Origin of the sequence: Pantoea sp. E2023-21, assembly GCF_051302795.1 — a bacterium.
GTDB lineage: Bacteria > Pseudomonadota > Gammaproteobacteria > Enterobacterales > Enterobacteriaceae > Pantoea > Pantoea ludwigii_A.
Window position 1 is genome coordinate 229278 of sequence record NZ_CP195345.1, and the last position, 57671, is coordinate 286948.

The 57671-nt window shown below is 51.2% G+C and carries 53 protein-coding genes (1 of these 53 only partly in view); 31 read left to right on the forward strand and 22 right to left on the reverse strand.

The window, feature by feature from the left end:
• Window positions 1–40 precede the first annotated feature (40 nt).
• On the forward strand, window positions 41–1015 hold the full coding sequence (uvsE, locus tag ACRQ84_RS20080; RefSeq protein ID WP_483818370.1) for a UV DNA damage repair endonuclease UvsE: 975 nt from the start codon (window positions 41–43) through the stop codon (window positions 1013–1015).
• On the opposite strand, the gene ACRQ84_RS20085 is transcribed toward uvsE, so the two are convergent.
• From ACRQ84_RS20085 to ACRQ84_RS20095, 3 genes are read right to left on the reverse strand one after another with little or no spacing between them, the layout of a single operon-like run.
• Window positions 1002–1475, reverse strand: coding sequence for an outer membrane lipoprotein YfiB (locus ACRQ84_RS20085; protein WP_064739974.1), 474 nt, complete (start codon window positions 1473–1475; stop codon window positions 1002–1004). The genes uvsE and ACRQ84_RS20085 overlap by 14 nt on opposite strands.
• On the reverse strand, window positions 1472–2686 hold the full coding sequence (locus ACRQ84_RS20090; RefSeq protein ID WP_064739975.1) for a diguanylate cyclase DgcN/YfiN: 1215 nt from the start codon (window positions 2684–2686) through the stop codon (window positions 1472–1474). Before ACRQ84_RS20090 ends, ACRQ84_RS20085 begins: the two co-directional genes overlap by 4 nt.
• A 1-nt stretch (window position 2687) precedes the next feature.
• On the reverse strand, window positions 2688–3248 hold the full coding sequence (locus ACRQ84_RS20095; protein ID WP_483818371.1) for a regulatory sequestration protein YfiR: 561 nt from the start codon (window positions 3246–3248) through the stop codon (window positions 2688–2690).
• A gap of 477 nt (window positions 3249–3725) precedes the next feature.
• On the opposite strand from ACRQ84_RS20095, the gene ACRQ84_RS20100 reads away from it, so the two are divergent.
• Window positions 3726–5822, forward strand: a complete 2097-nt coding sequence (locus tag ACRQ84_RS20100) for an FUSC family protein (protein ID WP_483818372.1) — start codon at window positions 3726–3728, stop codon at window positions 5820–5822.
• A 72-nt stretch (window positions 5823–5894) separates the two neighbouring features.
• Here the strand turns inward: ACRQ84_RS20100 and ACRQ84_RS20105 are convergent, their stop codons facing one another.
• Window positions 5895–7331: a 6-phospho-beta-glucosidase gene (locus ACRQ84_RS20105; protein ID WP_483818373.1), complete on the reverse strand. Its 1437-nt coding sequence runs from the start codon at window positions 7329–7331 to the stop codon at window positions 5895–5897.
• A gap of 11 nt (window positions 7332–7342) precedes the next feature.
• Window positions 7343–8794, reverse strand: coding sequence for a PTS cellobiose/arbutin/salicin transporter subunit IIBC (gene ascF, locus ACRQ84_RS20110; protein WP_483818374.1), 1452 nt, complete (start codon window positions 8792–8794; stop codon window positions 7343–7345).
• 251 nt (window positions 8795–9045) lie between these two features.
• On the opposite strand from ascF, the gene ACRQ84_RS20115 reads away from it, so the two are divergent.
• Together ACRQ84_RS20115 and ACRQ84_RS20120 are read left to right on the forward strand one after the other, a co-directional pair.
• On the forward strand, window positions 9046–10065 hold the full coding sequence (locus ACRQ84_RS20115; RefSeq protein WP_483818375.1) for a LacI family DNA-binding transcriptional regulator: 1020 nt from the start codon (window positions 9046–9048) through the stop codon (window positions 10063–10065).
• Between the two features lie 231 nt (window positions 10066–10296).
• Window positions 10297–11337, forward strand: a complete 1041-nt coding sequence (locus ACRQ84_RS20120) for an acyltransferase family protein (RefSeq protein WP_483818376.1) — start codon at window positions 10297–10299, stop codon at window positions 11335–11337.
• Between the two features lie 138 nt (window positions 11338–11475).
• On the opposite strand, the gene ACRQ84_RS20125 is transcribed toward ACRQ84_RS20120, so the two are convergent.
• Window positions 11476–11670, reverse strand: a complete 195-nt coding sequence (locus ACRQ84_RS20125) for a hypothetical protein (RefSeq protein WP_483818377.1) — start codon at window positions 11668–11670, stop codon at window positions 11476–11478.
• Window positions 11671–11841: 171 nt separating this feature from the next.
• On the opposite strand from ACRQ84_RS20125, the gene ACRQ84_RS20130 reads away from it, so the two are divergent.
• From ACRQ84_RS20130 to ACRQ84_RS20145, 4 genes are read left to right on the forward strand one after another with little or no spacing between them, the layout of a single operon-like run.
• Entirely contained in the window at window positions 11842–13359 is a 1518-nt protein-coding gene (locus ACRQ84_RS20130; protein ID WP_483818378.1) for a BglG family transcription antiterminator, read from the forward strand.
• Window positions 13349–13822, forward strand: coding sequence for a PTS sugar transporter subunit IIA (locus tag ACRQ84_RS20135; RefSeq protein WP_483818379.1), 474 nt, complete (start codon window positions 13349–13351; stop codon window positions 13820–13822). The genes ACRQ84_RS20130 and ACRQ84_RS20135 overlap by 11 nt, the downstream gene beginning before the upstream one ends.
• Before the next feature lie 21 nt (window positions 13823–13843).
• Window positions 13844–15298: a PTS fructose transporter subunit IIC gene (locus tag ACRQ84_RS20140; RefSeq protein WP_483818380.1), complete on the forward strand. Its 1455-nt coding sequence runs from the start codon at window positions 13844–13846 to the stop codon at window positions 15296–15298.
• A complete protein-coding gene (locus tag ACRQ84_RS20145; RefSeq protein WP_483818504.1) occupies window positions 15261–16121 on the forward strand; it encodes a ketose-bisphosphate aldolase in 861 nt (286 codons plus the stop codon). Before ACRQ84_RS20140 ends, ACRQ84_RS20145 begins: the two co-directional genes overlap by 38 nt.
• Before the next feature lie 195 nt (window positions 16122–16316).
• Here ACRQ84_RS20145 and ACRQ84_RS20150 read toward each other — a convergent pair whose 3' ends face one another.
• Window positions 16317–16706, reverse strand: a complete 390-nt coding sequence (locus ACRQ84_RS20150; protein ID WP_483818381.1) for an acyl-CoA thioesterase — start codon at window positions 16704–16706, stop codon at window positions 16317–16319.
• 175 nt (window positions 16707–16881) lie between these two features.
• On the reverse strand, window positions 16882–18528 hold the full coding sequence (gene mqo / locus ACRQ84_RS20155; RefSeq protein WP_064739986.1) for a malate dehydrogenase (quinone): 1647 nt from the start codon (window positions 18526–18528) through the stop codon (window positions 16882–16884).
• Window positions 18529–18964: 436 nt separating this feature from the next.
• On the opposite strand from mqo, the gene leuC reads away from it, so the two are divergent.
• Genes leuC through ACRQ84_RS20175 form a run of 4 tightly spaced genes read left to right on the forward strand, consistent with a single transcriptional unit; the run spans window position 18965 to window position 22927 of the window.
• The gene (gene leuC / locus ACRQ84_RS20160; RefSeq protein ID WP_483818382.1) at window positions 18965–20386 is read left to right on the forward strand and encodes a 3-isopropylmalate dehydratase large subunit; all 1422 of its coding nucleotides are present in this window, start codon (window positions 18965–18967) and stop codon (window positions 20384–20386) included.
• Window position 20387: 1 nt separating this feature from the next.
• Window positions 20388–21026: a 3-isopropylmalate dehydratase small subunit gene (leuD, locus tag ACRQ84_RS20165; protein WP_483818383.1), complete on the forward strand. Its 639-nt coding sequence runs from the start codon at window positions 20388–20390 to the stop codon at window positions 21024–21026.
• Window positions 21019–21933, forward strand: a complete 915-nt coding sequence (locus ACRQ84_RS20170) for an alpha/beta fold hydrolase (RefSeq protein ID WP_483818384.1) — start codon at window positions 21019–21021, stop codon at window positions 21931–21933. The genes leuD and ACRQ84_RS20170 overlap by 8 nt, the downstream gene beginning before the upstream one ends.
• Before the next feature lie 31 nt (window positions 21934–21964).
• Complete coding sequence (locus ACRQ84_RS20175) at window positions 21965–22927, forward strand: LysR family transcriptional regulator (protein WP_483818385.1); 963 nt, start codon at window positions 21965–21967, stop codon at window positions 22925–22927.
• Window positions 22928–22951: 24 nt separating this feature from the next.
• On the opposite strand, the gene ACRQ84_RS20180 is transcribed toward ACRQ84_RS20175, so the two are convergent.
• Complete coding sequence (locus tag ACRQ84_RS20180; protein WP_483818386.1) at window positions 22952–23257, reverse strand: YdgH/BhsA/McbA family protein; 306 nt, start codon at window positions 23255–23257, stop codon at window positions 22952–22954.
• Between the two features lie 326 nt (window positions 23258–23583).
• Window positions 23584–25452, reverse strand: a complete 1869-nt coding sequence (gene kup / locus ACRQ84_RS20185) for a low affinity potassium transporter Kup (protein ID WP_483818387.1) — start codon at window positions 25450–25452, stop codon at window positions 23584–23586.
• Between the two features lie 352 nt (window positions 25453–25804).
• Here kup and ACRQ84_RS20190 point away from each other — a divergent pair, with 352 nt between their 5' ends.
• A complete protein-coding gene (locus ACRQ84_RS20190; RefSeq protein ID WP_483818388.1) occupies window positions 25805–26914 on the forward strand; it encodes an SDR family oxidoreductase in 1110 nt (369 codons plus the stop codon).
• Between the two features lie 53 nt (window positions 26915–26967).
• Here the strand turns inward: ACRQ84_RS20190 and ACRQ84_RS20195 are convergent, their stop codons facing one another.
• From ACRQ84_RS20195 to ACRQ84_RS20205, 3 genes are all read right to left on the reverse strand, one after another.
• Window positions 26968–27768 carry a MetQ/NlpA family ABC transporter substrate-binding protein gene (locus ACRQ84_RS20195; RefSeq protein ID WP_483818389.1) on the reverse strand — a complete coding sequence of 267 codons (801 nt, stop codon included), beginning with the start codon at window positions 27766–27768 and terminating at the stop codon, window positions 26968–26970.
• A 91-nt stretch (window positions 27769–27859) separates the two neighbouring features.
• Complete coding sequence (locus tag ACRQ84_RS20200; protein ID WP_483818390.1) at window positions 27860–28663, reverse strand: MBL fold metallo-hydrolase; 804 nt, start codon at window positions 28661–28663, stop codon at window positions 27860–27862.
• Between the two features lie 97 nt (window positions 28664–28760).
• On the reverse strand, window positions 28761–29090 hold the full coding sequence (locus ACRQ84_RS20205) for a gamma-glutamylcyclotransferase family protein (RefSeq protein ID WP_483818391.1): 330 nt from the start codon (window positions 29088–29090) through the stop codon (window positions 28761–28763).
• Window positions 29091–29246: 156 nt separating this feature from the next.
• Between ACRQ84_RS20205 and ACRQ84_RS20210 the strand changes: the two genes are divergently transcribed.
• Window positions 29247–30266 carry an MBL fold metallo-hydrolase gene (locus tag ACRQ84_RS20210; RefSeq protein ID WP_483818392.1) on the forward strand — a complete coding sequence of 340 codons (1020 nt, stop codon included), beginning with the start codon at window positions 29247–29249 and terminating at the stop codon, window positions 30264–30266.
• Between the two features lie 113 nt (window positions 30267–30379).
• On the opposite strand, the gene ACRQ84_RS20215 is transcribed toward ACRQ84_RS20210, so the two are convergent.
• Together ACRQ84_RS20215 and ACRQ84_RS20220 are read right to left on the reverse strand one after the other, a co-directional pair.
• A complete protein-coding gene (locus tag ACRQ84_RS20215; RefSeq protein ID WP_483818393.1) occupies window positions 30380–30832 on the reverse strand; it encodes a hypothetical protein in 453 nt (150 codons plus the stop codon).
• Window positions 30833–30931: 99 nt separating this feature from the next.
• Entirely contained in the window at window positions 30932–39529 is an 8598-nt protein-coding gene (locus ACRQ84_RS20220; protein ID WP_483818394.1) for a glycoside hydrolase family 94 protein, read from the reverse strand.
• 273 nt (window positions 39530–39802) lie between these two features.
• On the opposite strand from ACRQ84_RS20220, the gene ACRQ84_RS20225 reads away from it, so the two are divergent.
• Window positions 39803–39964, forward strand: a complete 162-nt coding sequence (locus ACRQ84_RS20225) for a YnfU family zinc-binding protein (RefSeq protein ID WP_231102738.1) — start codon at window positions 39803–39805, stop codon at window positions 39962–39964.
• A gap of 4 nt (window positions 39965–39968) precedes the next feature.
• Complete coding sequence (locus tag ACRQ84_RS20230; RefSeq protein ID WP_483818395.1) at window positions 39969–40214, forward strand: hypothetical protein; 246 nt, start codon at window positions 39969–39971, stop codon at window positions 40212–40214.
• A gap of 15 nt (window positions 40215–40229) precedes the next feature.
• On the opposite strand, the gene ACRQ84_RS20235 is transcribed toward ACRQ84_RS20230, so the two are convergent.
• Window positions 40230–40502 carry a hypothetical protein gene (locus ACRQ84_RS20235; RefSeq protein ID WP_483818396.1) on the reverse strand — a complete coding sequence of 91 codons (273 nt, stop codon included), beginning with the start codon at window positions 40500–40502 and terminating at the stop codon, window positions 40230–40232.
• Window positions 40503–40692: 190 nt separating this feature from the next.
• On the opposite strand from ACRQ84_RS20235, the gene ACRQ84_RS20240 reads away from it, so the two are divergent.
• From ACRQ84_RS20240 to ACRQ84_RS20250, 3 genes are all read left to right on the forward strand, one after another.
• Window positions 40693–41169, forward strand: a complete 477-nt coding sequence (locus ACRQ84_RS20240; RefSeq protein WP_064740001.1) for a YciE/YciF ferroxidase family protein — start codon at window positions 40693–40695, stop codon at window positions 41167–41169.
• A gap of 326 nt (window positions 41170–41495) precedes the next feature.
• The gene (locus ACRQ84_RS20245; protein WP_483818397.1) at window positions 41496–41900 is read left to right on the forward strand and encodes a hypothetical protein; all 405 of its coding nucleotides are present in this window, start codon (window positions 41496–41498) and stop codon (window positions 41898–41900) included.
• A gap of 144 nt (window positions 41901–42044) precedes the next feature.
• The gene (locus ACRQ84_RS20250; RefSeq protein WP_483818505.1) at window positions 42045–43328 is read left to right on the forward strand and encodes a histidine-type phosphatase; all 1284 of its coding nucleotides are present in this window, start codon (window positions 42045–42047) and stop codon (window positions 43326–43328) included.
• A 3-nt stretch (window positions 43329–43331) separates the two neighbouring features.
• On the opposite strand, the gene ampR is transcribed toward ACRQ84_RS20250, so the two are convergent.
• Window positions 43332–44201, reverse strand: coding sequence for a LysR family transcriptional regulator AmpR (gene ampR, locus ACRQ84_RS20255; protein ID WP_483818398.1), 870 nt, complete (start codon window positions 44199–44201; stop codon window positions 43332–43334).
• A 116-nt stretch (window positions 44202–44317) separates the two neighbouring features.
• On the opposite strand from ampR, the gene ampC reads away from it, so the two are divergent.
• Window positions 44318–45451 carry a class C beta-lactamase gene (gene ampC / locus ACRQ84_RS20260; protein ID WP_483818506.1) on the forward strand — a complete coding sequence of 378 codons (1134 nt, stop codon included), beginning with the start codon at window positions 44318–44320 and terminating at the stop codon, window positions 45449–45451.
• Window positions 45452–45536: 85 nt separating this feature from the next.
• On the forward strand, window positions 45537–45677 hold the full coding sequence (locus ACRQ84_RS20265; RefSeq protein WP_196762354.1) for a hypothetical protein: 141 nt from the start codon (window positions 45537–45539) through the stop codon (window positions 45675–45677).
• On the opposite strand, the gene ACRQ84_RS20270 is transcribed toward ACRQ84_RS20265, so the two are convergent.
• The 3 genes from ACRQ84_RS20270 to ACRQ84_RS20280 are packed head-to-tail and all read right to left on the reverse strand — an operon-like array spanning window position 45664 to window position 47655.
• Window positions 45664–46776 (reverse strand): MFS transporter, encoded by a 1113-nt coding sequence (locus ACRQ84_RS20270; RefSeq protein WP_483818399.1) that lies wholly within the window; start codon window positions 46774–46776, stop codon window positions 45664–45666. The genes ACRQ84_RS20265 and ACRQ84_RS20270 overlap by 14 nt on opposite strands.
• On the reverse strand, window positions 46773–47315 hold the full coding sequence (locus tag ACRQ84_RS20275; RefSeq protein ID WP_483818400.1) for a TetR/AcrR family transcriptional regulator: 543 nt from the start codon (window positions 47313–47315) through the stop codon (window positions 46773–46775). The genes ACRQ84_RS20270 and ACRQ84_RS20275 overlap by 4 nt, the downstream gene beginning before the upstream one ends.
• A gap of 58 nt (window positions 47316–47373) precedes the next feature.
• On the reverse strand, window positions 47374–47655 hold the full coding sequence (locus tag ACRQ84_RS20280) for a hypothetical protein (RefSeq protein WP_483818401.1): 282 nt from the start codon (window positions 47653–47655) through the stop codon (window positions 47374–47376).
• A 377-nt stretch (window positions 47656–48032) separates the two neighbouring features.
• Between ACRQ84_RS20280 and ACRQ84_RS20285 the strand changes: the two genes are divergently transcribed.
• The 9 genes from ACRQ84_RS20285 (at window position 48033) to ACRQ84_RS20325 (ending at window position 56815) form a co-directional block, all read left to right on the forward strand.
• A complete protein-coding gene (locus ACRQ84_RS20285; protein WP_064740005.1) occupies window positions 48033–48293 on the forward strand; it encodes a biofilm/acid-resistance regulator YmgB/AriR in 261 nt (86 codons plus the stop codon).
• Window positions 48294–48453: 160 nt separating this feature from the next.
• On the forward strand, window positions 48454–48795 hold the full coding sequence (locus ACRQ84_RS20290; RefSeq protein WP_483818402.1) for a hypothetical protein: 342 nt from the start codon (window positions 48454–48456) through the stop codon (window positions 48793–48795).
• Between the two features lie 144 nt (window positions 48796–48939).
• Window positions 48940–50367: an arabinose isomerase gene (locus tag ACRQ84_RS20295; protein WP_483818403.1), complete on the forward strand. Its 1428-nt coding sequence runs from the start codon at window positions 48940–48942 to the stop codon at window positions 50365–50367.
• A gap of 439 nt (window positions 50368–50806) precedes the next feature.
• Complete coding sequence (locus ACRQ84_RS20300; RefSeq protein ID WP_064740008.1) at window positions 50807–51517, forward strand: FadR/GntR family transcriptional regulator; 711 nt, start codon at window positions 50807–50809, stop codon at window positions 51515–51517.
• Window positions 51504–52670, forward strand: coding sequence for a PLP-dependent transferase (locus ACRQ84_RS20305; RefSeq protein ID WP_483818404.1), 1167 nt, complete (start codon window positions 51504–51506; stop codon window positions 52668–52670). Before ACRQ84_RS20300 ends, ACRQ84_RS20305 begins: the two co-directional genes overlap by 14 nt.
• A gap of 20 nt (window positions 52671–52690) precedes the next feature.
• Window positions 52691–53962, forward strand: coding sequence for an ABC transporter substrate-binding protein (locus tag ACRQ84_RS20310; RefSeq protein ID WP_483818405.1), 1272 nt, complete (start codon window positions 52691–52693; stop codon window positions 53960–53962).
• A gap of 24 nt (window positions 53963–53986) precedes the next feature.
• Window positions 53987–54910 (forward strand): carbohydrate ABC transporter permease, encoded by a 924-nt coding sequence (locus ACRQ84_RS20315; RefSeq protein ID WP_483818406.1) that lies wholly within the window; start codon window positions 53987–53989, stop codon window positions 54908–54910.
• Window positions 54911–54919: 9 nt separating this feature from the next.
• Window positions 54920–55744 carry a carbohydrate ABC transporter permease gene (locus tag ACRQ84_RS20320; protein WP_483818407.1) on the forward strand — a complete coding sequence of 275 codons (825 nt, stop codon included), beginning with the start codon at window positions 54920–54922 and terminating at the stop codon, window positions 55742–55744.
• Between the two features lie 3 nt (window positions 55745–55747).
• The gene (locus ACRQ84_RS20325; RefSeq protein WP_064740013.1) at window positions 55748–56815 is read left to right on the forward strand and encodes an ABC transporter ATP-binding protein; all 1068 of its coding nucleotides are present in this window, start codon (window positions 55748–55750) and stop codon (window positions 56813–56815) included.
• Between the two features lie 44 nt (window positions 56816–56859).
• Here the strand turns inward: ACRQ84_RS20325 and ACRQ84_RS20330 are convergent, their stop codons facing one another.
• Complete coding sequence (locus ACRQ84_RS20330; protein ID WP_064740014.1) at window positions 56860–57081, reverse strand: hypothetical protein; 222 nt, start codon at window positions 57079–57081, stop codon at window positions 56860–56862.
• 293 nt (window positions 57082–57374) lie between these two features.
• On the opposite strand from ACRQ84_RS20330, the gene ACRQ84_RS20335 reads away from it, so the two are divergent.
• Entirely contained in the window at window positions 57375–57647 is a 273-nt protein-coding gene (locus ACRQ84_RS20335; protein WP_483818408.1) for a hypothetical protein, read from the forward strand.
• Window positions 57648–57665: 18 nt separating this feature from the next.
• On the opposite strand, the gene ACRQ84_RS20340 is transcribed toward ACRQ84_RS20335, so the two are convergent.
• Window positions 57666–57671 carry the end of a hypothetical protein gene (locus ACRQ84_RS20340; protein WP_155726412.1) on the reverse strand. Its footprint extends 201 nt past the window's final position, so 6 of the gene's 207 nt are visible here — the last part of the coding sequence; its start codon lies beyond the right edge, outside the window; its stop codon occupies window positions 57666–57668.

Consider the following 57671-nt stretch of genomic DNA (forward strand, 5'->3'; position numbering starts at 1 on the left):
ATAACAGCTAAGCTTTCAAGCTGATTAAATGGGGGATGAAATGAAATTAGGCTTTGCTTGTAAGTATCTGGATCAACAGGCTAAACAGCCGTATCCCTTCAAAAGCACCACGCGCACGCGCTTTCTCAGCCTTGATGATGATTCACGCATAACGCTGCTGAATCAACTGGCGCAAAACAATCTGCAAAACCTCTATCTCACGCTTGAACAACTCGCGACGCAACCTGATGCATTACGCATGATGCGCATCGGCAGCGACCTGTTGCCGTTATATACGGTGCCGGAAGCGACGCAGTTGTACGGTGCATTGCTGTCGGATCTCGCACCCTTATTGCACCACTGCGGCGAGTTAGCACGTGCGAATAATATTCGGCTGTCCTTCCATCCCGGCCAATATACGGTGCTGGCGTCCGATAATGATGGCGTGGTCGATCGCGCCATTGAGGATGTGGAATATCACGCCACCTGCGCGGTATTAATGGGTTATGGTCGTCAGTTCCAGGATTTTAAAATCAATATTCACATGAACGGCAAAAAAGGCATTGATGGATTTCGCGCCGCCTTTCTGCGGCTCAGTGCCGAAGCGCGCAATATGCTGACGGTGGAGAATGATGAAATATCCTGTTCGCTGGACGATGTGTTGCAGGCGCGCAACTTGTGTCCGGTGGTGCTGGATATTCACCATCATTGGGTGAAAGAGAATCACTATATTCAAGCTGATGATGTGCGTATTGCACTGATAAAAGAGTCGTGGCGCGGTGTGCGGCCAGTTATGCACTATTCGATCGCGCAGGAAGGTCTCATTCCCGATCACGGTTTCCCGGATCAGCAGGATTTAGCCGTTTCGAAAACAAAACTTCGCGCTCATGCAGATTATTATTTCAACCAAAGCCTAAATGATTGGGCGTTGTCGTTTAATGACTTCGACATTATGTGTGAAGTAAAGATGAAGAATTTAGCGCGCGACCGCCTGTATGATTATGCGATCGCGCGCCAGCTGATTACGGCGCCGTGATCACAATGGCTACGCGGCGATTTTGCGCGCGGCCTTGAGGGCTGTTGTTGCTGGCAATGGGCACGCTCATCCCTAATCCGCGCGTAACAATATTTTCGCGCGGGATCGCCGCGCCTGCTGCCCATTGTGCTGCTACGGCGTTGGCTCTTTTTAGCGACAGCTGCTGGTTATAATCCGCTTTGCCATAATTATCGGTGTGTCCATCAATACGTACATGATTAATGCCCGTAGCCGCCAGATTTTTCGCCAACGATTGGATCGTGTCTTTACTGGCTGGTGTCAGCTGCGATTCGTTAACGCCAAACAGGATTTTATCCGATAAACCTAATCCCCAGCCTTCGCTATTTTGGCTAAATCCTGCATTCCGCATCGCGGCTATTTGCTCGTCACTAAAACGTCCCTTTGTCTGGCAACCGACAACCGCTAATACGCATACCATCAGGAAAATTTTCATCTTCATATCCGCACCTTACTCATTCCCTTATTTTTGTACATATTCATATCGGCGCGCTCCAGAATAGATTCAACCGTGTCGCCATGCTGCGACCAGGCGTAGCCAATGGTGACCGAAGTTGTGATTGGGGTGCCTTCTGCAATAACAATTTTTTGCTTAATGGCCTCATGAATGTCTTGCATGAGCAGCTGTAATTGCGCCTCGCTGGTGCGGCTGGTCACCAACATGGCAAATTCATCACCGCCTAAACGCGCGACCAAATCCTGCTTATACGCTAAGGCGGAAAGACGTGAACCGATCGCTTTTAACACTTCATCTCCGGCGGCGTGGCCCCAGTTATCGTTAATGCTCTTGAAGCGATCGCCATCAAGGAACAGCAAGACGAAGCGTTCTTTCGCCAGTTGCTGATCGAGTAACTGGGTTAATCGCGCGACAAAGGCGGCGCGATTAGCCAGGCCAGTCAAGGGATCTTCCAGGGCTTTGGCCGCCAACGTGCGGTTATCACGGATCAGCGAAGCTTGCAGCGTCTGCATCTCAGTCAGCAACGAATTCAGATCGTCTGAGAACAGCTGAAACTCGCGCGTCGGACTTTCCGGAATACGTAAGGAAAAATCACCGGAAAGAATCACATAGTGGATCGAACTGGTGATATTGCGGAGTGAGGCGAGAATGCCGCGATGCAGAAATTCGCTTAACAAGAAGGAGATGATTAACACGCACAGCATGCCGCAGGTAAGAATCATCAGCGAATAACGAATGAAATCGGCTGCGCCGGTAACGGTGCCTTCCAGCGTTAACGTACCAACAGTGGCTTCTGAGTGATTAATATTGATGCTAAGCGGTTTGAGATAAATCCACTCGCGCAATAAACGCGAATACCAACCGGTTTGCTCTTGTTGATCATGCCAGTCTACTAAAACGGTTTGATCATCCGTCACAAGTTTCGCGGAATCAAACATGCCTTCATTGCCGAGCCGGGCGATTTTATTGTGCGCGTCATAGCTGTCTTCAAATACTGTGGCGGCGGTCAGTGTGGTGCTAAGCGTCGCGGCAATCAACTCCAGATTTCTTTTCTCGTAGCTTTTAATAAACAGCAAAGACGTAGACGAAAGCAACAGCCAGCACAGCAGTAAAATAACCGCAGAGTTAATGATGCTAATTTTGCGCAGCTTATTACGAATCGATGATTTATCATTTTTTGAATTTTCTATTTTCATCTTATTTGCTTCCATTGCGGGACAGCAACAGCACGTCCGGACTGACTTTGACGCCGCTTCTGGCTAGCGAATCGAGGTTTACTGAGAACAGCGTATGATTCGTATTAAAGATCAGGCAGAAAGCGGCGCCGACCGTACATTCGGCATTGTTCTCAGCCAGGGTAAGTACCGCTTTACCCTCGAAGTGACTTAACAGTTCAACCTGCTGATGCGGTGTCTGATCGCCGAAATAGATTGCATCGCACCGCTGCGTCGCCAATTCGCGCTCGTCAGTCAGATAAACCACGCTAAACGGTATGGCGGAGTGCAGACTATTTTGTGGCAAAGAGAGATGTTGCGCGGAGGAAAATACGCAGAGTTGAGGTGCGCGTGTTAATCCCGGCCATTGGGTAAAACTAATAATGCCGCTCACAATCCGATTCGCTTTATCGTCATGTATCTCAGCAATCGCTGAGCGAGAAATGAACAGCAGCAGAAAAAGGGCAGTAACAATGATTTTGCAAAGTTGAAGCAGGGAAAGCAGCACGTCGGCTTCCCGAAAAAATAGATGTTTATGTAACATACTGCGTTCCCGAAAGTTCTTCGCGTTAATCTGCGCCTGATTCAGCGCGAAAATATTAACACCGCTGCGGTTAAAAAAGTACTGATGGCGATGTCCTATGGCGGCACAGGCATTTAACGATGCGTTTTAACGCGCAATGCGTGCGTCTGGAAACGATGCCATCTCTGTGCGAAATTATTTTATGGATAACAGAGCAAAAAGGGTGCAATGGCGCAAAGTGTGATCTAGAACACATTTATTGGTCTGATAACTGATCGGTGCTTAAACCGCGTAAAACGCTCATGAAGGGTAATTTCGCGGCAAAACCGCACCATTAGCGAGGATTTACATTAGCATCACTTACGTATATTTATTGCCAACACCGCGCGTGATGAACATGGTTTTCGATTACGAAACAATTAGACATATTTATCGAGGTGAGGCTTTTTCACATTCTGGCAGGATACGCAACATTCAGTACATCCTGGTCACCGTGTCATGCAGTGGTTTTCAAAAAACGCCGTTTTTTTTGCTGTAAAAACCTGTTTGGCCGCCTTTCTGGCACTCTATTTCGCCCTTGAATTAAACCTGGATAAACCCGCCTGGGCAGTTACCACGGTTTTGCTCGCATCGCAGCTCTATTCCGCTTCAACCATCTCAAAATCGGTGTTTCGTCTGCTGGGGACCTTGTTGGGCGGGGTGTTTGTCTTCTTTATCTTTCCGCCGACCGTGCAACATCCGCTGCTGTTCTGTTTTTGCATATCACTGTGGGTCAGCGTTTGCCTCTATCTGTCGCTGCACGACCGCACGCCGAAGAGTTACGTGTTTATGCTGGCTGGCTACAGCGCGGCAATCATGGGTTTTCCGGAAGTGACGACGCCGCTGTCGATTACCAGCATCGTGATCTCTCGTATTGAAGAGATTACCCTCGGCATTGTCTGCAGCAGTCTGGTGCATGCGCTGCTGTTTCCCGTATCGATGCGTAGCTTGCTGGAGCAGAGCGTGAGTCACTGGTATCTCAACGCGCGCAAACTGTGTAGCGATCTGCTCTCCGGTATTCCCAGCGACAGTTCGCCCGAACGCGACGACATTTTGATTCGCATGGCGACGCATCCACAGCAGGTTGAAGTGCTGATTACCCACTGCGTCTATGAAGGTGATGCCGCACGACGGCTGATTCGTCTGGTCAGCGTGCAGTATCAACATCTCTCCTATTTGATCCCGACGCTCACGGCCATCGAGATGCGTTTGCAGCGGCTCTCAACACTGCACATCGCTTTTCCGGCAAACGTAGCTCACACTTTTCAGCTGTTTTTGCAGTGGCTAAACGACGGCGAAGCGGTAGGGGAAACCAGTGGCATTCAACAAACATTGAGTGGTTGTCAGGCTGAACTTAATGCAGCCTGGCAAAATGGGGCATTGCCGACCGAAAACTGGCTGCTGTTTACCGGGTTAATCGAACGCCTGGCAGATTTTGTGCGCATCGCCGGTGCTTATCAAAGCGTCGGCGGATTGGTGAGCGATTTGTCGGGCGACACCACATTGGCACGCGGCAAACGTACGCACCGCTTTTTCGATAAAGGGCTGATTCGGCTATCGGCATTGACCGCTTTCTGCGCCACCTTCGGTTCCTGCCTGCTGTGGATGGGGACGGGGTGGCGTGATGGCGCATCGGCACCGGTAATGGCGGCAATCCTCTGTTCACTACTCGCCAGTCAGGATACGCCGCTGACATCGATGAAGTTGTTTGTTCGTGGCGTCATCGTGGCAATCATTATCAGCGTGATTTATGTGGCGCTACTCCTGCCGCAAGCCACCTCATTTGAAGCCCTGATGATTTGCCTGGCGCCCGGCCTGATGATCCTGGGGCTGATGATCGCGCGTCCCTCCACCAATATGATTGGCCTGAGCGTAGCGATTCAGATTCCTGGCTTTATTGGGCTTGGTCACCATCTAAAACCCGATTTAGTGCTGCTGATCAACAATGCAATTGCCACCATGGTAGGCGTGATGTTTGCGGTGATTATCACCGCAATCATGCGCAATAAACGGCCATCGTGGACCGCGCGCCGCGCCGTGCGGCAAGGTCTACGCGAACTGCTGCGCTTTATCAAAGAAACCGAGCGTAATGGTTCGTCACTGCTCGGTCGACAACGCTTTATCAGCCTGATGCTGGATAAAGTGAATGTGGTGTTGCCGCGTTTACGGCTCGATCCGCATCCCGATATGCGCTCAGCGGGCATGTTGCTCAAGGAAGTGTGGCTAGGCGTCAACAGCTTTGACTATTACGCGCGCCACAAAGCGCTGCTGCAACAATATCATCTTGATAGCGGACAGATGTTTCATGAACTGGCGCTATTTCTCAAACGCCGCCTGAAGTCACTGCAAACGCCGCCGCATGCTGATTTGCAAGAGGAGCTGGATTTACTGCTATTGATGCTGGAACAGCTGGCGAAGCGCGACGAAAGGGTGCTGACGCCGCTGTTCCATCTGTTCAGCATTCGGCTCTATCTGTTCCCACAGCAAGCGTGGCCAATCGCCACGCCGCATCAGACGGAAATCCTCCAGCGGCAGCGCTATCGCTTAACCCGTTAACTCGCAGGAACCGTAGCGGCGCGATTTATCGCGCAATAAATTGCGCCGCTACGGATGCCTGCGCGTTGTGGACTACAACGCTGCCAGATTCCGCCCGTTGCTGGCTATCACCTGCTTGTACCACCAGAATGATTTCTTGCGGATGCGTGCCAGACTGCCGTTGCCTTTATCGTCGCGGTCAACGTAGACAAATCCGTAACGTTTACTCATTTCGCCGGTGGATGCCGCCACCAAATCAATGCAGCCCCATGTGGTATAGCCGATCAGCGGAATGCCATCGGCAATCGCTTCGCCCATCGCCTGAATATGCTGTTTCAGGTAGCTGATGCGATAGTCGTCATGGATTTCGCCATCGGCATTTATCTCGTCGTGAGCGCCCAGGCCGTTTTCCACCAGAAACAGCGGCTTCTGATAGCGGTCATACATCATGTTCATGGTGATGCGCAGGCCGAGCGGATCGATGCCCCAGCCCCAATCGCTACGTTTCACATGCGGGTTGGTTAGCGATTTCACCACGTTGGCGGCGCTGCTGTTTTGCTCGTTCATCTCTGCCGAGGCGCAGCGTGAGGCGTAATAGCTGAAGGAGACAAAATCTACGGTGTGACGCAGCGTGGCGGCATCTTCCGGTTCCGTCGCAATCACTACGCCTTTCTCGCGGAACACCCGCGCGGCATAAGACGGATAAGCGCCTCGCGCCTGCACATCGATAAAGAAGAGGTTTTCGCGATCCTTCTCCAGCGCGGCCCACACATCTTCCGGCTTGCACGACCATGGATAGAAATTCCCGCCCGCTAACATGCAACCAACCTGATTTTCGGGGTTAATCTCATGGGCAATTTTGGTTACCAGCGCGCTTGCGACCAACTCGTGATGGGCTGCCTGATACTTTACCTGCTCCGGGTTTTCGCCTGGTTCGAACACCAACCCCGCGCCGGAGAACGGGCTGTGCAGCAGAATATTGATCTCATTAAAGGTCAGCCAATACTTCACCAAACCGTTGAATTCTTCAAAACAGGTACGCGCGTAGCGGCTGAAAAATTCAATCATTTTACGATTGCGCCACGAACCGTATTCCGTCACCAGATGCATTGGCACATCGAAGTGGCACAGCGTCACCAGCGGCGTAATGCCATATTTCTGGCACTCTTCAAACAGGCTGCGGTAAAACGCAATGCCTTCGGCGTTTGGCGTCAATTCATCGCCTTGCGGATAAATACGGCTCCACGCAATTGAGGTGCGGAACACGGTGAAACCCATTTCTGCCATCAGCGCGATATCGTCTTTGTAGCGACGGTAAAAATCGATAGCGTCATGACTTGGATAATATTCATCGCTGCGCAGTGTAAAACGCTTTTCCTGACCCAATTTTACCGGCATGCGATGCGTGCCGTGAGGAATCATATCCACCGTGGTTAAGCCTTTTCCGCCAGCCAGATAGCTGCCCTCTGACTGATTGGCGGCTAACGCGCCACCCCACAAAAATCCCTCTGGAAATGTCACTTCAGACATAAAAACCTCTGTTACACCTTGGATAAATTAACGTTGACGGCTTTGACGTCGTCCGTCACCGGCTTCGGCTGTGCGGGTTCGGTGACCGGGATATCTTCAAAGCCGAGAATCAACGTAAGCATGAATGAGAGCACCACCGACAACACCATCACAGCGCCGACCCATACGATGCTCATCGGATTGGTGGGATCGAAAAACTGCACGCTGGTGAACAAGCCGGGCGAGGCCATCGAATGGCTGGCTAGCCCACCCATGCCCGCTACTGCGCCGCAAATAAAGCCGCTGATCAGGCTGGCAATCAGCGGACGCTTAAGGCGCACGGCAACGCCATACAGCGCCGGCTCAGAAATGCCCGCTACAATCGCAGACGCCGCTGCTGCAAACGCAGTTTGACGCAGTTCAGGGTTTTTGGTTTTGAATGCCACCGCCAGTGAAGAGCCGCCCAGCGACAGGTTGGCACCAATTTCTGAAGGCATTACCATGCCTTCTTTGCCCGTTTCGGCGATGGTTTGAATGATGGTTGGCGTGAACACGCGATGCATACCGGTCATCACCAGCAGCGGCCACAGCGCGCCCATAATTGCCACCGACAACCAGCCAAGATAGCCGTGAATGGTGTACACCAGCGCTGAAATACCGCTACCGATCCAGATGCCGAGCGGTCCAATCAGCACAATGGCAATGGGCGCCGCCACCAGCACGATCAGCATCGGCTTGAGGAAGTTCTTGGTCACCGCTGGCGTGATGCGATCAATCCAGTATTCGATGTGCGACAGAATCCACGTCATTACCAGCGCCGGGATCACCGTGTAGGTATATTTCACCGCCGTCACCGGAATGTAAGCAAACTCGACCGCCTGACCTTGCGCGGCTTTCGCCATCAAATCGACAAAGTTGGGATGTACCAGCACGCCTGCGATGGCAATCGCCAGTGACATGTTGGTTTTGAATTTCAACGCGGCTGAGGCGGCCACCATAATCGGCAGGAAGAAGAATGCGCCGTCACCTATCACATTGAGGATGATTAGCGTAGAGGAACCTTTCTCCAGTACGCCGCTCATCTCCAGCACCATCGCCAGCAGTTTCACCATTGATCCACCGATAATCGCTGGAATCAGCGGCGACATGGTGCCTACCAGCGCGTCAAGAATGCCGGCACCGATGCTGCGCAGGGTGATTTTGCGTTTCACCGGAGATGCGCCATCGCTGCTCGGCGTGCCAAGCTTCAAAACTTCCTGATAAGCGAGGTTCACGTTGTTGCCAATGATCACCTGACACTGCGTATCGGTGTGCACCACGCCCATGACGCCAGGAATGGTTTTCAGCGTGGCGTTATCAATCTGTACGCTGTCTTTCACCACGAAACGCAGGCGCGTCATGCAGTGCGTCACCGCTTCGATATTGTTCAAGCCGCCGAGCGCTGCCACGATGGCCCGGGAGATGTCCGCATAATTTTTAGCCATGGATTTTTGATCTCTGATTTTTTTTCGGTAGAGGTACACGGTTTTCTGTGTGATTTTTCACCATGAGAAACCGGTTTCACAAAATCATGGAGATGTGAGGTTTACCAGGCAAGACATTTAAAATTTTCTAATAGAAAGTGTGAAGCTGATCGCTTTGTGTCGGAGGGGTGAGTAGGCGCAGGGGCAGAAAAATTGCCGCCGATTTCGTAGCTTAGGTACACTGATGCCATAAGCATGGAAAAAGGTGAAACATGGCGACGATAATCGAGGTGGCAAAAGTAGCAGGCGTATCCAAAGCGACGGTTTCGCGCGTGCTGTCGGGCAATGGCTATGTCAGCCAGGAAAAGCGCGAGAAAGTTTTTCAGGCGATTGCCGCTACCGATTTTCGCCCTAACTTGCTGGCGCGCAATCTTGCCACCAAATCCAGTCAAACCATCGGCTTAGTGATTACTAACACCTTGTACACCGGCAGCTATTTTACCGAATTGATGCAGCATTCCGCGCGACTGATGGAGCAGCAGGGACGTCAATTGCTGCTGGTGGATGGCAAACACAGTGCGGAAGAGGAACGCGCAGCGATTCAGTTTCTGCTCGATCTGCGTTGTGATGGCGTGATCATCTATCCGCGTTTTCTCACCACCGATGAAATGGACAGCATTATCGCGCAACATAAACACCCGATATTGGTGATCAACCGTCGTCTACGACAGCACGATAGCTACTGCATTTATTCCGATCAATTGCACAGCAGCAGTGAAGCGGTGCAACAATTGATTGCTTTAGGCCATCGCGACATCGCGTTTATCACCGGTTCGCTCGATTCACCCACCGGGCGCGAGCGTCTGGCAGGCTATAAAGCGGCACTTGAGAAACAGGGCATTGCCGTGCAAGACGCGTTGATCGTGGAAGGAAAATGGCAGGCGCAAAACGGCATGGACGCGGTTGAGCAGTTGCTGGCGCAGGGTAGGCCGTTTAGCGCGCTGGTCGCGAGTAATGATGATATGGCTGTTGGGGCGCTCAAGGCATTAGCGGCACATCAGATTGCGGTTCCCGCGCAGGTTGCAGTGATTGGCTTTGACGATATTCCGCTGGCCCCATTTACCATTCCGGCTTTATCCAGTGTGAAAATGCCGGTGACGGCAATGATTCAGGAAACCATCGAGCGCCTGATCTCGATGCTGGATGGCGGCGAAATGCGCAATGATAAAACTTTTGCCGGCGAATTAATTGTGCGCGAATCGGTCGGGCCCGGGCCTCATAACAAATTGTGATGAATAAATGCCAGTTTCTCTTTCAATTAATTTAATCACTGATAATTGATGAGAAACTGTTTGTCTCTCCATTAATGAATGGCGTTGTTTCTATAAAGGGACTCTGAATCTCCGTGTATTAATCAGAATAAGTCTTATTGCTTGTAAAAATTTGTCAGGTTAATTTGAGTTATCTTATCAGTCCTCTTTGCCGAGGAAATTATGCACGCACGTATAACCCACCTTGATGGTATGCGCGGTTTGGCGATCCTGATGGTTATTGCTTATCATGCTTATGCGCGATGGCCGGAATTATTGCCTTATGTTCGGGTAACGCAACATTTTCCGATTCTTAATTATGGCTGGCTCGGAGTGGAATTATTTTTCATGATCTCTGGCTTTGTTATTTTTATGACGCTCGATAAATCAGAGAGCTATATCAGCTTTTTGAAGAAACGCTGGCTGCGTCTGTTTCCCGCTATGTTGATTGCCAGCCTGTTGCTGTTTGCCGTCGGGGGATTTTTCCCTGAGTGGTCAGCAATGACGCCACGGGTTAAGAATCTGCTGCCCGGTTTGATATTCACTAATCCAGAAACACTGACTCAGCTGACGGGTATTGAATTCAAGTCGATGGCGGGATCGTTTTGGTCACTTTATGTAGAAGCCGTTTTCTATTTCATTATCGGTGCAGTCTATTTTACCCTCGGGCGAAAATATTGCTTACCGGCGCTGCTGGTGCCCATGCTGTTGTTATCGGCAACGTCCGTTTTGAAATCATTAGGGCATCCGCTGTTCATTGATATTGTTTCTAAGTTCGGCTTTATTCATTATGCCTGGTTTATGGTGGGCAGTTTAGTCTATGAACGCATGCATGGTCGCGACAAACTTTTTCATTACGCCATTGTGCTTTGCGCGCTGCTGATTAACTTCAGTTATTTCATCAAGAATGCCGGGGTGATAACCCTCATTCCGTTGCTGCTGGTCATGCTGTTTTTTGTTGCCAGTTTTTACTCGAAACAGATGGAGCGCATCCTTTCTCTGCGTTTTCTTACCGCCATCGGTTTCGCCAGTTACGCCTATTATCTGATCCATGAAAATCTGATGATCGCCACGTTGATTAAACTCAACGTATATATTAAAAGTGATTTTGTTATGGCGTTGATGCCGCTGGTGGTGGCCTTTGTGTTGTATTACATCGCCTTTGTCATTACTCAATATGCCGAACCGGCGTTAAGAAATAGGCTCAAAGGGAAGCGTGTGCCCACGGTACCGCCATCAGGGGCGGGAGCGTAATCTCCGACTCTCCGCGTCACAGGGGCATAACGCTCGTCAGTTAAGCGTGAATCGGTCGCCATGAATGCGCACCCTACGCTTTTCGTAGGGTGCGCATTCATGCGCACCGGCATAAATAGGCAAGTAAGCGACAATACGTCACTTATGGCCATCAAAATAATCAACCCGCAAAGCATTAAACTCATTAAAGCCAGACTTGATTTTTAACGCAAAGTAGCCGCTATCTGAATTAGCATAACGACGCCCATCACACTTCTTGTAATCCCTGATGTATTTAAATGCTTTAATTTTTAAAAGTGATAACCCCGTCAAAATAATGCCATCGGCCTTCATGAAGAGTTTACTTCTATCATCGTATTAACCCCTTCTCACTTTATCAGCTGAATTTAAGTGTTCAATGATATGTCCATCTTCTGTCCATCATTTAGTATTTTCCTCGTTACTTATCTCTCGTATAACCGTATCCATGGTGGGTAACGGTGAAAACAACCAAGGTCGTCAAGAATGACAGCACTGAACCAACGACAAAGTGGAATTATTGATTTTCTGACCACGGAAAATGATTGGGTTCCGGCAAATCGGGTCGCCGAATCTCTCGCCATTTCTGTCAGTACGCTGCGAAGAGATGTTGAGGTTATCAATGCATTTTGCTCAGACAATCAACGTCGCATTATTAGCAAGCCGGGATTGGGGTTACGCTTTGATGGCGGTTCCGTTTTCTCGCGTAGCGCATTACCTGTCGGTGAACAGCACCATGAAATATTGAGTACTAAACGCTTAGTCGGGATCACTACCGATTTGCTGACGCAATCTCCCGCGCCATTATCTCTCAGCGCGCTGTCGGAGAAATTCTTTGTCAGCCGATCTTCTATTGTGGAAGATTTAAAGAAGGTTGAAGCCTGGCTGGCGACATTCTCTTTGACGTTGATTCGCGACCATTCAGGCACCTATATCCACGGTAACGATCTGGATATACGCATGGCATTGAAAGAGATCATCACCGTAAGTGTATTAAGTCATTATCAAACGGCGGATAGCCGAATTGATCGTTTCTCCAGAACCACATTAGTCGATCAATTTGGCAAGGTGAATGTGGATAATTGCATTTCGCTGATAGGTTTAATTGAAGATGAGTTAACCTGTGCAATCAGTGAGCCTTATTACACCAATCTCTTTTCGCATCTGCTGGTCACTATTCGTCGCGCGGCGGGTCTTGCGGCGCATTCAGAGGTGCAATCCTATACGCGACATGACGGCAAAGAGTGGGCGATTGCGGAGAAAGCCGTTAGCTGGCTGCAGGATGAGTACCGGATTACCTTACCAACGATTGAAGTGAGTTATATCTATCAATATCTGATTTCATCGGGCCGCCATACGCTGACGCCAGGCGATAATATTTTTTTACCGATCAATAGCGAAGCCGATCGCTACGCTGATGGGCTGATTCGGGAATCCTCTGAAGATTTAGGCCTCGACCTTAGTCTGGATAAGAAACTGCGCCACGATTTAGCGCAGCATATTAAGCCGATGCTCAACCGACTCTCTTATGGCATCGCCATCCATAATCCGTTGCTGGATGAAATTAAAAGTGAGCTGAGCAGCGCTTTTCATGCGGTGAAGAAGGCCGCTGACCGGATCAATCAAAAATACGGTTATGCGAATATTTCGGATGATGAAGTGGCGTATCTGACGATTTATTTACAGACTGCGCTGGATAAGTTTCGTGCCGCTAAGAAGATCATTATCGTTTGTTCCAGTGGTGTCGGGACATCGCAACTATTATCCAGTCGCATCAATCGTGCGTTTCCGGAGTGGGAAATTATTGCCATCGTACCCGGTAGTCAACTCTCAAACACACTCGAACTGAAAGAGTGCGATTTAATTATCTCAACCATCAAGTTAGAAGAGGTTGAGTTACCGGTCGCTTATGTCTCGGCAATTTTTTCGAAGAAAGATATTGCGAGAGTTTCAGAAAGACTTTTTTCTGATGAAAATATGAAGGAGAAACATCATGCTGGATAAAGTGATAGTGTCAGATATTTTAACCCGCTCCTGTGTGGTTACTGATTTAGTCGCGAGTAATAAAATCGAGGTGATTGAGGCGCTCTCTTCACTACTCTTTGCAGAGAATATTATCAACGACAAGACCTTGTTCATTCAGGATGTGATAGCGCGTGAAGCATTGGGGCCAACCGGTTTTGATAATCAGGTGGCGATACCACATGGCAAATCGGTGGCGGTCAATGAAACTCGCATGGCGGTGGCTAATTTACGCACGCCGGTTGACTGGGAAACCGAAGAGGACGTAGCGGTAAAACTGGTGATTTTATTTGCGGTACGCCATGCCGACAGCGGCATTGGGCATATTAAAGTGTTAGCCCGAGTCTCTGTCGCATTGGGTGATGATGAGGTTGTTGAGCGATTAATTAATGCCAAAACTAACGAAGAGTTATATCGGTTAATCGTCAATAATACCGGAGTATAAACTTTTTACCTGGAGTTTATAATGAAACTGATCGCTATTACCGCCTGCCCGACAGGCGTTGCTCACACGTACATTGCAGAAGCGAATCTGAAAAAAAGTGCCGCTAAGATGGGCATCGATATTGTGGTTGAAACCCACGGTGCAGTGGAGAGTGAATATCACTTCACGGCGGATGATATTAGCCAGGCGGATGCCGTGTTGATTGCTGCGGATAAAGTCATCGATCTACGCCGATTTAAAGGAAAACGCATATTTAAAGTACCGGTCGCGCGCGCAGCGAAAGACGCGAGCGGATTATTAAGCAATATCATGAGCGGCGCGTTAAAACCGGAGATAAGCAGCAAAAGTGAAGCGATAAACAGAGATGAAATCGATACACAGACCAGTGGAAAATCCACCTTGTCGCAGCTCTATATTCATCTCATTACCGGCGTAAATCTGATGATCCCCTTCGTCATAGCCGGAGGCATATTAATTGCGCTAAGCTTTTCCTTTGGTATTACCGCAGCTACGCCGGGTGATACGAATTTCAGTCCGATTGCAAAAATGTTATCTGACATCGGCGGCGGTGCGGCCTTTGCGCTAATGTTGCCCATTCTCTCGCTCGGCATCAGTAAATCGATCAGTGGCAATCTGGGTATTGTGTCTGGCGCGGTCGGTGGCATGCTTGCGGTACATACCGGTGCCGGTTTCCTCGGCGCGCTGTTCGCCGGGTTTCTCGCCGGATATATCACGTTATTGGTGGTGAAATATATCCAGCTTCCCAAGGCCATTGCGGGCTTAAAACCCATTTTGATTGTGCCACTGCTGACGGTGTTATTAACCGGTGCGTTAATGATTTTAGTTATCGGCCAGCCAATCAGGATGCTGCTAGAAGCGTTAACCTCGTTCCTGCAAAGCATGGGCAATATGAATGCCGCCATTATGGGGCTGATGATTGGCGTAATGGTCGCGTTTGATATGGGTGGACCGTTAAATAAAACCGTGTGCATGTTCGCCATAGGATTAATGTCCACCGGCATTTACGAACCTATTGCGGCCTGTATGGCAGCTGGCATGGTTCCGCCATTAGGTATCGCGCTGGCTACCACATTGTTTGGCCGCAAGTTCACTACACAAGAGCGCGAAACCGGCAAAGTCACCTATGTTTTAGGGCTGTCATTTATTACCGAAGGCGCGATTCCCTATGCAGTTTCCGATCCGCTACGTGTAATCCCCGCCATTTGTGCGGGTTCAGGCTTGGCCGGTGCGCTTTCTATGGCGCTGGGTTGCGCATCACGCGCACCGCACGGCGGCGTATTTGTCCTGTTTATTCCCAATGTGATTACGCATGTGCTGGCTTATATGTTTGCCATCGCGGCGGGCGCGGTATTAACCGCGGTGATCCTGCGATTGATTAAGAAAGACGTAAATGAAACCCTTACCGAAGGAGTGAATGATGTTAATCAACATGAAGAATCTTTTGAGCGTGGCTAAGAATAATAAGTTTGGTGTCGGTGCTTTTAATATCGCCTCCGCTGAATTCGGTCGCCTGGTAATTGAAGTTGCAGAAGAACTGAAATCACCGGTTATTCTGGAAGTACATCCGGTGGAGCATGATTTCGTTGGCGATGCTTTTATTGTTTATCTGCGAGAGTTAGGGGCTAAAGCCAGTGTGCCAGTGGTCATTCATCAGGATCATGGTCAATCGCTGGAGCACAATATTAAGGCCATTCAAACCGGTTATACCTCGGTGATGATTGATGCGTCGTTACTGCCATTTGAAGAGAACATCGCGCTGACGCGTAAAATGACGGAAATTGCGCACGCAGCGGATGTGTCGGTTGAGGCAGAATTAGGCACCATTGGCGTAGCGGAAGGGAGCGCCGAAGGCGGGCATAGCGAAATCCTGTTTACCGATCCCGACCAGGCTGAACGTTTTGTGAAAGAGACCGGCGTGGATACTTTAGCGGTTGCCATCGGCACATCGCACGGGCTTTATCCCGTCGGCAAACAACCGAAGCTGGATATTCCACGTTTAAAAGAGATTGCCGCGCGGGTCGATATTCCGCTGGTATTGCATGGCGGCTCCGGTAATAAAGACAGCGAAGTCGCCGAGGCCATTCAGTATGGCGTCAGTAAAATCAATATCTCCAGCGATATGAAGAAAGCCTTTTTTGTGATGTTGGAAGATGAGATTAAGCGCGGTGGGCATGAACCCAGTGAATTGTTCGTGAAACCGATTGCCGCGGCCAAAGAGGTGGTTGCGCACAAGATGCGGCTGTTCTCTTCAGTAGGTAAAGCTGAGCTCTACGCTTGAGTTAGCCCAGTCATAATGTAAATTAGCGCGGGATAACACATCCCGCGCCAGTCATGCTGAGCAACGGCCAATTTGCGCCTTCGGGATTACGGCGTTGTTGCACCGTCTGGCAGACTTCGTTGCACCGCAATCCATTACGCGCTTCATAGTGCCGCTACACAATGAGCGGGGAATAGATGAGGAGCTTAACGGGTATCACGCATCTGCTAATGCATTCATCACCGCGTCAGGCATTGAAGGTCGACCATTTTGCAGACAGGTTGCTACAAAAGTTGCATCGGCATAGACCACACCATTGACGAGAATCTGCTGCACAAAATTGACGCGGTTACGTTTCTCATTTTTGGTCAATACGCAGGTCACTTCAACATTGTCACCTTTTACCAGGCTCTTACGAAAGCGCAGGGAATATTCCAGCACCATGTAAATTTTGCCTTGTTTAAACTCTTCTTCGATATCGATACCCAAGGCTTCACGCATGTAAGCATGGCGCGTCCATTCCATGTAAAACGGATAGTAGAGGCCATCGACCACGCCCTGAAAATCGATATGCTTTTCATCAACTTCATAATGCTTAGAAAACATTTTTATATCTCTTATCTGAGAGTTAGGAGAAGAGGAGGATTTATATCACTGGCGGATGGCGTGGGTAAATGCATCCTACATCACCGGTAACAATTGTCACGGCAGTACACTAAATTTGTCGATAAGGCATAAAAAAAGCCGGACATAGTCCGGCTTGATTCACTTCTGGCGTGGATTAGAGCGCCATATCCTGCTTGCCAGATTCCATACGCGGTTTAGCCTGCGTAGGCGCAACAGTCTGGTCGCCCATGTTGATCACCGGTGGTTTGGTCAGCAGCAGCGTGGCTGCGGTGTTGTCCCAAACTTGCTGTGTCAACGCGGTGTTGCCGTTCAGCTTCTGGCCGAAGCTTGGCACAATAGCGCGGATCTTCTGCTGCCACTCTGGTGAAGCGAACTGCTCTGGGAACAGCTTCTTCATCACGTCTAACGTAATCGGTGCGGCAGTAGATGCGCCCGGTGATGCGCCCAGCAGTGCAGCCAGGGTTTTCTGCTGATCGGTCACGATTTCAGTACCCAGTTTCAGCAAGCCACCTTTTTCTGCGTCTTTCTTGATGATCTGTACGCGTTGACCGGCCTGAATCAATTTCCAGTCTTCTTTACGCGCGTTCGGATAGTACTCTTTCAACGCAGCAAAGCGGTCGTCGTCATTCAGCATCACCTGACCAATCAGGTATTTCACCAGATCGAAGTTGTCGATACCCACATGCGTCATCGGCATGATGTTGCTGGTGGTGGTGGCGCTCAGCAGATCGAACAGCGAACCGTTTTTCAGGTACTTGGTAGAGAAGGTGGCGAAAGGTCCAAACAACACCACTTTCTTACCGTCGAGGGTACGAGAATCGATGTGAGGCACTGACATCGGTGGCGCACCCACAGAAGCCTGACCGTACACTTTTTCCAGGTGACGGTTAGCGATCTCTGGGTTCTCGGTCATCAGGAACGAACCACCGACTGGGAATCCGCCGTAGTTGTCAGCTTCCGGAATGCCGGTTTTCTGCAGCAGCTTAATCGCGCCGCCGCCAGCACCGATAAACACGTACTTCGCATCAACTGAACGCTTATCGCCGCTCTTCACATCTTTAATGGTAACGTGCCACGAGTTGTCACCGTTACGCTTGAAATCAGTGACTTCAGATGAGGTTTCCAGCTTGAAGTTCTGATCTTTTTTCAGGCTACCGATCAGCTGACGGGTAATTTCGCCGTAGTTGACATCGGTGCCGACTGGCGTCCAGGTTGCCGCGACTTTCTGATTCGGGTCACGACCTTCCATCACCAGCGGCGCCCATTGCTGGATCTGCTGATGATCGGTAGAGAACTTCATGCCCTGGAACAGGGTGGTTTTCTGCAGCGCATCGTAACGCTTGGTCAGGTACTCGACATTTTTGTCGCCCCAGACGAAGCTCATGTGCGGCGTAGAGTTAATGAAGGAGTGCGGATCGTGCAACACCCCGCGCTGCACTTGTGACGTCCAGAACTGACGAGAAATCATGAAAGATTCGTTGATTTCCAGCGCTTTGCTAACGTCGATTGAACCGTCTGCACGCTCAGGCGTGTAGTTCAGCTCCATGTTAGCAGAGTGACCCGTACCGGCATTATTCCAGCCGTTCGACGATTCCAGCGCGACGCCGTCCAGCTTCTCAACCATCAGCTGTTTCCAGCCCGGTTGCAGCTCTTGCAGCCAGGTGCCGAGTGAGGCGCTCATGATGCCGCCGCCAATCAGCAGCACGTCAGTTTTTTCCGGTGCGTCTTCAGCGTGTACCGCTGAGGAGACAAGCAGCGCTGCCAGCGAAAGGGCAGACACGATCTTTTTGGTGTGAGTCATTCCAGTCCTACTTATTATGCAATGCAGGTGAACGTTAAAAATTCGGTTTGCACATTAAGAGATTGTTACGGAATGATTAACTTGTTTTTAGTTAATAAAGTATTGGTGTTAATTAATTAACTTACAAAAAAGAAAATAGCGTGAAATATGAACAGGAGAGGAAATTAATCGAGGATAAACCGCTTAAGCCGCGCGGTTATTCTTTATATCGGGTGACGCGACTTAGGTCAAATGAAACCCTCTGACATGGCTAAAAATCGGGTGCGTATAAATGCGCACCCTACAACGTCCATGTAGGGTCGCCATTTATGGCGACCAGATCTCTGTTGCACATTTCATAAAACATCACTGCACGAAGCGTGTTCATTGCCCGCGCACAAACTGTATTACCCTAACATCTCTAATGACTTGTTTTACTTTTCGCGTGGGCAACGGCATGGCTAACAAAACACTGTATGAAAAACTGATCGATCAACATGTGGTTCGCAAATTAGACGATGAAGGGCATGTGCTGCTCTATATCGATCGCTCGATTCTGAATGAATACACCAGCCCGCAGGCGTTTAGTGGCCTGCGCGATCGCCAGCGTCCGGTACGCAATCCGGGCACCATTCTGCTGAATGTCGATCACGTCAATCCCACGCGACCTGAGCGTGATGACGCGATGACCGACACCGGCGGGCAGTTACAAGTCGATTACTTCCGCCAAAATGCCGCGCATTTTGGCATCGAGCTGTTCGACGTGCTGGACCCGCGTCAGGGCATCGAACATGTGGTGGCGCACGAGCAAGGTATGGTGATGCCCGGCATGGTGATTGCCGCAGGCGATAGCCATACCACCACTTACGGTGCGTTTGGCGCGCTCGGTTTTGGCATTGGCACCTCAGAAATTGAACATCTGCTGGCAACGCAAACCCTGATTTATCGCACGTTGAAAACCATGTTGGTGACAGTCAGCGGCGAGCTGCCGTTTGGCTGCTCGGCGAAGGACATCATCATGGCGCTGATCGAGCAGATTGGCGCCTCGGGCGCGACCGGTTATGCCATTGAGTTTGCGGGGGCGGCCATTGAGGCGCTGAGCATGGAAGGGCGCATGACGCTATGCAACATGGCGGTTGAAGCCGGTGCGCGCGGTGCGATTATCGCACCGGATGAAAAAGTATTTGCCTATATTGCAGGCAAACCGCAAATGCCAACCGGCGAGCTGTGGCAACAGGCCGTTGCTGAGTGGCGCGATTTGCGTAGCGATGCAGACGCGCACTTCAATAGCCGCATCGCCATCGATTGCAGCGATCTCGAACCGAAAGTGACCTGGGGAATTAGCCCGGATCAAGCCAGCGCCATTACTGGCCGTGTGCCCGATCCGGCGCAGGAAAAAGATGCGGTAAAACAGCAAACGTTGCGCAGCGCGCTGAAATACATGGGGTTGGAACCCGGTACGCCATTAGCGGAGATCGCCATTACGCACGCTTTTATTGGTTCATGTACTAACGGCCGCATTGAAGATCTGCGTGCCGCCGCCGCGATTATCGACGGCCACAACATTGCGCCACACGTGCGCGGCATTATCGTACCGGGATCGACGCAAGTGCGTCAGCAGGCAGAACGGGAAGGTTTAGCCGCGATTTTCGTCAACGCCGGTTTCGAATGGCGTCAATCGGGCTGTTCGATGTGTCTGGCGATGAACGAAGATGTGTTAGCACCCGGCGATCGCTGTGCGTCCGGCACCAACCGCAACTTCCCTGGCCGCCAGGGCGCAGGTGCCCGTACGCACTTAATGAGCCCGGCGATGGTGGCCGCCGCCGCGATTGCCGGCCATCTGGTTGATGTCCGCAAATTCATGACTGCAGAGGTTTAATATGCAAGCGTTTAACAACATTACGGGCACGCTGGCGCCATTGCCGGCTGCCAATATTGATACTGATGTGATCATGCCAAAGCAGTTTCTCAAAGGCATCGATCGGCAGGATTTGGATCGCGGCGTGTTCTTTGATCTGCGTTTTCTGCCTGATGGCAGCTTGAATCCCGACTTCATTCTCAATCAAGCCGGCTGGGAAGATGCCGCCTTCTTACTGGTGGGCGCCAATTTTGGCTGTGGTTCCAGCCGCGAACACGCAGTTTGGGGACTTAATCAACTCGGCATTCGCGCCATTATTGGCACCAGTTTTGCGGGCATATTCGATGATAATTGCCAGCGCAATGGGGTTTTGACGCTGACGTTAAGCGAAGAAGATTATCAGCAGCTGAGCGAAGCAGCGAACGATCCCGCTAAAAATCTCATCACCGTGTCGCTGGAACAACAGGTAATCCTCTTCAATAATCAAAGCATTGCGTTCACCGTTAGCGCCCTAAAACGTGAGATGTTATTGGGCGGCGGCAGCGCGGTGGACTGGACGCTGCAATACGCAGCCGATATCACCGAGTTTGAAGCCCAGCATTTTGCCCAGCGTCCGTGGCTGAAACGCGGCAACACCGTACAGGATGCCCAGTATGAGTGAGATTACGCCACGCGGTGATTCACCCTTTATCGACGGCTTTACGCTGAGTGATGTGCGACTGGCGAACGGCGTTACATTGCGCGTCGCCATTGGCGGCGAAGGTCCGCCTTTGCTAATGCTGCACGGACATCCGCAAAATCATTTGGCGTGGCGCAAGATTGCGCCGCAGCTGGCGCAAAAGTATCGCGTGATTCTGCCAGATTTGCGCGGATACGGTGACAGCGACAAGCCGCCGAGTGATGAGACGCATCGTCCTTACTCGAAACGCGTGATGGCCCAGGATATCAGCCTGCTGATCGAGGCTTTGGCATTAGAGCGCGTGGCGTTTGTCGGTCACGATCGCGGTGCGCGCGTGGGCCATCGGCTGGCGCTTGATCATCCGGATAAACTTTCATGCTGCGTATTTGTCGATATTGCGCCGACTGCGACCATGTATGCGTTAACCAACAAAGCCTTTGCGACGCGTTATTTCTGGTGGTTCTTCCTGATTCAACCTTATCCCTTACCCGAAACCATGATCGGTCACGATCCGGCTCTATTCCTGCGTAAACACATTGATGGGCAATTAAAAACCCCGGGCGCCACCGACGACATCATATTCAACGACTATCTGCGCTGTTATCAAACTAAAGAGATGATTCATGCCGTATGCGAGGATTATCGCGCCGCGGCGACGATCGATTTAGACGATGATGCGCAAGACAGCGATAAACGTATTGAATCGCCGCTGCTGCTGTTATGGGGAGAAAAGGGCACGGTTGGTCAACTCTATAACGTGGTGGAAACCTGGCAAGATAAAGCGCGCAATCTACAAGGCTACGCGTTACCTTGCGGTCATTCGCCGCATGAGGAAGTGCCCGAACTGTTTTTAAGCCAGCTTCAGCCCTTCCTGGATTCTGTGTTATAACCGGCTAAATTTCTCTAACGCCGTGATGGTTATGAAGATACTGCTTGCCGGGAAACGTTATCAGAAGCCGCTTCAGGGATGGCCGTCGGTCGAAGATTTGTATGTATTTATCAGCGTGGCGCGCTATGAAGGTTTTGGCCGCGCCGCGATTGAACTCGGTCAGTCGCCATCCTATATCAGCAAACGTATTGCCATCCTCGAAAAGCAGCTGGAAACCCGGCTGTTTTTCCGCACCAACCGCGTGATGCGCTTGACGCCAGAAGGTGAAAAGGCACTGGAAGGCGCGCTGCACGTGGTGCACGAAATGGATTCCTTCCTCAATAACTTCCAGCAATGGCGCGGTGAACTCACCGGCGATCTTACCGTGGCCTGTTCATTTGGCTTTGGTCAGGACTATTTATCCGATGCGATTGCCGAATTTATGACGCGCCATCCTTCGCTGAACATTAAACTGATGCTCAGCGATCGCGATATTGATTTATTGCAATCCGGCATTGATGTGGATATTCGCGTTGGTGATGAATTCAATCACTCGTACATTGCCAGAAAACTGGCGGATAATCGGCGGATTTTATGTGCCTCCGCCGCCTATTTAGCGCAGTCACCACCGCTTCAGACCTTAGATGATTTGATTGATCACAGTTGTCTTATTATTAATGAAAATAATAATACCTTCGGTCATTGGACGTTAAACGATGGTGAAAACAAGACCGTTTGCCGATTAAATAGTCATTACTCTTCTAACAGTGGCAAGGTTATTCTGAATTGGGCGCTAAAATCTCACGGCATTGCTTTACGTTCTGCCTGGGATGTCGCGCCTTATTTAGCCGACAAGCGTCTAATTCATATTTTGCCGCAATGGTATCAGGAAGCGAACGTGTGGGCGGTTTATACCCAGCGCGCATCTGAATCCGCGCGGATTAAAATTTTTATCGATTTTCTTGCTGACTATTTCGCAGAAAAAAGCCTGCCTATGATGAGTGGCAGGCTGTGAATTCAAGCTGGGAGAAGGTCAACATTAGCCATAAGCCACTTTGCTATTGATGTGATAAAGCGTTGCGGTGGCAGCCATCACGTGCTGACCATCGTGCGCCGGTTCGTGTGATTCCACTTCGGTAATGTGATAACCCACCGCGCCCGCGGCAAGCGCTTTCTGCACGAAGGCATCATTCAGTTCATCCATTGAGGTCGCCCAGCTCACGGAAGTCAATCCGACGGGATGAATGGAAGAGAGTTCACGGTGGGTTAAATCGCCACGAATTAAAACGGGTTTAACCGATTGCGGTGTGAAAATAGAAATTACGTCATTAATTAATTGTTTCATGGCGATACTCCTCGAAAATAATAGCTGAGCACTTGGCTGAAGCTACGAATTTAGCAATGGTCTAAAAGTGATTATCAATCCCAAAATGTTCACGACAGGTGATGATTGCCGTTAGGGTTAATAAACACCTTTTGACGTTAAGCGTTTTAGCTTTAATTGCTAATTAGTTGTTAAGAAAGATTCAGCCACAACTCATTCAAACTTTCGCGAGTATTTTTTCAACTGGTTACATTTGACGTTGGTAAAAATCGATCTGCACATTTTGCAGCGGCGCGATTTAACGCGCAATAAATTGCGCCGCTGCGATGTACAACCTAACTTTTCTGTTAAAACTCGCGCTGCCCGCCCAACTCAATGACCCGATTGGGTGGAATATTGAATTGCTCATGCGCGCGCTGCGCGTTGCGCTGGCAGAAATGAAATATTCCCCCTTTAATCCGCATCAAACCTTTTCTTTTCTTCATCACCAGCGTGTCATGCGAGGTGAAGAAAGAGGCTTCGTTCACGGTACATCCTAATCCTTCCAGCCCGCACAGATGCAGAATCTCAGCCATCGACGGCGTTTCGCGCCAGCCGTAAGCGGCGGTGACTTGCCAGAACGACGGCGACAACTGCGTGATGCTCAGGCGTTTCTGGTTATAGACGCGCGGTATATCAGTGGTGCGGATATGCAGCAGCACCACACGTTTATGCAGTACGCGGTTGTGTTTGAGGTTATGCAGCAGCGCCTGCGGAATCTCATGCTCTTTACGTGAAAGGAAGATGGCGGTGCCAGGCACACGGCTGGGCGGATTGGTTTCCAGTGATCGCACCAGCGCCATTAGGCTTTCGGGATCGTTATTCAGTTTACGGATCAGGCGATTACGCTCGCTACTCCAAATCAACATCAATCCCATCATGCTCAGCGCCAGCAGTACCGGCACCCAACCGCCAGACAGCAGTTTCATCAGATTGGCACTAAACAGCGGCACATCAATGCTTAGCATGCAGAGCAGGAAAATGAGCGCCACTGGCAGCGGCCACTTCCAGTTACGCAGCGCCACCACGCCCGCCAGGCAGGCGGTAATCACCATGGTACCGGTCACCACAATGCCGTACGCGGAAGATAGCGCCGAAGATTGACGGAACGCCAGGACAATCACCGTTACCGCGACAAACAGCAGCCAGTTCACCACCGGAATGTAAATCTGCCCTGATTCGGTATGCGAGGTGAATATCACGCGCATCGGCGGCAGAAATCCCTGACGAATCGCCTGATGCGTCAGTGTATAAACGCCGGTGATCACTGATTGCGCCGCAATGACCGTGGCCAGCGTTGACAGTACAATCAGTGGAATCTGTCCCCAACCTGGCGCGAGATTAAAGAATGGATTGTTGATGGCCTGGGCATCAGCAATCACTAATGCGCCCTGACCAAAGTAGTTGAGCACCAGCGCGGGCATGGCGATCACCAGCCAGGCCATGCGAATCGGCGCTTTGCCCAGATGTCCCATATCGGCGTAAAGCGCTTCCGCACCGGTTACGGCCAGCACCACCATGCCAAGCGCGGCAAACGACAGCGCTTTGTGGCTGAGCAAGAACGTCAGCGCATAAGAAGGATTCAGCGCGTAAAGCACGTCGGGATTGAGCAGGATGCCGCGAATGCCTAACAGGGCAATCGACACAAACCAAACAAACATCACTGGCCCGAACACCTTGCTGACCTTTTCGGTGCCGTGTTTTTGAATGATAAACAGCAGCGTAAGAATCGCCACTGCCAGTGGCACCACATATTTATCCAATTCTGGTGACACCACTTCGATACCTTCAATTGCCGACAGCACCGATATTGCCGGTGTGATCACGCCATCACCGTAGAAGAATGCACCGCCAATTAAACCCGCTAACACAATGATATGCGAAGCTTTGGGTCCGACATGTTGACGTGCCAGCGACATCAGCGTTAGCACGCCGCCTTCGCCATCATGATCGGCGCGCATCACGAAGCAGACATATTTCAGCGTCACGATCAGCGTCAGCGCCCAAAAAATCAGCGATAGAAATCCCATCACCGCGGTAGTGGAGATGGCGCCATTAGGCAGAATAGACAGGCACTCCTTGAGGGTGTAAAGCGGACTGGTGCCGATATCCCCAAACACGATCCCGGCCGCCGCCAGCATGCCGGCCGGCAAGGATTGTTTTTCGCTCTGACTCATAAATTTCCTGTTGTTGATCAGGTGTAAGGCTAATGACGGCGAACATACCTGTTTGCGGCTAATGCGAAAAGTGGCAGGCGAATTTTTAAACAGCATTTTTACGCATTTGACTGATATTTTTACGCCATTTTTATATCGCGCTCATTTTTCACTCTAAGCGTAGTGCATCCTTCGGGAACGCACTAAGGCCTGAATAACCCCTTTCAGAGATATATAAACCAATGCTCACTGGGTCGGTTTTGCTCGCTGCAGTGAGCAGTTCATTTATTCATCATTTACTCGCAGTGACATAGATTTTCAATTAGCGCTATACACGGCTTTTTCCTGTATACAAACTTGTAGGTTGAAAAATATGAATACAGTATTAATAACCGGTACAACTGGATTTTTGGGGGGTGCCGTGGTGGTTAACCTGCTCAATAAGAACGATGATTATCGACTTCTTTTGTTAGTGCGAGCTAAAAGTCAGGAGGAGGGATTAGTCAGAGTGAAGGGAAACCTCATTAAATTTGGCGTCCAGGACAGTCATTTAAATAGGTTAACCCACGATAATATCTTAATTGGCGATCTTGCTAAGCCGGAATTATTCGCTGACGATCCGCGTTTGAATGAGGTTACCCATGTTCTTAACTGTGCAGCCGTGGCCTCATTTGGCGCGAATCCTTCTATCTGGAAAGTGAATGTTGTAGGTACTTTTTCCTTTGCCAGCAGGATGTCGCGGGTGAAGGGGCTTAAGCGCTTTGTTCATGTCGGCACCGCCATGTCATGTGCGCCTGAAGCAAATTCGCTGGTAGTGGAGAGCGAATTAAATACGCAACGCGAACAGCACGTTGTCGAATACACGTGGAGTAAAGCGACCGTCGAAAGAATGATGAGCGAGATGTTACCCAGCCTGCCGTTAGTGATTGCGCGGCCATCGATTGTGGTGGGGCATTCTGACTGCGGTTGCGCACCGTCACCAAGTATTTTTTGGGTGTTCCGCATGGCGTTAACGTTGGGGAAATTTATGTGTAAGCTGGATGACCGTATTGATGTGGTGCCCGTGGATTATTGTGCCGATGCGCTGGAATTACTGCTGACGGCGCCCAACGTGGAGAAGAAGATTATTCATATTTCTGCGGGCGAAAATAGCAGTGTGACATTTGCTGAGATTGATAAGGCGATGGCGCAAGCGTCGGGACAAATTGCGGTTGCTGAGACCTACAAGAAAGTAAATTACCGCGAACTGGCAGAAAGCAAAGCCTCATTTTCTTCATTGTTTGGTCCCTGTAATGAACGTATTGTCTTACGGGCAATGAATTTGTACGGCCATTTCTCAAAACTGAATGTGGTCTTCAGCAATGAAAAATTACTGCAGCTAGGTATGCCACCTTCATCGAAATTTACCGAATATTTGCATCATTGTGTCGATTCAACACGTAATGCAACCATTGCGGAACTAATGGAAGTGGATTTTAAATAATTTTAATCCTTAATTTAAACCGCGCAGGAAAACCCTGCGCGGTTGCCGTCAAATTACCAGCCTTTAATAATATCGCCTTTATAAATTTCGTTAGCTTTATCCAGCACTTCCTGCGAATGGAATGCTTGTTTCAGTTTCTGCACGTTTGCACTGTCTTTGTTGTCTTCACGCGCCACTATCGCATTGACGTAAGGTGAGGCTTTGCCTTCCATAAACATGCCATCGCGCGAGGCGGAAAGATTGACCAGTGCGGCAAAGTTGTTGTTGATGATTGAAATATACACCTGCGGATCGTCGAGCGTACGCGCCAGTTGCGGCGTATCAACTTCAACAATTTTCAGCTTCTTCGGATTGTCAGTGATATCCAGCGTGGTAGGCAGCAGGCCCGCTTCCGGTTTCACTTTGAGTAAGCCTTGCGCCTGCAGCAGCAGCAGGCTGCGGCCAAGCGTGGTGGCTTCGTTGCTGAGGGTCACAGTCGCACCTTCCGGCAACGCTTTCAGCGATTTAATCTTGCGGGAGTAGCCAGCAATCGGGAACACGAAGGTGTTGGTGATCACGGCGAAGTGGTAGCCGCGCTCTTTAGATTGCATCTCCAGATAGGGCAGACTCTGAAACGCGTTGGCATCGACATCTTTATTAAACAGCGCTTCATTCGGCTGTACATAATCATTAAAAGCAACCACATCAACATCCAGTTGATATTTGTCGTGCGCAACTTGCTTCACGGTGTCCCATAGCGCCTGGTCAGGTCCGGTATTAATGGCGACTTTGATTTGATTTTCATTATCTTTGTTACAGCCACTCAGCAATGCCACGGAAGCAGCCAGCAGCGTGGTGAGTAAAATTTTCTTCATTGCGCAGATCCCCTCTTAACGTAGGAAAGGGACTATAGTGGATATCTAGACGTCTGTACATCCATCTGCGGTGCGTTCGCCTATAATTCGTTCAAGCGGGTGACTGCTGCAAGCAGGTAATATATTTCTCGCCTGATTGCATTACGATTCGCCGTGCATCAGTAAGGATTTCACGGTGTTCAAATGCGCCATACAACCGTTCAAATTCTCGTGCCGCCAGCCGATGTGTGATATCGCTGACTGATGCCGCCGATAACGGCAACATATTCGGATAGCTCCACATAAAGGACACCGCATCAGCGCCTGGCGTGACTTGCACGATATCGCCGCTCAACAGCACGCCGTCTTCGTGCGCCCAATGCAATACGCATCCGCCGGCAAAATGTCCGCCAAGGCGAACCAGCTTTACCTCCGGCACAATTTCCAGCTCGTCATTTTGCCAGAGCCTGATATGCGGGCTATCACGCATAATCCATTCGCTATCGTTAGCGTGCAGATAAATGGGAGCATCAAACGCCGCCGCCCAATCCTGCATAGTGGTGTAATAGTGCGGATGCGATATAGCGATGGCATGAATACCGCCCAGTGCGGTCACGATTGCTGCGGTGGCATCATCAAAATTGGCGATGCAATCCCACAGGATATTGCCGTGCGGTGTTTGCAGCAAAAACGCGCGTTGATTTATGGCAAAACCCGGCACGGTTTGCAGGCTAAATAGGTTGGCGGCATGCTGCTGCCATTTATTGCTGTGCGTGGATTGCAGGCTATCAAGTGAAGTCCATTTTTGCCCGCTGGCAGGCACAAATTGCCGTTCATCCTGACATATTTTGCACTGTTCAATTTTCACTGCTTGTTCGTCATAAGAGGTGCCGCATGCTGTACAGAGCTTGATCATTATGTCTTCCTCACGCCTATTTGAGATTCATTCTAGAAGCTGGAATCAGGACGTGCGCACTAACCGACACTGATATAGGGAAGCGGAAAGGGTTACGTTAAGCGTGTGGCTGCAACTGATAAATCCACGCCGTAACCTGCTTTCCATCGCGGGTGGTGACATCAACTTCAACCCGGTCATAGCCATCTTCAAACGCATCCAGCATCGGCCAGTGTGGTTCAAGTTTGTCTGAGGTAAACAAATAACCCGGAACGCGTGGCCCATTTTCCTGTAACACTATGCCGGGAAAATCTGCTGCCGCGCCCCAACCACGCTCGTAGAAAGTGCCGGAAACCGATCCCGCCAACCATTCACCGCCGATGTCTTCCAAAATATGCGCATTCGAATGGCCTGGCTGGAGCGTACCGTAAACAAATAAACGTTTCATTTTCCCTCGTGAAATCATGCAAAAGAGTGACTTTAACCCTGTGTTGCAGCGATGTCATCCCGCAGTTAAACCGCATGACAACACCGCCCAATATGCGATGTGCGGTGCGGTAAAAGTGGCTATTCTGAAGGACCCGCGAAGAGAGGTAAAAGATCAATGTTGAATAGTTCGAGCATTTCTCGCTGCAATATAAAACGCTATCCGCAATCGGCTCAGTTCGATGGCAAAAGGTTTAACAATAAGATTCCACGCCAGCAGTTAGGATTTATTCAGTTCGCCAAACTATTCTGGGATTTTACCTTTAATAAACCGAAAAATGGCGCACCCAATGTGGCGCTACCGGTAATAAACCTCGACGCGCAGCAGCTTGCGGCGGCCGCGGATAATAGCGTATTTCGCCTCGGGCACTCTTCATTACTGTTTAAAATGCAGGGCAAATATTGGCTGACCGATCCGGTATTTACGCAGCGTGCCTCGCCATTTAAACGCTTCGGTCCCAAACGCTTCCAGCCTGCGCCGATTGCACTGCAAGATTTGCCGCCGATCGAAGGGATCATCCTGTCACATGATCATTACGATCATCTGGATTACCACACCATTTTGCAGCTCAAAGATCGCGTACGCCATTTCCTGACGCCACTTGGCGTCGGCGATTTGCTGCTATCGTGGGGCGTGGCGCAGGAAAAAATTACCCAGCTGGATTGGTGGGAATCAAGGAATATCGGCGGTATTCATTTTGTCGCGACGCCATCGCAACATTTTTCCGGACGCGGCATGTTCGATAGCAATAAACGGTTGTGGTGCTCCTGGAGCATTATCAGCGATGATTTCCGTCTGTTCTTTGGCGGGGATTCCGGTTACTTCGACGGTTTCAAACAGATCGGCAATAAATTCGGCCCGTTTGATATGGCTTTTCTTGAGAACGGCGCATATGACCGGCGCTGGGCCGATATTCATATGCTACCGCAAGACACCATCAACGCATTTTTAGATCTCAACGCCAAATGGCTGTTCCCGATTCACAATGCTGCTTTCGATCTGGCGTTTCATCCATGGAACGATCCGCTTAATCAAATCGTGGCGCTGGCACAAGAACATCACATCAAGTTATCGATGCCGCAAATCGGGCAGGGCGTGCAATTTATGCAGCCGCAGGAAGAGAAACCGTGGTGGTAAAGAGCAACCCGATTGTTCAGGCAATCGGGTTTATTGGGTTTTGTCGTCATACCGGTTACGCAGTTGCGTGCAGAAAAATGGTGTCGCTTCGGGCATTATTTTTTTGATGTGAATTACAGTGTTATGCGCTCACGCCAAAATGCGTAAGCACAAACCATGATAACCAGTGCCGACGTAAGTGTATTAACAGACCCATAAACCTGTATCAGATGATCGATAATTATGTTGTGTAAGCCTTCCGTATACGGCGGTGGGTTACTGATTTTAACGGTAATGATCCACAGTAGGACGATCACAACAAAGCGGCCGATCAACCAGCCAGCGAGGGGAAGCGTCAGTGCGGACATTTTGCTGAATTTGGCTTTATGCGTTAACCATACAAAACAGCCTAATGGAATCAAGGCGGGGAGAATATTGCTGGCGTATGAAACAAAGAGCTGCCAGACAGGGATGTCATACTGTTGCAACACTTGCCACGACAATATGACTTCGGAAAGCAAGGTTCGGTAGAGTAATAAGAAGCAGATAAAACCCCAAATAACGGCAATTCTGAATGTCGCGCTCATCAGTGACGTCTTCCTTAGCGAACGAAGACGCCACTGTACCTGCAGATAGGCTGTCGAGCCAAAATTTTACGGCAAATTTCTGATCGGGCTCTGTGATCGCTACTCAGCGAGATGAATGAGTACCTGATGATGTCCGGCGTCGCGGTTAAGCGTAATGGCATCATCTGGACTCAGAATCCCATTCAGCCACAGCTGATAAGTGCCTTGCGCCCGCACCATCTCAATCTCATAGTGCGCCTCACCTTCATGATAAATCACTTTCGCACCCGGCCACGTTTTGGGCAGACGCGGGCGTAGCTGCAGCTTATCGCCGTGGCGCGTGATGCCGAGCAGGCTTTCGATAATTAACTGATAGGTCCAGCCTGCTGACCCGGTGTACCACGTCCAGCCGCCGCGGCCCTGGTGGTTCTCGGCGCTGTAAACGTCGGCCGCCATCACGTAAGGCTCCACCTTATAGGTGTCGACATCCGCCGCATTGAGGCTGTGATTGATCGGGTTAATCAACGCCAGCAGTTCCCATGCGCGATCGATCTGGCCCATTTCGGCAAATGCCATAATCGCCCACAGCGCACCATGCGTGTATTGCCCGCCGTTTTCGCGGATGCCGGGCAGGTAACCGCGAATGTAACCGGGATTAGGGCCAACGCCATTGAACGGCGGTGTCAGCAGCTTGATCAGGCCGTTATCACTATCGACCAACTGCTGATCAAGTGCCCGCATCGCGGATGCGCATTTGTCTCGATCGCCCGCAGCGGAAAGGACCGACCAGCTCTGCGCGATGGCATCAATGCGGCACTCGGCGTTCAGATGCGAACCCAGGGTTTCGCCGCTATCAAAGTAGCCACGCAGGAACCATTCACCGTCCCAGGCGAGCTGATTCAGTGCTGTTTTCAGCTGCTCCGCCTGCTGTTCACACCGGCTGGCGGCTTCAGCCTGACCAATGCGTTGTGAGAGGGCGGCAAAACGCGTCAGCACCGTGTAGAGGAAAAAGCCCAGCCAGACGCTCTCGCCTTTACCGGCAATACCGACTTCACTCATGCCATCATTCCAGTCACCAGAGCCCATCAGCGGCAAACCATGCTCACCGAAAGTCAGGCCATGCTGGATGGCACGCAAACCATGCTGCCACAGGTTTTCCTGCACCTGACTGACGTTGGGCAGGCTATAAACCGACTCTTCCTCGGCGGCGAGCAACGGCGCGTCAAGGTAAGCCACCGGCTGTTCCAACAGCGTCAGATCGTCGGTAGCGTTGATGTAGTGGCAAAGTGCAAAGGGCAGCCAGAGATAATCATCCGAGCAGCGGGTGCGTACGCCACGTCCAGCCGGCGGATGCCACCAATGTTGCACATCCCCTTCGAGGAACTGGCGAGATGCGCATAGCACCAGCTGATCGCGCAGCAAGTGCGGCGCGGCATGGGTGAGTGACAGCGTATCCTGCAACTGATCGCGGAAGCCAAAAGCGCCGCCCGACTGATAATATCCGCTGCGCGCCAGCAAGCGACTCGCCAGCGTTTGGTACAACAGCCAGTTATTCGCCAGTAAGTTAACCGCTGCATCGGGCGTCTGGACCTCAACTTTGTTGAGCAGGCCGTGCCAGTGATGTTTCACTTTTTCCAGCTCAGCTTCCGCCTGTTCAGTTGGCAGAAGTTGCTGCATCAGCGACAACGCCGATGTCGTATCCTCCGCTGCGCCTAAAACAAACACCAGCGTGCGCGTATCGCCGTCAATTAAGGTGGTGAGGGTTTGCAGAGTCGCACAGGGATCGAGTCCCGCGCCGGTATTGCCCGATAAGCCACGCGCTTGCATCATCGCGGGCCTGCGCGTAGAGCCATTGCGGCCCAGACACTCAAGACGATTACCGCTGAAGGTAATTTGGTTGCCCGAGGCAGCAAAGAAGGCGGTGCGCTGAGATCCGGCGCTGATATAGGGATTCACCGCCAGAATCGCGCTGCCATCGTCAACCATTACCGAGGACGTTTGCACATGGCGGGCCGACTGGCTTGCCAGCTCGCCGAGCACCCATTCAACATAACCAGTGATGGACATGTAGCGCGTGCGACCCGACACATTGCTTAACTGAATCAGGGTGATTTTTGCCGCGTCTTCACGTGCCACGAAGGTGGTGACGCTGCTGCGAATGCCTTGCTCCTGATGGACAAAGCGGCTGTAGCCCATACCATGCTGTGTCAGATAATCGCCGTTGCCACGTATTGGCAGCGGCATGGGCGACCAGACATCGCCGCTCTCTTCATCGCGCAGATAAAAGGCTTCGCCCGATGTGTCGCTAACCGGATCGTTGTGCCACGGCGTCAAACGGTATTCATGGGCATTTTCATACCATGTATACGCCTGACCACTCTCGGAGATGACGCTGCCAAACTGTTTGTTCGCCAGTACGTTGCTCCAGGGCGCGGGCGTCTGATGCTGTTCGGGCAACAGAATGTGATATTCACTGCCATCTGCGCTGTAGCCGCCGGTGCCATTGAACAACTGCAAGGTGTCAGGCGCGGCCAGGCGAACAGGGGCAGGAAATGCCAGTTTATGGGGCAGGAAACGGGGAGTCGGCGCAACCGGCTGTGGTTTTAACAGCACCGTCAGCTGATCGGCCAAACTGCCATTGCGTCCTTCCAGCACGACGGCAGCCACGCAGAGGAGCAGCGTGACATCTTCGGCCGCAAAGTGATCGCTTTGACGCAGGAAGATGCCACCGGGTTTGTCGGCCAGCACCTGAACTTCGCTGGATGAGACCATCTTGATAAGCTGATTTTGCAACAGCTGTTGATAGCCGCCTTGCTCGCCATTAAGGATCACCAGATCCGCCGTTAATCCTTTCTGGCGCCAGTATTGATGCGCCTTGATCAGATTGGTCACCAGGCTGAGTTGGGTACCGTTTTCGATGCGCACCAGTACGATCGGCAGATCGCCTGATAGCGAGTGTCGCCACAGCGACGTTTGTCCCAGGCGATTCTGCTGCAGGCGCTGGCTGTCGCCGCGCATTTCGGGGCTGGCGTAAATCACCGCGCTGGCGAGTTGGTTATACAAACTGGCATCTTCGGCGAGAATATTCAGCTGGCGCAGCGCCACTTGACTGTGCGAAGCCGCCATTTCAAATACCCGATTGGCGTAGACATTGTTGCGATACTTCTCAATTAATCCAAGGCAGGCATCACGCTGCGTGGTTACGCCATACACCAAATCAAGCGTGACGGATTTACCCGGTTTAAGCGCGATTTTCTGGCGAATCGACATCAACGGATCGAGCACCGAACCCGCGCTGCCGCTGAGTATGCCGTCCGCGGCAATGGCCTGCGGATGGGCGGCGGTGTTACCCCGGCCAATAAACTGCGCCCGGTCAGTTTCATAATGCGTGTCGCGCTCGCTGGTGCCATGAATCAGCAGGGCGTGGAACATCCACACCGGCTGGGTTTTCTCATCACGCGGGCGGCGATGGGCCAGAATGGCCTCCAGTTCAGTGACGATCTCGGTTTGCACAAACAGGTTACTGAACGCCGGATGCGCCATATCGCTGGCGGCAGAAGCCAGCACCACTTCCGCATAGCTGGTGATATCAATCTCTCGCAGCTGGCGTGAATGATTAGTCAGGACGATGCGGCGAATCTCCACATCATCTTCTGGCGAAACCACAACCAGAGTGCGCGTGCTGAGTGTTTCCATGCGCGATTCAAACTCCGCGCCGGCATCGGTGAAGCGCGCAATATGCTGGGGGCGCGCGTCGCCGCTGGGCTGGAACGTCGGGCTAATCAGCTCGCCGGATTGACGATCGCGGATGTAGCAGAAAATACCGTGTTGATTGCTGGTGCCATCGGCGCGCCAGCGGGTTAACGCCAATCCTTTCCACTGGCTATAACCGGTGCCGGATTGCGTCACCATGACATGATAATTGGCATTCGATAGCAGCTGGACCTGCGGCAGATGCGCCGCCGAACCGCTGAACTCGCGCAGTTCTGGCGTATCTGAACGCGGCTTGATCTCGCTGGTGTCAACAAATTGACGACGCGGCGTATAAAGCTCAATGTCATCCGGCACGCGCTCCTGCAACAGCAAGTAAGAGGACTGGAAGCGTGCGCTGGCCATGAACCGCGCGACCATCGGGGCTTCATGCAGCAGATGCGAAATCGCCAGAAAACCCATTCCCTGGTGATGCGCCATGTAGGTTTTCACCGCCACAAATTGCTGACCGCGCGCTAACCGATGCGCGGTGAAATCCAGCGCTTCGTAAAAACCGTATTTGCCGCAGGCACCCAATTTCTTTAGCCTCATCAGATTGTCAGTGGCCTGATGCGGCAGCACCATCAACGCTAACAGCGTGGCGTAGGGCGCAACCACATGGTCATCATTAAGCCCACGCTTTAGCCCTAACTCCGGCGTTCCGAAGGCTTTGTATTGATAGTTTTGGCTGTCATCGAAAGCGGCGTAGGCGGATTCTGAGACGCCCCACGGAATCTGCGCGGCATCGCCGGAGGCAATCTGCTGCTTCACCGCAGAGAGCGCCATTTTCTCTAGCAGCGTATCCGGGTAAACCGGCATCACCAGATGCGGCATCAGATATTCAAACATCGAGCCGCTCCACGACATCACCGCAGGTTTGTTATCCAACTGGGTGAACAATCGGCCTAGCACGAACCAGCTTTTTACCGGCAACTGATTGGCGGAGATGGCGTAATAGTGTGTGAGGCGCACTTCGGACGGGAAGAGATCGTAATTGCCTTTGTCGAGCACGCCGCTGTCGAGGTTGTAACCGACGCTGAGCAGCGCCGTTTTTTCCACATAGAGAAAGTGGAAGTCCATTTTGGCGTGATCCTCAAGACGTCCATCCAGCTCCAGCAAGGTCGCCATGCGTTCACGCGCGGCCCACATCACAGAAGCCGCGAGCGGGGAAGGCAAGCCGGGGCGATGGATCGTTAACTCACTCAGCCACAGCAAGGAGGGTAAAGCGTCAGGCAGAACATCATCCGGGGTGATCCAGCTGAAATAGCGTGTCCACTCCTGCTGGAAATCGCTGAGCTGGTGGATAAACAGCTCAAACCATCTCACCTGCAGCGGCGGCATCTTCAGCTGAGCCAGCAGAATTTCACTCAGCGCGATCAGTGAAGCGAGATGATCGGCGATCGTGGCGGGTGCGGCCTGCTGCAGCGCAGCAAACTGTTCGGCTAACTCATCCCAGCGATCGTGACGCTCAGCGCCCATTTGCGCTTTCGCCAGCAACAAGGTGTCATTCAGACCGGCCATGATCGCCGGTAAGGCGATCACCGGCAGATGCTTCCACTGCGCAAGTCCCGACTGTAGCGTAGCGAGGTGCGCGGCAAGGTTGCCGCTATCGACGGTGGAAACATAGCGCGGATTTAACGGTTTCAGCGTGTAGGTGTCGTACCAGTTGTAGAGATGTCCCCGGAAATGCTCCATGCGATCAAGGCTATCCAGCGTGGCGAGCGTACGGGTGATCACCTGTTTCTGCGTGATGTAGCCAAAATCCCACGCGGTTAAATTAGCCAGCAGTGACAGGCCGATATTGGTTGGCGAGGTGCGGTGTGCCACCACCGGCTGCAACACTTCCTGAAAGTTGTCCGGCGGTAAGTGGTTATGCTCGGCGGTGACGAAATCATCAAACCACGCCCAGGTGTGACGCGCAGTCTGGCGCAAAAATTGCTGCTGCTCGGCGGAGAGCTTTTTCTGACGCGATTGTGCAGGTTTACTCAATTGCCACAGCAGCCACGGCGTGATCAGCCACAGCAGCGTGACCGGCATAGCCAGGGTAATCAATGCGGGATTAAACAGCACAGTTAAAAGTGACAGTGCAACGCCCGCCGTCGGATTTATCCACATTGCCCGGTAAAAATGGCGTAATGAGGGAGTGGGCGACGCACTGCCCGCAGAAGCGCTTTTCCATTCGTTAAGAAACTGTCCGCTCACGTTCAGCCGCCATAGCGTGATAACAATCGCTTTCAGCGACCAGTAACTTTCGTGCGGCAGTGCCGCCAGCGTTAGCCCAGCACGGCACAGGCGGGTTAAGGCATCTGCGTACAAGATGTTGAGATGATGTTGCCAGGCGCGTTTCTTACTCTTGCGCAAGCCTTCCATGCTCAGCGCCAACGCGCCGGGTAACAGCAGGAACAGAGTAATGCAGCCGAGCCAAAAGAGCGGATTCGCGACCCAACTGAAGGCGAGAAAGAGCAGCAAAAGGAGGGCTGGCGCCACCAGGCTGCGACGCAGGTTGTCGAACAATTTCCAGCGCGAGAGCATGCTAAGCGGATTAGCCTGATAGCCACCATCTTCTAGCCGCACCCTTAACTTTAGCCAGTTCAATAGTTGCCAGTCGCCACGCACCCAGCGGAAACGCCGCGCGACATCGCTGAGATAATTATCCGGATAATGTTCATACAGCACCACATTGCTGACCACGCCGGACCGTGCATAACAGCCTTCGAGCAGATCGTGGCTAAGCACCAGGTTTTCCGGACAAGTATTGCGCGTTGCACGGGTGAACGCCGCCACATCGTAAATGCCTTTGCCGACAAATGAACCTTCACCAAACAGATCCTGATAGATATCGGAGGATATGGATGAATAGGCGTCGTTGCCTGGCACGCTGCTGGAAAGGCGGGCGTAGCGGCCCTGTCCAAAGGGCGGGATCTCTTCGGCCAGTCGCGGCTGCAGAATGGCGTAGCCTTCCACCACGCGGTTCAGGCTGTCATCAAACACGGGCGCATTGAGCGGATGCGCCATGATGCCAATCAGCTTATGCGCGGTTTCGCGCGGCAGAATGGTGTCGGTATCGAGGGTAATGACGTATTTCACCGTGCGCATTTGCGTCTGGCTGGCGCCGACGATGAGGTTAAACATATCCTCTTCACCCTGCAGCCAGCGATTGAGCGCACGCAGTTTGCCGCGTTTACGTTCATATCCCATCCACACGCCCTGAGAGGGATTATGTATGCGATTGCGATGCAGCAGAGAAAACAGCACATCTTTATGCGACTTGCTGCTGTAGCGTCGATTGAGCGCCTGAATTTTCAGCACCGCATAACTGATGATTTCCTCGTCATCCACCTGATGTTCGGCCACGCTGTCAGTGAAATCGGCCAGTAACGCAAAAGTGATGTTGTCCAACGCGTTGCCGAGATAGCTGGTTTCCAGTGAACGCAGCAACGTATCGGTACCTTGTTTGCTGCTGATTAAACAGGGGATCACCACCAGCGTGCGATCGCCATCCGGTACCGCAAGCTCGTAATCAAGTCGCGGAAGCGGAACCGGATGGCGGGTGCGGGTTGTCACTTCGCTGAGTAACTGCATGGCAAGCTGGCTGCTGATTAAAATCACTGCCGGAATGAGTAACAGCCACAGCACCACCGACATGCCCGCTTGTTGGGTAAAAAACAGGGTTTCGGCGCTGAAGGCGGTGGTCAGCAAAGTGAGGCTGCCCAGCCAGGAGAGCAGCGGCGTTTGACTGAGATGATGACGCGCCTGATTCAGCCATGACCGCCGCGGCTGCAGCTGTTGCTCAAGCTGCGCGCGACCTTTATCCAGTAGAAAATAACCAATATGCTGCTGGCGCGGCGGCAGCTCAGCCTGACGACTCAATGCCAGCACCTGATTGGCAACGTTCAGCTCATCGAATTCGCTCTTGCGAGCCAGCTCTTCAACCACATGCCGATATTGATCGCGGCTGTCAAAGTGCATCTGCGGATAGATGCCGGTGGGATCCTGCGCCAGCACCTGGTCTACCAGACTTAGCGATTCCACCAATTCCTGCCAGTTGATTTCGCCAAGCTGACGCAATCCGGCAATGCTGTTGCTGACAGAGAGCTGACTCAGTGCCAGATGCCGGTTAAATTGTTCAATCACGTCCGCAGTGTTACGCCCGGTGTTCAGCAGATGTTGTTCCACCCACGTCAGCGCCAGCGAGTGATTCTGGCCATTCAGTTTGCGCGCCAGTTCAGCGACAAACGCACCCGAAAGCTGATCGTTTTTGTGCGCCATTTCTGCAATGACCTGAATCACACGGGTGGCATCTTTCGCTGAGTGATGAACGATCTCATTAATCCACGCTTCCGCCTCGCTGCGTTCCTGATGGATCTCAGCAACGCCTTGGGCAATGCGCGCAAGATTATCGAGTAACGCGAAGCGTAACATGGCAGGAAGCGCCCAAAGCTCGCCCATCAGCAGCGGGGTAACACGCTGATAGGCGTGAATAAAGGTTGCTAGCACCGCAGATTCTAAGCGGCCATCGCTATGGCTAATCATCTCATCCGCAATCGCCTGAATACGCAGACAGTGGGCGGGCTCGGTTAGTACCGGCAATCCCTGACCAAATTTGGTGGGCAACAAATGGCGCACCATGCGGATTTGTTCTTCGATAATATAAAAATTATCCAGCAGCCATTCACCTGCCGGTGTTAAATTACGTTTATCACCGGTACTTAATATTTCGGCACTTTTTATCAGTGCCTGTTCATTTTCAGCCAGTCGCTGCAATAATTTATAGCTTTTTTTAGCACTTGAAAGATGATGCGTTTTGGCTAATCGCGCTCCGTAATTCTCCATTTGTTGCTCAGAAAAGACATCTGGCCGGTTGGCCTGATAAATGCCACTTTCATGCATAAACTCAACGCTGCTTCGCGCCGTTACTGGAAGCACACTGCTGTTTATGATTGTCCCGGTGGGAATTTTATTTTTCATAATGGCGTCACAAAAAATCCAATGGATTATAAAGATTCAGAACTATCAACAGGAAAGTTGATGGTTATAGAAAGGGCGAGGGAAAATAGCGGTCTTTTCTGAGTATAGCGCCAAATCTATTTAACGGTTGGTTTATAAAATAAAAGTTAAATGTAAAGTATTTAACTGAACATAATGATGGGCTTGAGTATCTTTAGCATGGTTGTCAAGTGTTAGTGAGCGTGAAAAAAATGAGGTGTGTTAGAATGAGTTAACTGAAAAAGGAAATAAATCATGAGCTGGCTAAATCAATTTTTAGAAAACTTATCGAGGCGGGAAGTGAAAACGCAGTGTCCAGTGTGTAAAAAGTTTTGCCCGCAATCGTCCCTTAAACAAGCGCGTGGCCAGGCGATGTTGTGTCCGCACTGTAAATCATTATTTATTGCTGAGGAGTAAGGCCATGCGCCATATTCTTGAATGGATTGATATTAATGAACAATATCCCGGCTACAAGCAGGAGTGCATTGTGCAGTTTGAAAACGGTGAGGTGCAGGGTGGCTGGCTTTATGGTGGTCAGTCACGCAGCGGTGAACACATCTTTCTCGAATCGCATGCGGAATATCAGGTGAGTATGGATGTGAGTTTCTGGATGTCACTGCCACCTGCGCAGGCAGATGAGATAATGACTTTTCAAGCACCTGCATGAACATGAATGTAAAATTCATTGCTCAAATTCAATAAAAAAACGCTGCGCTTCAGCTTTATCGACAAACTGAAATGAGAGTGGATGTATTAATTTTCCATCACAATACCAAACATCATTAATACGCTTAAAAACGTCACCTTCATGAAACGATTGATCTTTATCAAGTCGCATCACCGCATATTTACCGCTGGTGAATGCCACTTCGTACAGTGAAAGTAAACTGAGTGAGGATAAAGTGCGACCATGAATGATTTGGCAGCACAGTTCAGGTTGAATGGTTTTTTTCATCTTTTCATCTCCATGGGGTGATTGATTAAGTCTGGCAATAAATAAAACAGTGCGCTGGGTTTATTTTTCAGGCTTCGCTTGTGAATAAATAAATCTCCACCATGATTAAGTCAGGCTTATGTGCCGTTGTTTTTAAATTCTTTATCACCCACGTTCTTACCCCTCTCATAACCTACATAAAGGTAATATTATGACGATTAAAACCCTTCAGGATCTCTTTGTGCATGACTTATCTGATATTTACAGTGCAGAAAAGCAGATTACTAAAGCGCTGCCGAAAATGATTCGTGCAGCATCGGATCCAAATTTAGTTGCGGCTTTTAAACAGCATCTGGAAGAAACGCGCGGACAAATTGAACGTATCGATCAATTGGTAGAGCTTACCGAAGGTGTGCAGATCAAACGCATGAAATGCCATGCGCTTGAAGGGCTGGCGGAAGAGGCGCAGGAAATTATCGATGAAGTTGAAGAAGGTCCGGTCAGAGACGCAGGATTGATTGGTGCCGCGCAAAAAGTAGAACACTATGAAATTGCCACTTACGGTACCTTGCGTGCCTTAGCGCTGAAGCTTGATTATCAGGACGCCGCAAAATTACTGGGTGAAACGCTTGAAGAAGAAAAAGCCACTGATGAAAAACTGACGCTGATTGCTGAAGAGCAGGAATAGTTGTCAGCATAAGAGGTTACCCGCTAACCCTGAACCGAGATTGACAAATTTTTTCAGCACCACAGGCCCAACCTGCGGGCTGAAAAAATCAGCGCATGTCCCACTTCAACGATTGAATGTTGCCCACATCTGATAAAAACGCCTTGTCGGTTGTTTATTTCCCCGAATAATCCTAAGAATAAGAAATGCCTTAACTGACAGATTCTTATATCTCTTAAAAAAACTCACTCTACAATCTGACACAGATCAACACATGACTTGTTTGAGAAACTTACCCTGCGCTTCGTAAAGAAATGTAAGTCCAAACCAGCGTTGAGGATATTGCAATGACGAAAAAACTGTTGCAGTACACGATTCTTGCTATGGCGATCGTTGCGGTCAACCCGGCAAACGCGATCAGTGCTGCGCATCGCGCTGCGCTTGAGCGCTCGGGATGTGACATGCAAAACGAAGCCACCTGGTGCGACATTCATAAAACCAAAGCGCAAAACGAGGCCCATCGTCCCGCAGCCGATGGGTCTAAGAATGAGACAGGGAGAAATGACATGGCTTCCTTTCTTCGATCACGTGTTGTGGCACAGCCTAAAGCGAGCGCTTTTGCGGCATTGGTGGAACGGGGATTCATGCGCGAAAATGACGGTGACTATTTCAAGATGACTGACAATTCAGCGTTGCATGTATTGATGACATTTAACGCCGATGGCACCGTTGCTAGCGCCACGCTTAAATAAAGTGCAGGACCGCTTTTGTTGTTGCGGGCTCGACAATGCGGATGAAAGCCGAACGAATTGCAAACCAGGTATTAAGCTAGTGGTACTGCTAAAGAAAGAGAGGATTTGGTCATCGCTGCATTACATAAAAAGTTCAGCGTGAAGCTGTCTTACCGATATCGGGTTGCTGCTCGATGGTTTATTGCCGGCGCACTGTGGTTAAGCGCGACACCCGTTCACGCAGCAGCACATTATCAGCTGGAAAAAGTTGTCGAGCTGAGCCGCCACGGTATTCGTCCGCCCACGGCGGGTAATCGCAAAGATATTGAGGCAGCCACACATCGAGCCTGGACAGCATGGACCACCGCAGATGGCGAGCTAACCGGTCACGGTTATGCTGCAGTGGCCAATAAAGGGCGCTGGCAAGGCGAACACTATCGGCGGTTAGGTTTACTCACTTCTGGCTGTCCGCAACCGCAGGATGTCTATGTGCGTGCCAGTCCGCTGCAGCGCACGCGTGCCACAGCACAAGCATTGGTGGATGGCGCATTTCCGGGCTGTGGAGTAGCCATTCATCGTGTTGAAGGTGAGAACGATCCGCTTTTCCAGACCGAAGCGTTCCCCGCAACCCACACCGATCCGCTTAAGCAACTGAACGCGGTGCAGCAAGAGGCCGGAGATCTTGCTGCGCGTCAACAGGCGCTGCAACCCGCCGTGCAGGCACTGAAAACGGCCGTATGCAGCAAAGATGCAGATTGCACGTTCTTTGACAAACCCTGGCAAATCAAGCAAAGCAAAATGGGTAAAGCCTACGTTGAGGGCTTAAGCGTGTTGGCAAACATGGTCGAAACGCTGCGCTTGGGTTGGAACGAAAATCTGCCACTGAGCCAACTTGCCTGGGGCAATATCAGCTCATCGGCGCAAATCACGGCCGTGTTACCGCTACTGACCGCTAATTACGACCTGAGCAATGACGTGCGCTATACCGCACAAAAGCGCGGTTCCATTTTGCTGAACGCGATGTTGCAGGGCGTTGAGCAAGGTGTAAATCCCATCGCCGATACGATGCCAGATCCGCGCTGGCTGCTGCTGGTGGCACATGACACCAACATTGCCATGGTTCGCAGATTAATGGATTTTACCTGGACACTTTCTGGTTATACGCGCGGCAACATCCCGCCGGGCAGCAGTTTGGTATTTGAACGCTGGCGTGATAGCCAAAGTGGCGAACGTTTCCTGCACATCTATTTCCAGGCGCAAGGTCTTGATGATTTGCGCACGCTGCAAGCGGTGAATCAGGCGCATCCGCTGTTGCGCGCAGAGTGGCGTCAAGCTGACTGTCGCATCACGGATGTCGGGACGCTCTGTCCGATGCAATCAGCTGTGAAGACGTTAGGTAAAAATGTGGATAAACAATCGATCACGCCGGTACGTTACGATTTGCCGTAAGGTTTAGAACTGATCGGCCAGCCAATGGGAAAACGCCGTCATCGCGGTGCTTTCCGCTCGTGATTGCAAACGCGTTAACCAGTAGCCGCCCAGATCAATTTCTGCGACGAACGGGCGCACCAGCTTCTCGCTTTGCAGCAGGTGAGTGAAAATTCTTGCCGGTGCTAACGCAATGCCTGCCCCCAGTAATGCCGCTTCAATCATCGTCAGTGATGAGTCGAAGATCATCACTGGATGCGCAGGCGAGGGTGGATGTTCGTTAATGCTTTGCAGCCAATGGCTCCACTCGTCACGGCGAAAAGAGCGCAGCAAGGTGAATTTGTGCACGTCAGCAGGCTGCTGTAACTGCCGGGCGATGGCGGGATGACACAGCGGCGATAGCGGGGCAGGACAAATAATCTGTGCCTCGGTGCCATGCCAGGCGCCGCTGCCAAAGCGAATAGTATAATCGTGGCCCTCAGCGGCGGGATCGACGCGATTATTGTGGGTGGAGAGTTGCAGCTCAATATGCGGATGGCGACGGTTAAAATCGTCTAGACGCGGCAACAGCAAACCGGTGGCAAAGCTTCCCACCACGCCGACTTTTAATTTCTCGCGCATCTGGCCGGACGAGAAACGATCCAGCGTATTGGCAATACGATCAAAAGAGTCGTTTAACACCGGCAACAGACTTTCGCCTTCCGTGGTCAACATCAATCCGCGCGATACCCGCACAAACAGTGGGCAGCCGAGCTGCTGCTCTAGTGATTTCACCTGCTGGCTGACGGCCGCATGAGTGACATGCAATTCAATGGCAGCATTAGTAAAACTTAGATGACGTGCGGCGGCTTCAAAGGCTCTAAGCGCGTTAAGCGGTATGTAAGGGCGAGTCATGCGACGACCTGTAAGATTTTCTATTATCTGACGCTAAAATTAACAGTTTGTTGCCGCCTGTCAAATTGGGCAAACTGCCCGCGAAACAACAACCCGGAAGGTTAATAACAGTGAAATTGATTTCTCAAACATGGATAGCGGCGGCACTGACATCGGTATGCTCTGTAGCGGTTGCCGCGGTACCTGATGTTGAAACGGCGGTGAACCAGGCAATTAAACCCCTGATGCAGCAGCAAGCGATCCCCGGTATGGCCGTCGCGGTGGTCGTTAAAGGTAAGCCTTACTATTTCACCTGGGGCATGGCTGACGTTAAACAACATCGTCCTATAACAGAAGAGACGCTGTTTGAATTGGGTTCGGTGAGTAAAACCTTCACCGGTGTGTTAGGTGGCGTCGCGGTGACCAAAGGCGAAATTGCGCTGAGCGATCCTGCCAGCAAATATTGGCCTGCGCTGACTACGCCGCAGTGGCGCGACATTACGCTGCAGCAACTGGCTACCTATACTGCCGGCGGATTGCCGCTGCAGGTGCCAGATGCCGTGACTGATGAACATGCGCTGGCGAACTTTTATCAACAATGGCAACCGCAGTGGGCGCCGGGTAAAACACGTCAGTATGCGAATAGCAGCATCGGCTTATTTGGTTGGCTGGCGGTGAAACCCAGCGGGCTGACATTTGAGCAAGCGATGCAACAACGCGTATTTACGCCGTTGCAGTTGAAAAACACTTTTATTACCGTGCCTGACGCAGCGAAAGAGGCTTACGCATGGGGTTATCGCGAGGGCAAGCCGGTACGTGTCTCACCGGGCATGCTGGATGCCGAAGCCTATGGCGTGAAGTCGTCGATTAAAGATATGGCGCGCTGGATGCAGGTCAATATGGATCCGCAGCAGGTTAACGATAAGACGTTGCAGCAGGCGCTGAATTTAGCGCAAACACGTTTCTATCGCACCGATGCGTTATATCAGGGGCTGGGTTGGGAAATGCTGGATTGGCCCGCTCAGGCAGACTTGGCCGCTAAGGGCGCTGATAACAAAGTGGCACTTGGCCCACAGCCCGTGCGGGATGCGAAATCCCATCCTCGGATAACCGCTTCCTGGGTACATAAAACGGGTGCAACAGGCGGATTCGGGGCGTATGTCGCTTTTATCCCCGAAGAACAGATCGGCATTGTGATGCTGGCGAATAAAAACTATCCGAATACCGAGCGGGTCAAAACTGCGATGCACATACTTAAGGCGTTGCAGTAAGCATGTGGGGCGGATTCATCGCCCCAATCCCGTTTAATGCGGGAGATCATCTACACTTTATAGGTGATCAACTAAGGAGCTTCAGATGACTAACCATCCGAAAGATAAACGCGACGTGAACGACGAAAAGCATCCTGCCAAAGATAATCCCAGCGAACACGGTGAGATCCCCAGAACGCGCGATGACAGTGAAGACGACACGAAAGATCCGTTTAACGACGAATAACAAACAGCATCAGCAACGGCAGAGCGGCAAACAGCATTAATGCGGTTGGCGCGCCTGCCTGAGCATAGAGTTGACCAAACAGCAGCGACCCCAGCATCTGACCCGCCGCCAACATGAAAAACAGAATGCCTACGCCGATGGCAGGGGCATTTTGCGTGGCTTCTGCGCCCCATACCAGCAACACGCCTGAGAGTGTCACGTAAGCCGCGCCGCCTAACGCTATAGCCGGAAACAGCCATATTGAGTAATGGTGGCTAATTGCCAGCAGCAATAAAGGCAGGGCCAGACAGCACTGAGACAGCCGATAAACCCAGTTCATCCCCATCCATTTCGCCATTGGGCCGGTCAATGCGCCGACGATGCCTGCTGCGCCACCGATCAACCACAGCAGGTTAACAACGCGGTCGCTGACGGCAATGTGATGTAGCAACGCCGGCCCGAAGCTCCACCATGCGGCACTGGCGATGCCGCTGATCAATGCAATGAGGATAAGTCGCTGCAATGCGCGTTGACGCAGGCGTCTTGACCATGAAGTAGGCTCGGCGTGTTCACGCTGGTTGGGAAGCTGGCGCCAAATCGGCACAAGGCAGATTATCGCTAGCGCGGCGAAAACGGCACAGGAGACGCGCCAGCCGCCAGGCAGCCAGAACAACATTGGCACTGACAGCATAATTCCCATGCTGGTTCCGGCATTGATAACGGTGTTCATTTGTGGCTGCTGCTTAGCATCAATGCGCTGGCTGACGGCACTCGCTAAAGCAGGTGAGGCGAGACCTGCACTCATCCCGGCGATAAATAATCCCACAGCCAGCATCAAGGGTGAGACAGCGATCGCGATAATCACCAACCCCAACGCTGCACACAGTGCGGCGACCGCAGCGAGAAGACGTGGGCCGGCGCGGGCGCTCATCATCGGTGCAATCAATACTGCTACGCAGTAAGCAGCAAAACTGCAGGCTGACAGCATCCCGGAAACGCGCGGTGTAAAGGGTATCGCGTGCATTACGTCCGGCATCATCAGGCCCCAGGCAAAACGCGCCATGCCGTAAGTGACGGCGATTAGCGAAAAGCCGGTGATGCCCAGCGCTGTGCCGTTCATGTCTTTTCACTGAGGGCGATAAGCTGCAGCGCGGCGGCCTTACCTGCATCGCATGCATTCACCGCCCCAATGATCAAGGCTGAGGTAAGAACGCCTTCAAACAGCAGCCAAATGGCATCCGCCAGCGCCACATGCTGCCTGCCGAGCGCGTGATAAATTGAGCGAGCAATGTAATCACGCATATTGTGGCGATATGCCAGCGCCTGTTGAGCCAACGCGGCATCTTGCCCGACGTATTCTCCCCACGCCTTCAAAAACAGACAGCCATTGTTGCCGTATTGCTGCATCCAATCGGCCATTGCATCGAACATGTGGCTTACGGCTTGCGGCTGCTCTGGGGGCGATAATGCGGCAAAAAAACGCTCCTGACGCGCAGCCAGCACCGCCGCCGTTAGCGCTTCACGTGAGGGGAAATAACGATACATTGTTCGCGTCGAGACGTTCGCCTCGCTGCAAATGCGATCGGTGCTAACGGCATGAAAGCCGTTGAGATAAAACAGCCGTTCAGCGGCAGAGATGATGTCGAGTTTCTTTTTCATTCTTAAAAAGTAAACCGATCGTTTTACTTTTGCAAATGTGAAGCGTAAATTGACTTGCTTAAATAGCAGTGCGTTCTGACTCCCGCCGCTCAAGCGCGTATAAAATGCTGTCGCGTCTGGCGTTTTTTGCTTCCGGCAGCGGGGCCAGATTACAGCCTGATTTGTGTGGTCCCTCTACTTTGTACCGCGCACGATTACCGGCTTTTTTTATATGTGAATGTTGGACCGGGCTAATAACGTGGTAGTTTACCGCTTCGTTAATATTACCGTCGCCCAATGAGATTTTTCTCTTTAAATATCCAGCATCAGGAGCAGGTAATACGTAGCTTGAATAGGACATTAATCATACCTTATGACTAATTTACAATTCTCTTAGGTACCTAACTATCACGCAACTGTCTGTTAAGGTTGACTTTATTTTAACTGCTTAAATTAACAGCGTTTTTATGAAAATAAAATTCTGTACTCTTATTCGGTGTTTGTATATTTTCATCGTCAAGCGGTGACAAGATAACTTCCCACCCTGAAACCCACGCGTTCAATTGTTAACTTCAGCAGGCTCTCTTGATAGAAATTTTCTCTAAAATTAAGATTATTCCCCTCATAGCAAAATCAATCAGACTCGTTAACTTTTTAGTGGTCTTGATTTTCAGACCATTCCATTAAGATTTTTATCACTAAATAAAATGCTGGCGCTGCAGTCGCCAGGGGAAACGTATGCAAAAAATTAATATTAACACTGACTTCATAACCTACTTCAATTGTGGTTCTGTTCAGCTACGATCGGAAGCTGAGATCTTGGGTTCCATCATCACCACTATCATAGCTGACAAAAAAACTGTTACTAATAAAAGCATTATCGCTTACCTGCTTGCCGAACTGGAGTGCACAAATGATGCCGCTTTCCAGGATTGCCTGCGTAATACGCTTCAAATTGTGGTAGGAAAAACGCCGGATGATGAAAGCTTTTTAAGTTAAGAAAAATAGCAATAAATAGGGCTGTTGATATAAACCTATTTTTGATTTTAGAGTTCAGGATTTATCTGACAGTCTACTACCATGCTTAATGCGTTATAATAACTGGACCGACCAGGACGAACCTGGCAAGCAGTTAAATTCCAATAATAAGTGATATTTTATGAATTACAGCAATTTTTCAGCAAAAGTAAGTTTCTGGCCTAATATGCATTTCACCGCTATTGAAATTGAACAGTGCGGAGAACACTTTGAGATATATGCCACTGACATTTCCCGGCTGGCTAAAAGTAAACTTTTTGTGGGGCGTACCCATGATAAAAATTTAGCGGATTCTTATGCTAACCAGTTTCAAGAGTGGTTACCTAAAGTTAATCGCGAAATGAAAGTGCGCGAGATGAAGCCGTTATCTCGCAATATGACTTCTCAGGCACTCAGCAAAAAAAACGATCTGGAAATTTTGCCGGCCCATGCGGATTTTTTGCGTAACAGTAATCATTGGTAGTCGATAAGCGCGAAATTTAAATCTGCGAGCCAGTACAAGCTGATTATTGACCTCCTGCCATAAATTGATTGTTGCTGTCTGCATGACACAGGTTTCCCCAGCAAAAATTCGCACAATAGAAAGCTTCTCTTTCCAGTGCGAGGAATGGTTGTGGACAACATCAAAGTCGGACTTTTTGGCATCGGTCTTGAAACCTACTGGCCACAGTTTGCTGGGCTCAAAGCACAACTTGAGCAGTATCTTGCTGTGGTCGCCGAGCGATTAAGCACGCACGGTAATGACGTCGTGGATGCGGGGCTGATCGATAACAGTGAGAAAATTGAGCAAGCGACGCAGTTGTTTGCTGCAGAGAGTGTTGACCTCCTGGTCTTATACATCACGACCTATGCCCTAAGTTCCACCGTTCTTCCTCTGGTGCAGAATCTGAATAAGCCCGTTTTGATTTTAGCGCTACAACCTGAAATGTTGGTGCCTTGTCGGGAAATCAACGCACTGACCGATCGCGCCGCTCGCACTGGCCAATGGTTGGCGCATTGCCAGGCATGTACCGCGCCAGAATTGGTTAATGTATTTCAGCGAATCGGCATTCAACATGAACTGGTTGTGGGTTATCTGGATGACGATGTGGCATGGCGGCAAATAGCCAATTGGCTTAACGCGGCGTATGTGGTTCGGGCACTCAAACAGACGCACATTGGCATTGCAGGTCACTACTATAACGGCATGTATGATGTGTATTCAGATATCACCAATCTTTCTGGGCGCTTTGGCGTACGCTTCAAAATAGTGGAATTTTGTGAGTTAGTGGCGCTCGCCTGTCAGCATGAAGAAAGCGAATACCGGGCAAAAAGGGATGAGCTGTTCAGCGTGCTGGAGGTTGATCACACCTGCGAAGAGACTGAAATCCAACGCGCATTACGCACAGCAATTGCACTCGATAAGTTGGTCGAACGCCATAAGCTGGGTGCGCTGGCTTATTATTATGAAGGCGCGCCTGGTTCCGATCATGAAAATATCGTCACTTCCGTCATCGCCGGTAATACCTTGCTGACGAACCGGGGCATTCCCGTTGCCGGTGAGTGTGAAATTAAAAATGTCATTGCGATGAAGATCTTGAGCCTTCTGCATGCGGGCGGATCTTTTTCAGAACCTTATGGCATCAACTTTAGAGACGAAACCGTGCAGTGGGGACATGACGGACCGGCTCATCCTGCAATGTCTACGGCAAAAGTTCGGCTGGTGCCTTTACCGGTCTATCACGGCAAACCCGGGAAAGGGGTTTCCATTCAGATGAATGTTGCTAACGGTCCGGTGACCTTTTTATCGGTGGTTGAGCATCGCGATAGCAGCATCACGCTGCAATATGCGGAAGGCCAGGCTGTAGCGGGTGAAACGCTGGATATCGGTAATACCAACAGTAATTATCGCTTTGCCCTCAGCGCGCGGGACTTCACTAAATCATGGTGTGAAGGTGGACCAGCACATCACTGCGCGATTGGTCGCGGCCATCTTGGCGAGGTGATAGTGAACATTGCGAGATTGCTGAATATCCAGGCAAAGCGCATCGCTTAGTATTTTAACAACGTGCAGGCATCGTAGCGGCGCAATTCATTGCGCGATAAATCGCGCCGCTAGGGAATATACGGCTGTTATCGTGACGATCGTCAATACGTTGAGGTGGACACCTTTTGCGCCGAATACAATAAGCCCATTGAACAACGCCGGTTGCCAAATGAAATAACAGCCCCGACAGCCAGCGCTTCGGGTTTATTAGCGCTGGCAAGATTTGAATAATTAATAGCGCTTATCTTATCGGGGGCTAAAACTGCTGAAGACCAAAGCCATACCTTTCCCGTCCTCATCTGGTGCAAAATCCCCATGTTTGCACCAGTAAAACGCATAACATCCGCTTATCACACCGTATAAAATTCATTCAATTCAGCGTATTAATAACCTGGCATGCGCGTTGCTAATCAATTGGTAGAGATGTTGGACCAATTAAGGCAATGCTATGCAGATACCGGTTGAGCTTCATCCTATTTCCACGCCGCGCAGCGATACGCTGATTCTCGATGCGTTGACACGTTATATGGCGCAGTCGGGTGCGCAGCCTGGCAGCCGCTTGCCACCAGAACGTGTGCTGGCGGAGAAGCTTGGCGTTAGCCGTAATACGGTGCGTGAAGCGCTCAAACGCTGGGAAGCGCTAGGCATTATTCTGCGTAAAAAGGGCAGCGGCACCTTTTTGCAGGCGGAAGTGGACGTCAATGACAGTTTCTTGTCGCTGCGCTTCAAAAACGACTCTGCCAACATGCTCCACGCGCTGGAAGTGCGCCGCATTATTGAATCTGAATCCTGCGTGCTGGCGGCACAGCGCGCCACAGCTGCGGATCTGATCGAAATCGAGCAACGTCTCGAAGAGATGGAAAAAGTGCATCTGGCGATTGGTTCTGCCGGGGCGGAAGACTGGGCATTTCATGCCAGTATCTATCGCGCAGCCGGTAACCCTCTGCTGCTGCAAATGCTCAACGGCATCTACGACTCATTTCATGCATTTTTCGAATCACCGCCGGAACAGGCGCTGTTTTCTGACTCTTTCCCGCTGCACCGTGAATTATTCAACGCTATATGCCAACGCGATTGCATAGCGGCGCGCGCCATCTGCCATCAAATACTCGATATCACCGAACGCGACATGAGGGATGTAATTAATGCCAAACGATAAGCCGATTCCGCAACAAACGCTGCTAACGCATGACGAACGCCATGAAAAAGGCGCGGTCACTACGCCGATTTATCAATCTTCACTGTTTACGTTTAGCGATTACGACAGCATGATCGCGCGCTTTCGCGGTGAGAGCGATCAGCCGCTCTATTCGCGCGTCGATAACCCAACGGTAAAAGCGCTGCAGGACAAAATGGCGGCGCTGGAGGGGGGCGAAGCCTGCCTGGCGTTTGGCAGCGGCATGGCGGCGATCAGCAATGCGATCCTTAGCGTGGTGGCACCGGGCAAAAAAGTGGTGTGTGTCAATCACGTATATCCCGACACCTACCGCTTCCTGCGTGGCTTCTGCCAGCGCTTTGGCATCGTTACAGAGTTCGTGGACGGTGATGACGAAGGCGCGATGCGTGCGGCATTAACGGATGCCAGTCTGCTGTATCTGGAAAGTCCCTCCAGTTGGGTAATGAGTGAACAGAATCTGAATAAACTCGCTGCGATGGCACGCGAAGCGGGCGTCATCAGCATCATTGATAACAGCTGGGCCTCACCGATTTTCCAGCAGCCGCTGCTGTGTGGCATCGATATCGTGGTGCACTCGGCGTCGAAATACATCAGCGGTCACAGCGATGTGGTGGCCGGTTTGGTGATCGCTAGCCAGCAGCACATCAACAACATTACCCGTTACATCAGTCCTTATCTTGGCGGCAAACTCTCGGCGCATGAAGCCTCACTGCTGATGCGCGGCCTGCGCACGCTGCCGCTGCGCATGAAACAGCATCACCAGAGTGCGCTCACTATTGCGGAAAAACTGGTGGAACATCCGCTGGTGACGGACGTGTGTCATCCGGGGCTAAAGCCCCAGTCGTGGTCCACCTTGCGTGGCTACAGCGGTCTGTTTGCTTTTGAAGTGGCGGAGCAGGTGGATATTCCACAGTTGTGTAACGCGCTTGAGTTATTCCACATGGGCGTGAGTTGGGGGGGATTTGAAAGTTTGGTCATGCCGGCGATTTCTGTCATCAACCAGGCCAGTGAATTTAACTCGGCGGTGGATTTCGGCGTCTCACCGCGCCTGATCCGCATCTCGGTGGGCCTCGAAGAGACCAACGATTTGTGGGCCGATTTGCAGCAAGCCCTTGCCAGCGCCAATCGCGCGTAATCACTTACCGGAGAACCGTCATGACTCAACGTTTTGCTCTGAAAACACTCGTATTAGCCGTAGGTTTAAGTGCGGCCATGAGCAGTCTCGCCGCCAAACTTACCGTGGTTGAGGTGATCACCAGCCCGCCGCGTACCGCGCTGCTGCAAAAAATGCTCGATGAATATAAAACGCAGCATCCCGGCACGGAGATTGAACTGATTTCCCTACCGTGGGGACAGGCATTTGAAAAGCTCGGCACCATGTTGCAAAGCGGTCAGGTACCAGATGTCGTGGAGATGCCGGATACCTGGCAAGGATTGTATGCCAGCAATAACATGCTGGAAGACCTCGAACCGCGCCTGAAAAGTTGGGACGCCACGCCTCAGCTCACGGATAAAACGCTGGCCATGGCGCGTGCTGCCAACGGCAAAGCCACCATGGTGCCGTACGGTTTTTATCTGCGTGCGCTGTTCTGGAATAAAAAGCTGTTCCAGCAGGCCGGTTTAAATGAACCGCCCAAAACCATGGAGGAGTTTGCCAGCGATGCGCAACGCATCAGTAAGTTAGGCAATGGCATCAGCGGTTACTGCATGCGCGGTGGCGTGGGTGGCACCAACGCCTGGATGATGTTTATGGCGGCGATGAACGGTTCACCCGAGTTCTTTGACAAACAAGGTAACAGCACGCTGACCGAGCCGGGCGCAATAAAGGGTGCGCAGCTGTTGGTGGATATGTACCAGCAAGGCGGCGCCTCGAAAGACAGCGTCAACTGGGGCTTCAATGAGATCGTCTCGGGCTTCTATTCGGGTAAATGCGCGATGCTTGATCAGGATCCAGATGCGCTGATCGCCATCAAAAACAGCATGGCGGCCGATGATTTTGCCGTGGCGCCAATGCCGGTCGGTCCTTCTGGCAAAGCTTTCCCGACCATTGGTTACACGGGCTGGTCGATGTTCAAGCAGGGCAAACAGAAGGATCTTGCCTGGCCGCTGATTACCTTCCTCAGTGACAAAACCAACAACCTCACATGGTCAAAATTCGTTGGCACGCTGCCGATTTACAAAGGTGCAGAGCAGGACCCGTTCTACCAGACGCCGCAGTTCGCGGGCTGGTTCAAAGAGCTGAACGATCCTAACTATGTGCCGCTCACAATGCCCACCCATCTGAAAGGCTGGGGCTACTTTAACTCGGTCATTGTGAAAGAGAGCAGCCAGGAAACCTTGCTGGGCGAGAACGATACCGAAAACATGGTGAAAGATTGGGCGAAATATCTCAGCAAAGAGCAGAAAGCCTGGCTTGCCACGCAGTAACGTTGAACAACCGGGAGTTTACCTATGATGCTTGATGCTTCTCTGCCCAATAGCACCTCGCGTGCCCGCCGTTTGCGCTGGTCTCGGCTGGCTGAACCGTGGTGGTACTTGTCGCCTGGCCTGTTGCTGATCGCCTTGTTCATTTTTGTGCCGATGGCGATCGGCATTTCTTATGCGTTTCAGAGCATCAACCTACTGAATCCGATGGAAACCGGTTGGGTAGGCTGGGACAATTTTACGGAAATGTTTGACGATCGGCGCTTTTTTAAAGCGCTGGGGCACACGCTTAACTGGACGCTCAGCTCGCTGTTGCTGCAGTTCTTCTTCGGTCTGGCACTGGCGCTGCTGCTCAACCGCGAATTTCGCTTTCGCCGCTGGGTGCAGGCGCTGGTGTTCTTGCCGTGGGCAGTTCCCGCGTTTCTCTCTGGGTTGACCTGGTCATGGTTGTTCAATCCGGTGGTGGGGCCGCTGCCACAGTGGCTAAGCGACCTGGGCGTGCTGAGTGAGCCGTACAATATTCTGTCCGATCCGCAGCTGGCGATGTGGGGACCGGTGATCGCCAACGTGTGGTTTGGTATTCCGTTCTTTGCCATCACGCTGCTGGCGGCGCTGCAGTCGATCCCCAAAGACCTGTACGAAGCAGCCTCGATTGACGGTGCCAGCGGTTGGCAGCAATTTCGCCGCGTCACGCTGCCGTTTCTGGCGCCGATGATCGCCATCACCGTGATGCTGCGTACCATCTGGATCGCCAATTTTGCCGATTTGATTGTGGTGATGACCGATGGCGGGCCGGCGGGATCGACCTCCATTCTCTCCAGCTACATCTTCACCACCGCTTATCGCAAGCTCGACTTTGGCTATGCCTCGGCGATGGCGGTGTTTCTGTTACTGCTGATGACTTGCTATGCGCTGGTGTTACTGCGCATTCGCCATCAGCTGCTGAAATAGGAAGCGACTATGCGACTGTTACCGCTGATTGGCCATCGTCTAAGTATTGCGGCGTATCTGGTGTTCGCCCTGTTTCCGCTCTACTGGATCATCAAAATTTCGCTGACGCCGGACCACCTCCTGTTTAGCCAGGGCGTCACGCTGTTGCCGAGCGGAGTGACGTTCGGTCATTTCAAAAAAGTGCTGACCGACAGTGATTTCCCGACGTTTTTTACCAACAGTCTTATCGTTTCGTTTAGTACCGCGTTTCTCACCACGCTGATTGCCGCTGCAGCTGGCTATGCCTTTTCGCGCTTCCAGTTTCGCGGCAAAGTGCTGATCGCCGGGCTGCTGCTGTTCACGCAGATGTTCCCACTGGTGATGATCATCGCCCCGATTTACAAGGTGATGGCGCCGCTGGGCCTGACCAATAGCTTGCTGGGGCTGATTCTTCTCTACACCGCGTTCAACGTGCCGTTTGCGACGTTTCTGATGCAATCCTTCTTTGATGCCATACCTAAAGATCTGGAGGAATCGGCGATGCTGGAAGGCTGCACGCGTTTTCAGGCGTTGTATCGTGTGCTGATGCCGCTGACCTTGCCGGGTATGGCGGCCACGCTGGGGTTTGTCTTTACCGCTGCATGGAGCGAGCTGCTGTTCTCACTCATGCTAATCAACAAAAATGAGGTGATGACCTTCCCGGTTGGGCTGCTCAGTTTCGTGTCGAAGTTTGCCGTTTCCTGGGGAGAAATGATGGCGGCGGTGGTGCTGGCGCTGATTCCTGCCTGTCTGTTCTTCGCCTTTATTCAACGCTATCTGGTTCAGGGACTCACCGCCGGTGCGGTTAAGGGGTAAATTATGGCTGAAATCACGCTTAAACAGATCGACAAGCGCTATGGCAACGTTGAGGTGCTGCGCGATATTAATCTCACCATTAAAGATGGTGAGTTCGTGGTGCTGGTTGGCCCATCTGGCTGCGGAAAATCGACGCTGTTACGCACCATCGCCGGGCTGGAGTTGGCGAGCGACGGCGATATTCGTATCGGTAATCAGTTGATGAACGATGTGGCACCCAAAGATCGCGATATCTCGATGGTGTTCCAAAGTTATGCGCTTTATCCGCATTTAACGGTGGCGCGCAATATGGGCTTCAGTCTGGAAATTCAGAAACGCCCGCGCGCAGAAATTGAAGAGAAGGTCAGGCGCGCGGCAGAGATTCTTAGTCTGACGCATTTACTCGATCGCCGTCCAAAAGAGTTATCTGGCGGCCAACGCCAGCGCGTAGCGATGGGGCGCGCCATCGTGCGTCAGCCGCAGGTGTTTCTGTTTGATGAACCGCTCTCAAATCTCGATGCGCAGTTGCGTGGTCAGATGCGCGTCGAAATAAAGAAGCTACATCAGCAGATGAACAACACCATTGTTTACGTGACGCACGATCAGGTTGAAGCCATGACGCTCGCTGACCGTATTGTGGTGCTGAACAACGGTGTGATTCAGCAGGTCGGTACACCGCTGGAGTTATATGACACGCCGGCTAACAAGTTTGTTGCCAGCTTTATTGGCTCGCCCTCAATGAATTTCATTAATGGCGTAATGACTGCTGACAGTGTGCGTATTGGCGATAGCGCGCAACTGCCACTGAATGGGCGCTGGGTGGATCACCCGGTCGGGCGAGACGTTATTTATGGTATTCGACCCGAGAACGTGACGATTGCCGAACCGGGCGCACGCAATGTGCTGCCGCTGGAGGTGTCGTTGGTGGAGCCAACCGGATTATCCGAGCTGATTCATGGGTCGTTATTGGGACATGACATCATGCTGTTCACCACGCAACGTTCTGGTGCGCAGGCAGGGGATATTTTGTCAGTAACGATTGATGCTGATCGCGCGATGTTGTTTGATGCCGATTCGCAAAAGCGTTTATAACTTGTGAAATAAACCGCCTGTTATCTCTCAGGCGGCTCGCGTTATTACTTGGTTTGCTGCTGTTTGCTGTCAGCCTCTTTCTGCTTTTTGTTAGCCATATGATGCCCCACCGCACAACCCGCCGCCGCGCCAGCAACACCGTGATGGGCCACGTGACCCGCAACGCCGCCGACAACTGCACCTTTAATGCATCCTTTAGCTTCCACCTGCGACGTTACCGATAGCAGCACGCCCGCAGTTAATACAATGAGAGAAAGTTTACGCACTGGATTTATTCCTTTTTTAAGTTAATAAAGCGCAAGCAACACGCATCCAGTGTAGTCAGCGGAATAAAAGGCACTGTTATAAACTGTAAACAAAGATATTTTGCTAAAATATAAAGCTTATTTTGTGAGCGTTAATAGTCAGGCCAGGGAAAAGGAGGCTGCCGATATAGATTCGGTTTTACAAAACTATTGTTTTCTCTTAACCTGACAGACGCCCGTTGATTTTCTCGATATAACAATACCAATGTTAAATAGATCTAATGATTAATTTAAATGACGACACAGAGAATTAAATGACCAGCAGTTACGATGAACAGATGAAAGATAGAATGATAGGTGAGGCGCTTATTGCACTCTTAGAGGATGCTGTCACTGTATCCTCCGCAGCTCTCATCACTAAGCTCGAATCTATGGCGGAAGCTGAAGAGGAAGTTTATCGGAGAGTCGCCTGCCAACGCGCACTGGAGGATGTCAGAAATCACAGCGTCAGGACGAATAAGTTAAGCGATGCTAAGGATTCCAGTGTGGCGATGCCGGTTTATACCGCGAATCAAAAAAAACACTGAGTGAATCTCTACCCTTTGCTACGA

What these genes read in the sequence shown, in the direction of transcription:
- uvsE (WP_483818370.1), top strand. Translation starts at nt 41, where the DNA reads ATGAAATTAGGCTTTGCTTGTAAGTATCTGGATCAACAGGCTAAACAG.
- ACRQ84_RS20085 (WP_064739974.1), bottom strand. Translation starts at nt 1,475, where the DNA reads ATGAAGATGAAAATTTTCCTGATGGTATGCGTATTAGCGGTTGTCGGT.
- ACRQ84_RS20090 (WP_064739975.1), bottom strand. Translation starts at nt 2,686, where the DNA reads ATGAAAATAGAAAATTCAAAAAATGATAAATCATCGATTCGTAATAAG.
- ACRQ84_RS20095 (WP_483818371.1), bottom strand. Translation starts at nt 3,248, where the DNA reads ATGTTACATAAACATCTATTTTTTCGGGAAGCCGACGTGCTGCTTTCC.
- ACRQ84_RS20100 (WP_483818372.1), top strand. Translation starts at nt 3,726, where the DNA reads ATGCAGTGGTTTTCAAAAAACGCCGTTTTTTTTGCTGTAAAAACCTGT.
- ACRQ84_RS20105 (WP_483818373.1), bottom strand. Translation starts at nt 7,331, where the DNA reads ATGTCTGAAGTGACATTTCCAGAGGGATTTTTGTGGGGTGGCGCGTTA.
- ascF (WP_483818374.1), bottom strand. Translation starts at nt 8,794, where the DNA reads ATGGCTAAAAATTATGCGGACATCTCCCGGGCCATCGTGGCAGCGCTC.
- ACRQ84_RS20115 (WP_483818375.1), top strand. Translation starts at nt 9,046, where the DNA reads ATGGCGACGATAATCGAGGTGGCAAAAGTAGCAGGCGTATCCAAAGCG.
- ACRQ84_RS20120 (WP_483818376.1), top strand. Translation starts at nt 10,297, where the DNA reads ATGCGCGGTTTGGCGATCCTGATGGTTATTGCTTATCATGCTTATGCG.
- ACRQ84_RS20125 (WP_483818377.1), bottom strand. Translation starts at nt 11,670, where the DNA reads ATGAAGGCCGATGGCATTATTTTGACGGGGTTATCACTTTTAAAAATT.
- ACRQ84_RS20130 (WP_483818378.1), top strand. Translation starts at nt 11,842, where the DNA reads ATGACAGCACTGAACCAACGACAAAGTGGAATTATTGATTTTCTGACC.
- ACRQ84_RS20135 (WP_483818379.1), top strand. Translation starts at nt 13,349, where the DNA reads ATGCTGGATAAAGTGATAGTGTCAGATATTTTAACCCGCTCCTGTGTG.
- ACRQ84_RS20140 (WP_483818380.1), top strand. Translation starts at nt 13,844, where the DNA reads ATGAAACTGATCGCTATTACCGCCTGCCCGACAGGCGTTGCTCACACG.
- ACRQ84_RS20145 (WP_483818504.1), top strand. Translation starts at nt 15,261, where the DNA reads ATGTTAATCAACATGAAGAATCTTTTGAGCGTGGCTAAGAATAATAAG.
- ACRQ84_RS20150 (WP_483818381.1), bottom strand. Translation starts at nt 16,706, where the DNA reads ATGTTTTCTAAGCATTATGAAGTTGATGAAAAGCATATCGATTTTCAG.
- mqo (WP_064739986.1), bottom strand. Translation starts at nt 18,528, where the DNA reads ATGACTCACACCAAAAAGATCGTGTCTGCCCTTTCGCTGGCAGCGCTG.
- leuC (WP_483818382.1), top strand. Translation starts at nt 18,965, where the DNA reads ATGGCTAACAAAACACTGTATGAAAAACTGATCGATCAACATGTGGTT.
- leuD (WP_483818383.1), top strand. Translation starts at nt 20,388, where the DNA reads ATGCAAGCGTTTAACAACATTACGGGCACGCTGGCGCCATTGCCGGCT.
- ACRQ84_RS20170 (WP_483818384.1), top strand. Translation starts at nt 21,019, where the DNA reads ATGAGTGAGATTACGCCACGCGGTGATTCACCCTTTATCGACGGCTTT.
- ACRQ84_RS20175 (WP_483818385.1), top strand. Translation starts at nt 21,965, where the DNA reads ATGAAGATACTGCTTGCCGGGAAACGTTATCAGAAGCCGCTTCAGGGA.
- ACRQ84_RS20180 (WP_483818386.1), bottom strand. Translation starts at nt 23,257, where the DNA reads ATGAAACAATTAATTAATGACGTAATTTCTATTTTCACACCGCAATCG.
- kup (WP_483818387.1), bottom strand. Translation starts at nt 25,452, where the DNA reads ATGAGTCAGAGCGAAAAACAATCCTTGCCGGCCGGCATGCTGGCGGCG.
- ACRQ84_RS20190 (WP_483818388.1), top strand. Translation starts at nt 25,805, where the DNA reads ATGAATACAGTATTAATAACCGGTACAACTGGATTTTTGGGGGGTGCC.
- ACRQ84_RS20195 (WP_483818389.1), bottom strand. Translation starts at nt 27,768, where the DNA reads ATGAAGAAAATTTTACTCACCACGCTGCTGGCTGCTTCCGTGGCATTG.
- ACRQ84_RS20200 (WP_483818390.1), bottom strand. Translation starts at nt 28,663, where the DNA reads ATGATCAAGCTCTGTACAGCATGCGGCACCTCTTATGACGAACAAGCA.
- ACRQ84_RS20205 (WP_483818391.1), bottom strand. Translation starts at nt 29,090, where the DNA reads ATGAAACGTTTATTTGTTTACGGTACGCTCCAGCCAGGCCATTCGAAT.
- ACRQ84_RS20210 (WP_483818392.1), top strand. Translation starts at nt 29,247, where the DNA reads ATGTTGAATAGTTCGAGCATTTCTCGCTGCAATATAAAACGCTATCCG.
- ACRQ84_RS20215 (WP_483818393.1), bottom strand. Translation starts at nt 30,832, where the DNA reads ATGAGCGCGACATTCAGAATTGCCGTTATTTGGGGTTTTATCTGCTTC.
- ACRQ84_RS20220 (WP_483818394.1), bottom strand. Translation starts at nt 39,529, where the DNA reads ATGAAAAATAAAATTCCCACCGGGACAATCATAAACAGCAGTGTGCTT.
- ACRQ84_RS20225 (WP_231102738.1), top strand. Translation starts at nt 39,803, where the DNA reads ATGAGCTGGCTAAATCAATTTTTAGAAAACTTATCGAGGCGGGAAGTG.
- ACRQ84_RS20230 (WP_483818395.1), top strand. Translation starts at nt 39,969, where the DNA reads ATGCGCCATATTCTTGAATGGATTGATATTAATGAACAATATCCCGGC.
- ACRQ84_RS20235 (WP_483818396.1), bottom strand. Translation starts at nt 40,502, where the DNA reads ATGAAAAAAACCATTCAACCTGAACTGTGCTGCCAAATCATTCATGGT.
- ACRQ84_RS20240 (WP_064740001.1), top strand. Translation starts at nt 40,693, where the DNA reads ATGACGATTAAAACCCTTCAGGATCTCTTTGTGCATGACTTATCTGAT.
- ACRQ84_RS20245 (WP_483818397.1), top strand. Translation starts at nt 41,496, where the DNA reads ATGACGAAAAAACTGTTGCAGTACACGATTCTTGCTATGGCGATCGTT.
- ampR (WP_483818398.1), bottom strand. Translation starts at nt 44,201, where the DNA reads ATGACTCGCCCTTACATACCGCTTAACGCGCTTAGAGCCTTTGAAGCC.
- ACRQ84_RS20265 (WP_196762354.1), top strand. Translation starts at nt 45,537, where the DNA reads ATGACTAACCATCCGAAAGATAAACGCGACGTGAACGACGAAAAGCAT.
- ACRQ84_RS20270 (WP_483818399.1), bottom strand. Translation starts at nt 46,776, where the DNA reads ATGAACGGCACAGCGCTGGGCATCACCGGCTTTTCGCTAATCGCCGTC.
- ACRQ84_RS20275 (WP_483818400.1), bottom strand. Translation starts at nt 47,315, where the DNA reads ATGAAAAAGAAACTCGACATCATCTCTGCCGCTGAACGGCTGTTTTAT.
- ACRQ84_RS20280 (WP_483818401.1), bottom strand. Translation starts at nt 47,655, where the DNA reads ATGTCCTATTCAAGCTACGTATTACCTGCTCCTGATGCTGGATATTTA.
- ACRQ84_RS20285 (WP_064740005.1), top strand. Translation starts at nt 48,033, where the DNA reads ATGCAAAAAATTAATATTAACACTGACTTCATAACCTACTTCAATTGT.
- ACRQ84_RS20290 (WP_483818402.1), top strand. Translation starts at nt 48,454, where the DNA reads ATGAATTACAGCAATTTTTCAGCAAAAGTAAGTTTCTGGCCTAATATG.
- ACRQ84_RS20295 (WP_483818403.1), top strand. Translation starts at nt 48,940, where the DNA reads ATGGTTGTGGACAACATCAAAGTCGGACTTTTTGGCATCGGTCTTGAA.
- ACRQ84_RS20300 (WP_064740008.1), top strand. Translation starts at nt 50,807, where the DNA reads ATGCAGATACCGGTTGAGCTTCATCCTATTTCCACGCCGCGCAGCGAT.
- ACRQ84_RS20305 (WP_483818404.1), top strand. Translation starts at nt 51,504, where the DNA reads ATGCCAAACGATAAGCCGATTCCGCAACAAACGCTGCTAACGCATGAC.
- ACRQ84_RS20310 (WP_483818405.1), top strand. Translation starts at nt 52,691, where the DNA reads ATGACTCAACGTTTTGCTCTGAAAACACTCGTATTAGCCGTAGGTTTA.
- ACRQ84_RS20315 (WP_483818406.1), top strand. Translation starts at nt 53,987, where the DNA reads ATGATGCTTGATGCTTCTCTGCCCAATAGCACCTCGCGTGCCCGCCGT.
- ACRQ84_RS20320 (WP_483818407.1), top strand. Translation starts at nt 54,920, where the DNA reads ATGCGACTGTTACCGCTGATTGGCCATCGTCTAAGTATTGCGGCGTAT.
- ACRQ84_RS20325 (WP_064740013.1), top strand. Translation starts at nt 55,748, where the DNA reads ATGGCTGAAATCACGCTTAAACAGATCGACAAGCGCTATGGCAACGTT.
- ACRQ84_RS20335 (WP_483818408.1), top strand. Translation starts at nt 57,375, where the DNA reads ATGACCAGCAGTTACGATGAACAGATGAAAGATAGAATGATAGGTGAG.